Annotated in this window: 48 protein-coding genes and 1 pseudogene (1 of these 49 running past the window's edge); 25 read left to right on the forward strand and 24 right to left on the reverse strand. The window is 50.5% G+C overall.

Annotated features, from left to right (window positions below):
* The first annotated feature begins 132 nt into the window (after positions 1-132).
* The 4 genes from ACO6UY_RS04350 to lnt all read left to right on the forward strand — a co-directional run bounded on the left by ACO6UY_RS04350 (position 133) and on the right by lnt (position 4250).
* Entirely contained in the window at positions 133-1302 is a 1170-nt protein-coding gene (locus ACO6UY_RS04350; RefSeq protein WP_422446601.1) for a PhoH family protein, read from the forward strand.
* Positions 1302-1763: an rRNA maturation RNase YbeY gene (gene ybeY / locus ACO6UY_RS04355; protein ID WP_422446603.1), complete on the forward strand. Its 462-nt coding sequence runs from the start codon at positions 1302-1304 to the stop codon at positions 1761-1763. Before ACO6UY_RS04350 ends, ybeY begins: the two co-directional genes overlap by 1 nt.
* An 85-nt stretch (positions 1764-1848) precedes the next feature.
* Positions 1849-2691, forward strand: a complete 843-nt coding sequence (locus ACO6UY_RS04360; RefSeq protein WP_101745588.1) for an HlyC/CorC family transporter — start codon at positions 1849-1851, stop codon at positions 2689-2691.
* Positions 2691-4250, forward strand: coding sequence for an apolipoprotein N-acyltransferase (gene lnt, locus ACO6UY_RS04365; protein ID WP_422446605.1), 1560 nt, complete (start codon positions 2691-2693; stop codon positions 4248-4250). Before ACO6UY_RS04360 ends, lnt begins: the two co-directional genes overlap by 1 nt.
* 36 nt (positions 4251-4286) lie before the next feature.
* Here the strand turns inward: lnt and ACO6UY_RS04370 are convergent, their stop codons facing one another.
* Positions 4287-5261 carry a hypothetical protein gene (locus tag ACO6UY_RS04370; RefSeq protein ID WP_422459532.1) on the reverse strand — a complete coding sequence of 325 codons (975 nt, stop codon included), beginning with the start codon at positions 5259-5261 and terminating at the stop codon, positions 4287-4289.
* A 152-nt stretch (positions 5262-5413) separates the two neighbouring features.
* On the opposite strand from ACO6UY_RS04370, the gene ACO6UY_RS04375 reads away from it, so the two are divergent.
* Positions 5414-8395, forward strand: a complete 2982-nt coding sequence (locus ACO6UY_RS04375; RefSeq protein ID WP_422446609.1) for a hypothetical protein — start codon at positions 5414-5416, stop codon at positions 8393-8395.
* A 60-nt stretch (positions 8396-8455) separates the two neighbouring features.
* On the opposite strand, the gene ACO6UY_RS04380 is transcribed toward ACO6UY_RS04375, so the two are convergent.
* Positions 8456-9139: a YdcF family protein gene (locus ACO6UY_RS04380; RefSeq protein ID WP_422459534.1), complete on the reverse strand. Its 684-nt coding sequence runs from the start codon at positions 9137-9139 to the stop codon at positions 8456-8458.
* Positions 9140-9420: 281 nt separating this feature from the next.
* Between ACO6UY_RS04380 and ACO6UY_RS04385 the strand changes: the two genes are divergently transcribed.
* The gene (locus tag ACO6UY_RS04385; RefSeq protein WP_422446613.1) at positions 9421-10701 is read left to right on the forward strand and encodes a cation:proton antiporter; all 1281 of its coding nucleotides are present in this window, start codon (positions 9421-9423) and stop codon (positions 10699-10701) included.
* 39 nt (positions 10702-10740) lie between these two features.
* Here the strand turns inward: ACO6UY_RS04385 and ACO6UY_RS04390 are convergent, their stop codons facing one another.
* A complete protein-coding gene (locus ACO6UY_RS04390) occupies positions 10741-11256 on the reverse strand; it encodes a hypothetical protein (protein ID WP_422446615.1) in 516 nt (171 codons plus the stop codon).
* A 110-nt stretch (positions 11257-11366) separates the two neighbouring features.
* The gene (locus ACO6UY_RS04395; RefSeq protein ID WP_422446617.1) at positions 11367-13028 is read right to left on the reverse strand and encodes a putative transporter; all 1662 of its coding nucleotides are present in this window, start codon (positions 13026-13028) and stop codon (positions 11367-11369) included.
* 273 nt (positions 13029-13301) lie between these two features.
* Between ACO6UY_RS04395 and leuS the strand changes: the two genes are divergently transcribed.
* On the forward strand, positions 13302-15932 hold the full coding sequence (gene leuS, locus ACO6UY_RS04400; protein WP_422489247.1) for a leucine--tRNA ligase: 2631 nt from the start codon (positions 13302-13304) through the stop codon (positions 15930-15932).
* A 119-nt stretch (positions 15933-16051) separates the two neighbouring features.
* Here leuS and ACO6UY_RS04405 read toward each other — a convergent pair whose 3' ends face one another.
* A complete protein-coding gene (locus ACO6UY_RS04405) occupies positions 16052-17413 on the reverse strand; it encodes a hypothetical protein (RefSeq protein WP_422446619.1) in 1362 nt (453 codons plus the stop codon).
* Positions 17414-17776: 363 nt separating this feature from the next.
* Between ACO6UY_RS04405 and ACO6UY_RS04410 the strand changes: the two genes are divergently transcribed.
* From ACO6UY_RS04410 to ACO6UY_RS04440, 7 genes and pseudogenes are all read left to right on the forward strand, one after another.
* Positions 17777-19054 carry a hypothetical protein gene (locus tag ACO6UY_RS04410; protein WP_422489189.1) on the forward strand — a complete coding sequence of 426 codons (1278 nt, stop codon included), beginning with the start codon at positions 17777-17779 and terminating at the stop codon, positions 19052-19054.
* A 204-nt stretch (positions 19055-19258) separates the two neighbouring features.
* A complete protein-coding gene (locus ACO6UY_RS04415) occupies positions 19259-20149 on the forward strand; it encodes an aspartoacylase (protein ID WP_422446627.1) in 891 nt (296 codons plus the stop codon).
* Positions 20150-20379: 230 nt separating this feature from the next.
* Positions 20380-21379, forward strand: a pseudogene (locus tag ACO6UY_RS04420) (peroxidase family protein); the annotation flags it as partial.
* Between the two features lie 293 nt (positions 21380-21672).
* Positions 21673-22248 carry a hypothetical protein gene (locus ACO6UY_RS04425; RefSeq protein WP_422489191.1) on the forward strand — a complete coding sequence of 192 codons (576 nt, stop codon included), beginning with the start codon at positions 21673-21675 and terminating at the stop codon, positions 22246-22248.
* On the forward strand, positions 22245-23294 hold the full coding sequence (gene holA / locus ACO6UY_RS04430; RefSeq protein WP_422489193.1) for a DNA polymerase III subunit delta: 1050 nt from the start codon (positions 22245-22247) through the stop codon (positions 23292-23294). The genes ACO6UY_RS04425 and holA overlap by 4 nt, the downstream gene beginning before the upstream one ends.
* A 437-nt stretch (positions 23295-23731) precedes the next feature.
* Positions 23732-24169 carry a hypothetical protein gene (locus ACO6UY_RS04435; protein ID WP_269673074.1) on the forward strand — a complete coding sequence of 146 codons (438 nt, stop codon included), beginning with the start codon at positions 23732-23734 and terminating at the stop codon, positions 24167-24169.
* 68 nt (positions 24170-24237) lie between these two features.
* Positions 24238-24852: a LysE family translocator gene (locus ACO6UY_RS04440; RefSeq protein ID WP_422446633.1), complete on the forward strand. Its 615-nt coding sequence runs from the start codon at positions 24238-24240 to the stop codon at positions 24850-24852.
* Positions 24853-24892: 40 nt separating this feature from the next.
* Here ACO6UY_RS04440 and ilvD read toward each other — a convergent pair whose 3' ends face one another.
* Together ilvD and ACO6UY_RS04450 are read right to left on the reverse strand one after the other, a co-directional pair.
* Positions 24893-26734, reverse strand: coding sequence for a dihydroxy-acid dehydratase (gene ilvD / locus ACO6UY_RS04445; protein WP_422446635.1), 1842 nt, complete (start codon positions 26732-26734; stop codon positions 24893-24895).
* Between the two features lie 278 nt (positions 26735-27012).
* Positions 27013-27723: a DUF3581 family protein gene (locus ACO6UY_RS04450; RefSeq protein WP_422446637.1), complete on the reverse strand. Its 711-nt coding sequence runs from the start codon at positions 27721-27723 to the stop codon at positions 27013-27015.
* 415 nt (positions 27724-28138) lie between these two features.
* On the opposite strand from ACO6UY_RS04450, the gene ACO6UY_RS04455 reads away from it, so the two are divergent.
* Positions 28139-30706, forward strand: coding sequence for a hypothetical protein (locus ACO6UY_RS04455; protein ID WP_422489195.1), 2568 nt, complete (start codon positions 28139-28141; stop codon positions 30704-30706).
* Positions 30707-30744: 38 nt separating this feature from the next.
* Here the strand turns inward: ACO6UY_RS04455 and lipA are convergent, their stop codons facing one another.
* The 5 genes from lipA to ACO6UY_RS04480 form a co-directional block, all read right to left on the reverse strand.
* On the reverse strand, positions 30745-31755 hold the full coding sequence (gene lipA / locus ACO6UY_RS04460; protein ID WP_422459583.1) for a lipoyl synthase: 1011 nt from the start codon (positions 31753-31755) through the stop codon (positions 30745-30747).
* 153 nt (positions 31756-31908) lie between these two features.
* A complete protein-coding gene (gene lipB, locus ACO6UY_RS04465; RefSeq protein WP_422459546.1) occupies positions 31909-32616 on the reverse strand; it encodes a lipoyl(octanoyl) transferase LipB in 708 nt (235 codons plus the stop codon).
* A gap of 14 nt (positions 32617-32630) precedes the next feature.
* Entirely contained in the window at positions 32631-32897 is a 267-nt protein-coding gene (locus ACO6UY_RS04470) for a YbeD family protein (RefSeq protein ID WP_422489196.1), read from the reverse strand.
* 104 nt (positions 32898-33001) lie between these two features.
* Positions 33002-34213 (reverse strand): D-alanyl-D-alanine carboxypeptidase family protein, encoded by a 1212-nt coding sequence (locus ACO6UY_RS04475; RefSeq protein WP_422459550.1) that lies wholly within the window; start codon positions 34211-34213, stop codon positions 33002-33004.
* Between the two features lie 122 nt (positions 34214-34335).
* The gene (locus tag ACO6UY_RS04480; protein WP_422446645.1) at positions 34336-34803 is read right to left on the reverse strand and encodes a GNAT family N-acetyltransferase; all 468 of its coding nucleotides are present in this window, start codon (positions 34801-34803) and stop codon (positions 34336-34338) included.
* Positions 34804-35034: 231 nt separating this feature from the next.
* Here ACO6UY_RS04480 and ACO6UY_RS04485 point away from each other — a divergent pair, with 231 nt between their 5' ends.
* On the forward strand, positions 35035-35478 hold the full coding sequence (locus ACO6UY_RS04485) for a hypothetical protein (RefSeq protein WP_422446647.1): 444 nt from the start codon (positions 35035-35037) through the stop codon (positions 35476-35478).
* 35 nt (positions 35479-35513) lie between these two features.
* On the opposite strand, the gene ACO6UY_RS04490 is transcribed toward ACO6UY_RS04485, so the two are convergent.
* The 8 genes from ACO6UY_RS04490 to ACO6UY_RS04525 all read right to left on the reverse strand — a co-directional run bounded on the left by ACO6UY_RS04490 (position 35514) and on the right by ACO6UY_RS04525 (position 44865).
* The gene (locus ACO6UY_RS04490; RefSeq protein WP_422446649.1) at positions 35514-36407 is read right to left on the reverse strand and encodes a septal ring lytic transglycosylase RlpA family protein; all 894 of its coding nucleotides are present in this window, start codon (positions 36405-36407) and stop codon (positions 35514-35516) included.
* 166 nt (positions 36408-36573) lie between these two features.
* Positions 36574-37644: a lytic murein transglycosylase B gene (gene mltB, locus ACO6UY_RS04495; RefSeq protein WP_422446651.1), complete on the reverse strand. Its 1071-nt coding sequence runs from the start codon at positions 37642-37644 to the stop codon at positions 36574-36576.
* A 133-nt stretch (positions 37645-37777) separates the two neighbouring features.
* A complete protein-coding gene (gene rodA, locus ACO6UY_RS04500) occupies positions 37778-38923 on the reverse strand; it encodes a rod shape-determining protein RodA (RefSeq protein WP_422459556.1) in 1146 nt (381 codons plus the stop codon).
* Positions 38923-40788 carry a penicillin-binding protein 2 gene (gene mrdA, locus ACO6UY_RS04505; protein WP_422467604.1) on the reverse strand — a complete coding sequence of 622 codons (1866 nt, stop codon included), beginning with the start codon at positions 40786-40788 and terminating at the stop codon, positions 38923-38925. The genes rodA and mrdA overlap by 1 nt, the downstream gene beginning before the upstream one ends.
* Positions 40789-40998: 210 nt before the next feature.
* The gene (gene rlmH, locus ACO6UY_RS04510) at positions 40999-41466 is read right to left on the reverse strand and encodes a 23S rRNA (pseudouridine(1915)-N(3))-methyltransferase RlmH (RefSeq protein ID WP_422489198.1); all 468 of its coding nucleotides are present in this window, start codon (positions 41464-41466) and stop codon (positions 40999-41001) included.
* Positions 41466-41813: a ribosome silencing factor gene (rsfS, locus tag ACO6UY_RS04515; protein WP_422489248.1), complete on the reverse strand. Its 348-nt coding sequence runs from the start codon at positions 41811-41813 to the stop codon at positions 41466-41468. The genes rlmH and rsfS overlap by 1 nt, the downstream gene beginning before the upstream one ends.
* Before the next feature lie 156 nt (positions 41814-41969).
* Positions 41970-43208: a glutamate-5-semialdehyde dehydrogenase gene (locus tag ACO6UY_RS04520; protein WP_422447911.1), complete on the reverse strand. Its 1239-nt coding sequence runs from the start codon at positions 43206-43208 to the stop codon at positions 41970-41972.
* Between the two features lie 100 nt (positions 43209-43308).
* Positions 43309-44865, reverse strand: a complete 1557-nt coding sequence (locus tag ACO6UY_RS04525; RefSeq protein ID WP_422446659.1) for a response regulator — start codon at positions 44863-44865, stop codon at positions 43309-43311.
* A 245-nt stretch (positions 44866-45110) separates the two neighbouring features.
* Here ACO6UY_RS04525 and ACO6UY_RS04530 point away from each other — a divergent pair, with 245 nt between their 5' ends.
* Positions 45111-46007 carry an SDR family oxidoreductase gene (locus ACO6UY_RS04530; RefSeq protein ID WP_422446661.1) on the forward strand — a complete coding sequence of 299 codons (897 nt, stop codon included), beginning with the start codon at positions 45111-45113 and terminating at the stop codon, positions 46005-46007.
* A gap of 12 nt (positions 46008-46019) precedes the next feature.
* A complete protein-coding gene (locus ACO6UY_RS04535) occupies positions 46020-46757 on the forward strand; it encodes an FAD-binding oxidoreductase (protein ID WP_422489200.1) in 738 nt (245 codons plus the stop codon).
* Here the strand turns inward: ACO6UY_RS04535 and ACO6UY_RS04540 are convergent.
* Entirely contained in the window at positions 46723-47955 is a 1233-nt protein-coding gene (locus ACO6UY_RS04540; protein WP_422489202.1) for a VTT domain-containing protein, read from the reverse strand. The two genes, ACO6UY_RS04535 and ACO6UY_RS04540, sit on opposite strands and share 35 nt — an antisense overlap.
* Positions 47956-48341: 386 nt before the next feature.
* Between ACO6UY_RS04540 and tesB the strand changes: the two genes are divergently transcribed.
* From tesB to ACO6UY_RS04570, 6 genes are all read left to right on the forward strand, one after another.
* Positions 48342-49217 carry an acyl-CoA thioesterase II gene (tesB, locus tag ACO6UY_RS04545; RefSeq protein WP_422489204.1) on the forward strand — a complete coding sequence of 292 codons (876 nt, stop codon included), beginning with the start codon at positions 48342-48344 and terminating at the stop codon, positions 49215-49217.
* A gap of 259 nt (positions 49218-49476) precedes the next feature.
* Positions 49477-50577: a polysaccharide deacetylase family protein gene (locus tag ACO6UY_RS04550; RefSeq protein WP_422459562.1), complete on the forward strand. Its 1101-nt coding sequence runs from the start codon at positions 49477-49479 to the stop codon at positions 50575-50577.
* 265 nt (positions 50578-50842) lie between these two features.
* Positions 50843-51064, forward strand: coding sequence for a c-type cytochrome (locus tag ACO6UY_RS04555; RefSeq protein ID WP_209203359.1), 222 nt, complete (start codon positions 50843-50845; stop codon positions 51062-51064).
* A gap of 170 nt (positions 51065-51234) precedes the next feature.
* Positions 51235-51681 carry a hypothetical protein gene (locus tag ACO6UY_RS04560; protein ID WP_422446672.1) on the forward strand — a complete coding sequence of 149 codons (447 nt, stop codon included), beginning with the start codon at positions 51235-51237 and terminating at the stop codon, positions 51679-51681.
* A 109-nt stretch (positions 51682-51790) separates the two neighbouring features.
* On the forward strand, positions 51791-52099 hold the full coding sequence (locus ACO6UY_RS04565; RefSeq protein ID WP_209203357.1) for a hypothetical protein: 309 nt from the start codon (positions 51791-51793) through the stop codon (positions 52097-52099).
* 58 nt (positions 52100-52157) lie between these two features.
* Positions 52158-53108 (forward strand): hypothetical protein, encoded by a 951-nt coding sequence (locus tag ACO6UY_RS04570; protein WP_422459564.1) that lies wholly within the window; start codon positions 52158-52160, stop codon positions 53106-53108.
* On the opposite strand, the gene ACO6UY_RS04575 is transcribed toward ACO6UY_RS04570, so the two are convergent.
* Together ACO6UY_RS04575 and mpl are read right to left on the reverse strand one after the other, a co-directional pair.
* Positions 53076-53699: a flavin prenyltransferase UbiX gene (locus tag ACO6UY_RS04575; protein WP_422446676.1), complete on the reverse strand. Its 624-nt coding sequence runs from the start codon at positions 53697-53699 to the stop codon at positions 53076-53078. The two genes, ACO6UY_RS04570 and ACO6UY_RS04575, sit on opposite strands and share 33 nt — an antisense overlap.
* A 9-nt stretch (positions 53700-53708) precedes the next feature.
* Positions 53709-55082 (reverse strand): UDP-N-acetylmuramate:L-alanyl-gamma-D-glutamyl-meso-diaminopimelate ligase, encoded by a 1374-nt coding sequence (mpl, locus tag ACO6UY_RS04580; RefSeq protein ID WP_422489206.1) that lies wholly within the window; start codon positions 55080-55082, stop codon positions 53709-53711.
* Between the two features lie 211 nt (positions 55083-55293).
* Here mpl and ACO6UY_RS04585 point away from each other — a divergent pair, with 211 nt between their 5' ends.
* Positions 55294-56559, forward strand: coding sequence for a 6-phosphofructokinase (locus ACO6UY_RS04585; protein ID WP_163369664.1), 1266 nt, complete (start codon positions 55294-55296; stop codon positions 56557-56559).
* 172 nt (positions 56560-56731) lie between these two features.
* Here the strand turns inward: ACO6UY_RS04585 and ACO6UY_RS04590 are convergent, their stop codons facing one another.
* Positions 56732-57671 carry the 3' portion of a diguanylate cyclase domain-containing protein gene (locus tag ACO6UY_RS04590; RefSeq protein WP_422489208.1) on the reverse strand. It continues 404 nt past the right edge of the window, so 940 of the gene's 1344 nt are visible here — the last part of the coding sequence; the start codon falls outside the window, past its right edge — the gene reads right to left on this strand; the stop codon is at positions 56732-56734.

Raw genomic sequence — 57671 nt, forward strand, 5'->3', positions numbered from 1 at the left:
ACATAGCTACGGCTATGCTCCCTCCGTTGTGCCTCGCATAGCACCTGCCCAAGTAGCCAGAAATATGTGATTCCATATGGCCAGCTACTTATCTTACCTGAATCCACTTGCAGTAAAGGCTAAACACTGACTTTGAATACCAAAACACAAGGACAGGACTCTTCCGGAAGTAACAACGCCTCTGGCCATAATGCCACTGATCAAAACGTCTGCCGCTTCTCTCTTGAGCCTGATGAGCCACAGAGGTTCGCCGAACTCTGTGGGCAATTCAACCAGCACCTGAAACAGATCGAAGAACGTCTCGGTGTCACCATCCGTCATCGTGGTAATGTCTTTGCCATCCAGGGTGACAATGGCCGTGCGGAGGTAGCGGGCGAAGTCGTCAAGCGACTGTTCAGAGAAACCGGTAAGGACGAACCCCTCAGCCCGAACACGGTTCACCTGTTCCTGCAGGAATCGGCCATTGAGTGGATACACGAAGAACCCGAAGACAAGCTGATCTCTCTGCGTACCCGCAAAGGCCTGATTACGCCCCGGGGGCCTAACCAGCAAAGTTATGTAAAGTCGATTCTGCAGCACGACATCAATTTCGGTATTGGCCCTGCGGGTACCGGGAAAACCTACCTGGCCGTTGCCGCTGCGGTACAGGCCCTGGAAGAAGAACAGATCCGTCGCATTCTGCTGGTGCGTCCTGCGGTGGAAGCGGGGGAAAAACTGGGCTTTCTGCCTGGCGACCTGTCCCAGAAAATCGATCCTTATCTCAGGCCTCTCTACGATGCCCTGTATGAAATGCTCGGTTTTGAGCGGGTTGACCGACTGATAGAGAAAAATGTGATTGAAGTTGCCCCGCTGGCCTACATGCGGGGTCGTACACTCAATAATTCATTTATTATTCTCGATGAGTCCCAGAATACCACTCAGGAGCAGATGAAGATGTTCCTGACCCGTATCGGCTTTGGCTCTACCGCCGTGATTACCGGTGATATCACCCAGGTTGACCTGCCCCGGGGGACACGCTCCGGTCTGGCCAGTGCCATTGAAGTCCTCAAAGGGGTCGACGGTATCGGCTTTACCTGGTTTAACGCCAAGGATGTGGTACGCCATCCCCTGGTACAACGGATCGTGCAGGCCTATGACCGTTTCGACAAACTGACCCAGGAGCAGTCAACAGGAAAGTATTCCCGACCGGGTAAGCAACCTTCTGCTCCCCGCTCTGCACGCTCTTTACCCGCTGAAGGCTCTTTACCAGCTGAGGGCTCTTTACCAGCCGAGGGCTCTTCATCACCCAAAGGCGCACAATAATGGCCTCGGTTCATATTGATGTGATGATTAACAGCCGCAGCACACAGCTTCCCGAACAGAGTGAGCTGGAAAAGTGGGCCGCAGCTGCCGTTGGCCAGCACCGTCAGGAAGCTGAAATCAGCCTCCTGATCGTCGATGAAGATGAAGGTGCCGAGCTGAATCGGCAATGGCGGGGCAAGGAAGGGCCAACCAATGTACTGTCCTTTCCTTCCGATCTGCCTGCCGAACTGGAGTTGCCATTACTGGGTGATTTGATAATCTGCGTCCCTGTTGTTGAGCAGGAAGCTATTGAACAGAAAAAAAGTCTCAATTCCCACTGGGCTCATATAATGGTTCATGGCACACTTCACTTGCTTGGCTACGATCACATTGACGATCAGGAAGCCGAAGAAATGGAGTCTCTGGAGACGGAAATTCTCGGTCAGCTCGGCTATCCTGATCCCTATCAGGACAGAGAGTAATCCTGACAGGCTTTGGATCACGTTTAACACATTCATCAGTAAACCGCCCACCGGGAGGTGGGCATAGCCGTGAAGACAGAGGGCAATGAGCGACGACCATTCGACGGAAGATCATCCGTCACCATCATGGATGGACAAACTGACCAGCATATTTCACCAGGACCCCAAAGACCGCAACGCGCTGCTGGGCATACTGCGAGATGCCGGAAGCCGGGGCATGCTGGATGATGAAGCGCTGAGCATCATCGAAGGCGCTGTTCAGGTCGCGGACATGCAGGTTCGTGAAATCATGATCCCCCGCTCCCAGATGGTCTGTGTGGATGAAGACCAGAACCCGGAAGAGTTCCTGCCCCAGGTTATTGAGTCGGCCCACTCCCGCTTCCCGGTTATCGGCGATACCAAAGATGAAGTCATCGGTATTCTGCTGGCCAAGGATCTGCTGCCGTTGATTCTTAACACCGGGGGCAAATTCAATATCAAGAACCATTTACGACCAGCGACTTTTATCCCGGAAAGCAAACGCCTGAATGTTTTGCTCAGGGAGTTTCGCACCAACCGTAACCACATGGCCATCGTTATTGATGAATTTGGTGGAGTGGCCGGACTGGTCACCATTGAGGATGTGCTTGAGCAGATTGTTGGCGATATCGAGGATGAAACCGATGTTGACGAAGATACCTTTATCAAACCGGCGGATGACCTTGAACACGCGTTTATTGTCAAAGCGCTGACGCCCATTGAAGACTTTAACGAGCAGTTTGCCACCAGGTTCCCGGATGATGAGTTTGATACCATTGGTGGTATCGTCATGCAGGAGTTTGGCCATATGCCAACCCGCAATGAATCCGTGGAAATTTCCGGCTTCCGCTTTGATGTACTGAACGCCGATGGTCGTCGGATTCGACTGTTGCGGGTAACCCCCTGCTGATGCCTGCTGCGACGTCCCGTTCATCTCTTCAGGTTGTGCGCTACCTGCTGTCGCTGGCCGCAGGTGCGGCCATGCCCCTGGGCTTCAGCCCTTTTGACATCTGGCCAGTTCCCATGCTGGCTGTTGGCATGATCTTTCTTTTGACCCGAACATTACCCGTCAAGACCGCAACAATGTGCGGTTTTCTTTTTGGCGTCGGGATGTTTGGGGCTGGCACATCGTGGATATACGTCAGTATCCATGAATTTGGGGCCGCTTCCCCCATGCTGGCCGGACTGCTGACCGGGCTTTTTGTCCTGGGCATTTCCGCCCTGATGATCATGCCGGTCTTCCTGCTTTACAGCTGGCTTAATCAACGAAAAGCCGGGGCAATGCCCCCCTGGCAGCAGGCACTGATGTTTTCAGGGCTCTGGGTACTGTTTGAGTGGGTGCGCAGCTGGTTGCTGACTGGCTTTCCGTGGCTGTTATCGGGCTATGCACTTCTGGACACGCCCTTTGCAACGCTGGCTCCCGTTATCGGAACCTATGGCTTAAGCCTGCTGATGGTAGCCACCGCCTGCCTGTTGTTTGCCCTGATTATTCCGGCTAAACAGCAGCGAACACCCAATATTATTGCTTTATTCATCGCCCTGGCAGGTTGGGGACTTTCGTGGCCGCTCAACAACATGGCATGGACAGAAAAAACCGGCGATATCTCCTTCAGCGCGGTACAGGGAAATATTCCCCAAAACCTGAAGTGGGACCCTGACTTTATTCACACCACCATCATTAATTACATTGGCCTGAGTGAAGACCAGTGGCAGCAGGAATTGATTATCTGGCCGGAAAATGCCATTCCACTGTTTTATAACCGTGCCCGGGGCTTGATGGCCCAGCTGGACAGACTGGCCCGTCAGAATAACAGTACATTAATTCTTGGTATGCCAGTGGATGATAATGCTGGCAGCGAAACCCGTTACTTCAACAGTATTCTGTCTCTGGGAGAAGGCTATTTACCCGCAGACGGCCCCGGCCGCTACGACAAGCAGAAGCTGGTGCCATTTGGTGAGTACGTTCCCATGGAGTCCCTGCTGCGCGGGCTGATTGATTTCTTTAACCTGCCCATGTCAGAATTCTCCCGTGGAGACTCAGAACAGACCTTACTCAAGGCGGGCGAGGTAACCATTGCCCCTTATATCTGTTATGAGGTGGTTTACCCGAACTTTGTCGCACAAATGGCGCAAGAGAGTGGGCTGCTGATTACCATCAGCAACGATACCTGGTTTGGCAAATCCATTGGCCCTGTCCAGCATTTCCAGATTGCCCGGATGCGAGCACTGGAAACCGGACGCTTTATGATCCGGGCCACCAATGATGGCATTACCGCCCTGATTGATGAAAAGGGACGTGTGGTAAAAACGATTCCGCGCTTTACCCATGGCGTTTTGTCAGCAACCGCAGAGGTTCGCGAGGGCCAGACACCATTTATGATGTACGGCTCCTGGCCGGTGTTACTGCTAGGCTTGTTTCTGATTTTTCTGCCGCTGTATGCAAGAACCCCCCGAAAAAGAAGTCAGTGATGCCGTGGGATAGACCCAGCCCCCCCGGACAGCCCCTCAGGGGGCCATTGTCTTCCCAAGAGCGACGTCCCTGGTTAAATCCACCTCCTGCTCAAATCGTTCAAACGCAGCGATAAGTTCAGACACTATCGTTTCCAGCCTACTCTGTCTTACAGCTTCTTCCAGCCCGGATAATCCCAGATATTCCTCAACATAACCAATTATCTGATCGATCATCCGGTCATCAGGCTGGAGATGATCCAATGGCGAATTACCCCGGTCATCCAGATTTTCCAAACTCGGCCAGGCTCCTTCTGCTAACAATAATGCAAATACTTTAACCCTCTCGGGATGTTCACTTCTGCCTGCGTGATGAAGTGGCCTTACACCCGCATTGGTCGGATGATTGATGGCGATTTGATAGTCAGGATCAGCCCTGAACATATCACAGTACCACCGCACCACCTCCTCCCTGCCACCGGCTGCCAGATTAAACCGGTTATTACCCGTATTATTGGCAGCCTGCCCCTTTAAATCCCCCGGAGTTAATATTGCCTTGATGGATTTAAACAGTTGGTAATATTCCGTCCGCAGTGCTTCGGGAGCACTGTTTAACAGAAAAACCAGTATTTGATCCGGACAGTCCCTGTTGATTGCCGGCCCCACTTTACCAGCAACTTCATAGGCCATTTCATCGACTGATCTGGCCCCATTGGGTTCATTAAACAGTGAAACAATCCGCTCACGGGAAACTGAATTACAAATCACCTGAAATGCCTGAGAATCTGCTGCTGCACATGCCCAGTGAAGAGGGTTCATGCCAAAAGGGCAATCAACATCCCTGCCGATACGTAACGCTTCAGCAGCCACAGAAGCCAGAGGTTTTGCCTTATCAGCAAAATCAGATACATGTCGGCACCTGGAAAAATCAAGCACCTTCTGCTCCATAGTTGAAGCAATTCCACCACTGGCAATCGCCTCACCAGACACATGTCTGTACGGATCAAGGGGCTGAGTTCCGGGGGCATCCATCAAAATATCCTCTCGAAGCTGAAGTAGTTTGAACTTTTGATTGGCAATCCAGAAAAAAGTTTCGTCCAATGTTCCTTATATAAAAATGGAACCGGACAGCCGCTGCAAGGTCAAACGGCGATATTTAATGTCCAGGTGTGCAGGGTGTCTTTTTGAAAGCAGCAGCATCCACTCATTCCCCCCCGAAGCCTGCGGGCCGGGTTAAGCAACAAGTCGGCTCAAACAGGATTCCTGACCGCGTCGGATGTAGATTTAACGGTAAAAATGTCTCAACGCATCCGTTTCACAGAGGCACAGCCCCACCCCTGAATGATGCCAGGCGTATTGAGGCTGCCTTTTGGAATAAAAGGCTGTTAAAGGGACATCAAATCACCCCGGCTGAGGTGTTTAAAGCCTATGGCAGTGACCGTTCGTCTCTCAGAGCTGGCTTTTTCCTGCAAAGGCTTTGTGCACAGAACATTCTTCTTGACAATAAAAAAGTCACCCCGGAGCAGGTCATCCAAGAATTCAACCGACAGCCAGATGGCAATGATAAGTGCAGATTGGCGATAGCACGCTATAGAGAAGAATTTTGCCTGAAGGGCCTGCCATTAAATGGTCAGCCGGTCACAGCGGATACGGTGATCAAGGATTTCCCGAATACTCCACACGGCATACTGGGAAGAGCGCGCTTTAAGGAACAATGTTGCCTCAGCGGCCAGCCGTTGAATGGCCAGCAGATTACACCGGATGAGGTGGTTAAGGCTTTTCCGGACAGTCAAGCCGGTAAACTGGGGGTAGCCCGCTTCACCGCAGAATGTTGCCTGAAGAGCCTGCCGTTGCATGGCCATCGGGTCACAGCAGATGCAGTGGTTCAGAGTTATCAGGCGGCCGGAGCAACACTGGAGCTGGCACGCTTCAAAGCGGAATGTTGCCTGAAGAGACTTCGGTTGGATGGCAAGCTGGTCACACCGGATGCGGTGGTTAAGGGTTTTCCGGGCAGTCCGGCCGGAAAACTGGGGATCGCGCGTTTCAAAGCAGAATGTTGCCTGAAGAACCTGCTGCTGTATGGTCGACGGGTCACACCGGATATGGTGGTCAAGGATTATCAGGCCGCCAGGGCATCTCTGGAGCTGGCGCGCTTCAAAGCAGAATGTTGCCTGAAGCACCTGCTGTTGTTTGGCCGACAGGTCTCACCGGATGAGGTGATGAAGGATTATCAGTCCGCCAGGGCACCACTGGAGATGGTTCGCTTTAAAGCAGAATGTTGCCTGAAAGGACTGCGGTTGAATGGTCGGCCGGTCTCACCGGATGAGGTAGTTAACGGTTATCAGACAACCAAAGCGCTGCTGGAGCTGACGCGCTTTAAGGAACAATGTTGCCTGAGGAACCTGCCGTTGAATGGCCAGCGGGTCACAGCGGATGCCGTGGTTAAGGGTTATCAGGCCGCCAGATCACTACTGGAACTGGCACACTTCAAATCAGAATGCTGCCTGAAGGGCCTGCTGTTGCAGGGCCGTCAGGTCTCAACGGATGAGGTGGTGAATGATTTCCTGAACAGTCGGAAAGGCAAACTGGGGATAGCGCGCTTCAAGGAACAATGTTGCCTCAGGGGTTTGTTGTTGTATGGCCAGCAGGTCACCCCCGAAGAGGTGGTTACGGATTTCCCGGATAGTCCGGAAGGCAAACTGGGCAGGGCCCGCTTCAAGGAACGATGTTGTTTCAGGGGCAAGCTGCTGCATCGCCAGTCGGTCACAGCACATCAGGTGGTTAAGGATTTCCCGGATAGTCCGGAAGGTAAACTGGCGCAGGCGCGCTTTAAGCAACGGTGTTGCCTGAAGGGCGTGCCACTGAAGGGCCGACAGGTGACACTGGAAGAGGTGATGCAGGATTATCAGGCCGCCAGAGCAACCCTGGAGCCCGCTCGCCTAAAAGCAGAATGTTGCCTGAGAGGACTGCTATTGAATGGCCGGCAGGTGGCTCCGGATGAAGTAGTCAGGGGTTTCCCAAATAGTCCGGAAGGCAAACTGGGAAGGGCCCGCTTCAAGGAGCAATGTTGCCTGAAGGGCCTGCCATTGAATGGCCAGCCGGTCACACCAGATGCAGTCGTTAAGGGTTTTCCGGACAGTCAGATTGGCAAACTGGGAATAGCGCGCTTTAAGGAACAATGTTGCCTGAAGGGCCTGCCGCTGAATGGCCAGCAGATTACACCGGATGAAGTGGTTAATGACTATCAGGGTGCCATGGCAACAATGGAACTGGCTTGCTTTAAGGCGGAATGTTGCCTGAGGAGCCTGGCCTTGAATGGCCTGCAAATTACACCGGAGGAAGTGGTCCGGGGTTTCACCAACAATCCGGCGGGCCAATTGGCAGCAGCGCACTTCAAAGCGGAATGTTGCCTGAGAGATCTGCTGTTGAATGACCAGCAGGCCTCGCTGGATGCGGTGGATTATGAACGGGGTGGCTGGTTGCTCGAAAACACTATTTTGTATTCTCAGCTGCCATTGAAGACGAAAGTATTGGAAAGTATCTGGGATAACCAGCAAGTATTAGACGCGTTTAATGAAATACCCGGCGATCATTCGGCTGTGCAAACCAAATATCTGATTCAAAGGCTGAAACAATCTCTGCGGTACGGTGACACCAACGAAGCTCAGGATATACTTCAACAGGCTTGGCAAATCTCAAACAACGCACCGGTTCAGGACGATGAGCAACACCGACTGCAATGTATCCTGAAATTCATGGCTATGCAGAATGAATGGGCAATTGACCATGAAAACCTGTCAGCAGAACAGGTGTTGGAATCCACCAAAACACTGAGACACTCATTTCAGAACTTACGTATACGTTTCTTCTTCCTGGCGCACTGCTATATCAACAGCCTGTGTGTTAATGGACAACAAATCCATAAGGATCAGGTATTAGAATGCCTCAAGAGTTTTCCTGAAGAAAGTAAACTGCATTATGCTTTAGTTTGCTGGCTTGAAGAATGCAGCACCGACACCAATGTAATGGATTATATGCTGTTTAGACGAGAAAACACCGTTGGCGGTGATAGTCTTCACGGATACGATGTCTCTGATGGTCAACATGGGACTTCGGCTTACTTCATGTTATCTGTTGATGAAGACTATGGGCTTGATATGAATTGAACGACAAAAATTTTCTAAATAACACTGCCCCAGGCTGGCCTTCGAGGTTAAACACAACACTCAGCTGCGATAGATCAGCCAGTACCATAAATACCCGGCGTACTCTCTGAAAGCACGTTCACTGTCGCTCAAATAACGGGCACTGGGCAACCATCGACTGATACGGAAAGTGTCTTTTGAGGCATTGGCCAGCATACCCGGTGCCGGAATCACATGAAAACCCGCTCGTTCAAAGCTGAGAACGGCCCTTGGCATATGCCAGCCATGGGTCACGAGTAAAACCGACTGAATATCCTCAGGCAGCATTTCACGGGCATACACTGCATTTTCCCGGGTTGTAGTACTTTGATCCTCCAACCACCGGGTTTCCACAGCAAAATCATGCTTAAGACTTTCTGCCATGGTGGCTGCTTCCGGTCGGAAACCGCCACCACTGACCATAACCGGCAGCTCAGTCTGACGGCTCAGCCATGCGCCATAACGGAGTCGCTCCAGGGTATACATAGAAGGGCGAAAGCCTGACATCTCGGGGCTGATACGAGGTAAACCACCACCAAGAATCACCACTGCCTGAGGCTCTACAGGTTGTGTTTGCCCCGGCGTAAAGACCGGGTAACGCTCAAGACTGCGAATAAGCAGCGATGAAACCGGCTGGGTTGAGAACAGATAAAGAATGACCAGTGCCAGCCAGGCAATCCATGACTTAAAAATCAGTCCCATTATGATCAGCCAAATCAGCAACATGAAAAAAGGAGTCCATTTGTTTTTCTAGGAGCCTGTCGGACTTAAGCGTCCGTCTAGGCGACCCCGTAGCGAGGATTGCGAGAAATTGAGGATGAAAATTTCTGCTTCTGAGGAGAATAGCGGGGCTATTTGACGAAGAAGCAGGAATTTTTAGACCAATTTATCGCAACCGCACGACTGCATGGATGCAGGAGCTAGGGCAACGCAGGAGCAGTTGCCGCGTAGGACAGTCTTAAGTCCGACAGGCTCCTAGCCCCACAGGCCGGAAAGGGAAAACTTTAGTGACGGCACGTTATTGTGACACGCTCATTGAAAATCGGACAATCCCAACCCGTTTGATCAACTATCCTGAACAGTCCCATAGTTTTAACGATAAGGTTTACGCTGTGCAAGGACCGTTTGAGCATCTTGTTCTGGAAATGGCAGTCATCTTTGGTGGTGCATCGTTACTGGGCACCCTGTTTGTCTGGCTGAAACAACCCATTATTCTCGCTTATATAGGCCTTGGTATGCTGATTGGTCCCCAGGGTCTGAATGTGGTCATGGATGATGGACATATTGAAGCGATCTCCACCATGGGGATTATTCTGTTGATGTTTCTGCTGGGGTTACACCTGCACCCCAGAAACCTGCTCAAACAGTTAAAACAAACGGCGCTGGTAACCTTTCTCTGCCTGAGCGTTGTTGGTGCCATGATCTGTGCCACTCTTGCCCTGCTCTTTGATTTTTCATTGACAGAAGCGTTGATCGCTGGCCTGTCTCTTGCCTTTTCCAGTACCGTACTCAGTTTAAAGCTGATCCCTACCACAACACTGCACCATAAGAGAACCGGTGAAGTGATGATCAGTATTCTGCTGTTTGAAGATATTCTGGCCATTCTGACCATTCTGATTCTTTACAGCAGCAACGGTGGGGCCCATATCGAAGCGCTATTACTGCCGTTGAAAACCTGTGCATTTGCCCTGGGGGCCTGGTGTTTTGTCCGATACGTCCTGCTACCGCTAATGGGGCGTTTTGACATTATCTCTGAGTATATTTTTCTGGTGTCTCTGGGCTGGTGCCTGACAGCAGCTCAACTGGCGGAGTCTTTTGGTCTGTCCCATGAGATCGGGGCTTTTATTGCCGGAGTCAGTATTGCTACATCGCCAATCTCACTGATTATTGCCGAGGGTTTGAAACCGTTGAGGGAGTTCTTTCTGATTCTGTTTTTCTTTTCGGTTGGAGCCCAGTTTGAACCGATGCTGAAAAGCCATCTGCTGATGGCTATTCTATTGACGTCAACGATCGTATTAATTGCCAAGCCCATACTGTTTAAATATCTGCTGAAGCATCTGGCAGGCGAACGACACGATAATGCGGCAGAAATGGGGTTACGTTTGGGGCAGAGCAGTGAATTCTCACTACTCCTGGCCTACGGAGCCATGACGGCAGGAAGAATCCAGCAGGAGACCGCATTACTGATCGAAGGGGCGGCAATTCTGACCTTTATAGTTTCTACGTACCTGGTGGTATTCAGACTGCCAACACCGATATCCCCCAGCAATGAGTTAAGAAGTGATTGAAACTCTGCTGAGTTTTTAATGCCACAAAGAGGCATTGGATTAAATAACAAAAAAGAATATACCTTCATGTTCAAACGACCGGGAGTTCGGAGACAATTCACCCGGATCATTAGCAATTTGAGCCTCACTGAGCGAACCATTAGCGGGGTTTATCTGGTCTTCGATGTGTTGATCAACAGCCGGGTGGTCTCTGATGTGTTGATCAACATCTGACAGCAGGGCTTTCTGGTTACAATTGCTAAAGGGGCAGAGAACAATCAGGTTATCCAGAAACATCCTCGTTTCTATACTGTAGCTGGTTAATGTTTTGCCGGTAACGACAATACCATCGCAATTATGCTCACCTATTGCTAATGAATCGTTATTATCTATGCAAGGTTGGCAGATCGTATGATGACAACCATCAATTTTCCTGCCGTTGTAGGTGATATTCCTGCATTGAATGCATTCCAGGCTTCTCAGTGCGGATATCTGCGATGAATCATTGCTAAAGGCAACATCTACCTGTTGACCTGAGGGTGTGATCACTGAAAAGGACTGTAAAACGCCAGGCATAATCTGAGTTCCTCTAGATCCTCTGAAACAACAATCGGTTATGTTTTCTGGTACTAAGACGGCTTTGACCATTACCAGCGCTGTTTAGTTCCAACCCTCAGGACAGTTCCTTACATCAGCCCCCACAGCAACACTGCCAGTATCTGCGGCGACAAAATTCTCAAACACATCACCAGCGGATAAACCGTTGCGTAGGACAGTGCCGCCGCTCCGGACTTTTCATGCAGACTGTTGGCAAAGGCCAGCGCAGGCGGGTCCGTCATGGAACCTGCCAGCAGGCCACAGAGGCTCAAATAGTTAAGCCCACCAAACATACGGCTGGTAATACCGATCACCAGCAACGGCATCAGGGTGATCACTGCGCCGTAGAGCATCCATTGCAAACCATCCCCATGCACCAGGATATCCACAAAGTTTTCCCCGGACTTTAAACCAACCACAGCCAGAAACAGAACAATACCAATCTCCCGCAACGCCAGGTTGGCACTGGGCGGCATAAACCAATATAAACGACCAATACTGCCTATTCGGCCAAGAATCAACGCCACCAGCAGTGGTCCACCGGCCAGCCCCAGCTTGAGCGCCGCTGGCAGGCCCGGGATCGTCAGGGGCACAGAGCCCAGCAGAATCCCCAAACCAATACCAATAAACACCGGCATCATCTGAACCTGTTGCAGCTTCTGCTGGGCATTGCCCACCTGATTGGCCACCGCATCAATCGACTCAGGGCGACCAACCAGGTTGAGAATATCACCAAACTGCAACGTCGCGTCCCGGTTGGGCACCAGCTCCACACCGGAGCGGTTCAGGCGGGAAACCACCACGTCATAACGCTGTTTGAATTTCAGGTCGATCAGCTTTTTACCCAGCACCTTCTCATTGGTTACCACCACCCGGGAAGTTCTGAGCTCCGTCCCCTTGGTGGTCAGGGACGCGTGCACCTCTTCGCCGAGAATAAGGCGGGCATTCTGCAATTTCTGCCGACTGCCAACCAGGTGGAGAATATCCCCCATCGCCACTGATGTATTGCCTTTGGGGACAACCAGTTCTTCCCCCCGCTTCAGTCGGGAACAGACCAGCTCGCCGTCATTCAGCCCCGGAACATCCTGAAGCGCCAGACCATCAATATTCGGGTTTCGAATGGCCACATTGATGGTATACAGACTTTCCTTTCCGGTACCGGACACTTTCTCAAAGGCTTCCGCTTCCTCGTTAACGTCTATTTTGAACAGTCGCCGGATAAACCACATGCTCAGCAGAATGCCACAAATACCGAACGGGTAAGCCACCGCATAAGCAGAACCTGGCAGTGCCAGCATGCTCTCTGGCATTCCCAGCTCGGCCAGAATGCCGGTACCCGCCGCCAGAGAAGGCGTATTCGTCACAGCGCCCGAATAAACCCCCAGGACAACGGGCAGGGGAACATCAAACATCAGATGAAGCACGGTGGCCACCACCCCGCCCAGCAGTACCAGCCCTGCGGCAAAGGCATTCAGTTTCAGACCGCGGCTTTTCAGCGATGAAAAGAAGCCCGGCCCCACCTGAATCCCGATGGTGTAAACAAACAGAATCAGGCCAAACTCCTTGATGTACTCCAGTGTGTGGCTGTCCAGATGGATATCCATCTGATAGACAAAGTGCCCCACCAGAATACCCCCGAACAGCACGCCACCTATGCCCATACCGACGCCACGGATGCGCCAGTTACCTATCCACAGGCCCAGCACGGCCACCAGCGACAGGATCGATATGGATATCGCGATATCGCTCATTATGTTTTCCAGAAAGTGAGAATGAATGATGAAGATTAAAAAAGGATCGCCACCTTACCAAACACTGACAGTCAGGCCGGATGATATAGATCAATACGAGACAATCTGTGTGGATAAATCATCAGGAAAAGTGCAGTTGCACAGGCAGTGTTGTATCCTTGCGGGTTATTAGTTTCCCTGACTCTTTGATTGGTTTTCCACAAAGCTTTCCTCACCGGACTGCTTTCAGGAAAGCATCAAAGCGATCCTTTACATTAAGCCCGTTGAGCGATGATGGAAGAGCATTACCAACCGCATCAGATTGAGAGCGAAGCCCAGAAATTCTGGGAAGACAATGACAGCTTTGCTGTCACCGAAGGCACTTCACAAGAGAAGAGCAAAGAAAAGTACTACTGCCTCTCCATGTTCCCGTACCCCAGTGGCCGACTGCACATGGGGCACGTTCGTAACTACACCATTGGTGATGTGATTTCACGCTACCAGCGTATGCGCGGCAAGAATGTCCTGCAGCCTATGGGCTGGGATGCCTTTGGTCTGCCTGCCGAAAATGCCGCCATCAAAAACAAGACGGCACCAGCCCCCTGGACCTACGAAAACATTGATTACATGAAAGGCCAGCTCAAGCGCCTGGGTTTCGGCTATGACTGGAACCGTGAGCTGGCAACCTGTAAGCCGGATTACTACAAGTGGGAGCAGTGGTTCTTCACCCAGCTCTACGAAAAAGGCCTGGTATACAAAAAAATGGCCACCGTTAACTGGTGTCCAAACGACGCCACCGTACTGGCCAACGAGCAGGTTGAAGATGGCCGCTGCTGGCGTTGTGATACGGTCGTAGAACGCAAAGAACTGCCCCAGTGGTTCGTTAAAATCACAGCCTACGCCGATGAACTGCTGGCCGACCTCGATAAACTCGAGCACTGGCCAGAGCAGGTCAAGGCCATGCAGCGCAACTGGATTGGCCGCTCCGAAGGCGTACAGATGACCTTCAAGGTTGCCAATGGGCCTGGCGCTGCTGCGGGTGAGAGCGCCCCAGAGGAGTTCAAGGTTTACACCACCCGACCAGATACCCTGATGGGCGTGACCTACGTAGGCATTGCCTCAGAGCACCCATTGGCCAAAGCGGCAGCGGCCAATAACCCTGCCCTTGCCACCTTCATCCATGACTGCAAATCCAATGCCGTGACTGAAGCCGAAATGGCCACCATGGAAAAGGTCGGTGTCGATACCGGCATCCGGGCCATTCACCCAATCACGGGTCGTGAAGTACCCGTATGGGCGGCCAACTTTGTACTGATGGGTTACGGTACCGGTGCAGTGATGGCCGTTCCCGGCCATGACCAGCGGGACTACGAGTTTGCCACCCGTTTTGGCCTGCCCATCGAACAGGTCATCGAGCCTGTCAATGGCGAAGCTATTGACCTTGGCGCAGCGGCTTTTACGGACAAGGGTAAGCTGGTGAACTCCGGTGAGTTTGACGGCCTGAGTTCAGAAGAGGCATTCAATGCCATCGCCGACCGCCTGATTGCAGAAGGCAAAGGTGAGCGTCAGGTGAACTATCGCCTGCGCGATTGGGGTGTCAGCCGTCAGCGTTACTGGGGGGCACCAATTCCGATGCGCTTCCTAGAAGACGGTACTGAAGTTCCTGTTCCTCTGGAAGATCTGCCGGTGCTGCTGCCAGAAGACGTGGAAATGGACGGGGTTCAGTCACCCATCAAAGCCGATCCCGAGTGGGCAAAAACCACCCACAACGGCCAGCCTGCCACCCGTGAGACTGATACCTTTGATACCTTCATGGAGTCCAGCTGGTACTACGCCCGCTACTGCTCACCACAGTCTGATGACCAAATGCTGAACCCTGAGCAGGCTAACTACTGGCTGCCGGTGGATCAGTACATTGGTGGTATTGAACATGCGGTGATGCACCTGCTCTACTCCCGTTTCTATCACAAGCTGCTGCGTGATGCCGGCCTGGTCGACAGCGATGAGCCGTTCAAGCGCCTGCTCTGTCAGGGCATGGTACTGGCTGACACCTTCTACAAGCTTGATGAAAAAGGCGTCAAACAGTGGCTTGCCCCGACCGATGTCGACAGCGAGTTTGACGACAAAGGACGTCTGGTTAAGGCTACCCTGAAAGCGACAGGTGAAGTGGTTGAACATGCGGGCATGAGCAAGATGTCCAAATCGAAAAACAACGGTATCGACCCGCAGGACCTGATTGATCAGTACGGCGCTGACACGATCCGTCTGTACACCATGTTCGCTGCGCCACCGGAGCAAACCCTGGAGTGGTCTGAAAGTGCTGTAGAAGGTGCCAACCGTTTCCTGCGTCGCTTCTGGAAGCAGGCCGCAGAGCATATTGCCGGTGGTGCTGTGGCCGCTCTTGATCTGAACGCCCTGACCAAAGAGCAAAAGGATCTGCGCCGTAAAGTGCATGAAACCATCAACAAGGTTTCTGATGACTGTGAGCGCCGCCTGACCTTCAATACCGCCATTGCCGCGATCATGGAGTTGAACAACGCCATCAGCAAGTTCCAGGTGTGCCATGCACAAAGTCAGGATCGCGCCGTCATGCACGAAGCCATTGAGGCTACCACGCTGATGCTGGCACCGATTGCGCCTCATGCCATGCACAGTATCTGGCAGGCGTTGGGTCACTCTGAGCCGGTACTGGATGCTTCATGGCCGGTAGCTGACGAGGAAGCGCTGAAGAAAGAGGCCATCACCCTGGTGGTTCAGGTCAATGGTAAGGTGCGGGCAAAACTGGAAGTACCGGCAGGCCTGGGTAAAGACGCCATTGAGAAGCTTGCTCTGGAGCATGAAAACGTCAGCAAATTTACCGATGGTTTGACAGTCCGCAAGGTGATTGTGGTTCCCGGTAAACTGGTGAATATTGTTGCCAATTAATCGCAAGGTAGCGGACATCCTTCCGGAAAAATCATAAAGGGGCAAACGCCCCTTTATTTTTCGCCCTAAAAATGGGAAGTCAGGGCAAGAGTTTGTTTTTCCCGGGCAGGCTATTTCCTTTATTCGTCATCATCAAAAGGCTCATCATCGAATAAAAAGGGTGACCCTTCCCTTTCTTTTTCTTCCTCTTCTTCACGTTCTTTCCTGCTTTTCCTTTTCCTATCAGACCGATTCAAAGGATTTGGAGTTAGATTAGGTAAAATAATGGGAGGCGGCTGCTTTTGACCACTTTCCACAGCCAGTGGTGGTTGTGCTGCGATATTGGCCAACCCCATTGAAGCAAGCAACTGGTTTAACGAACCCATTGCCTGCGCGGAACTGATAGGGGTTGCACTGTTATTGACACCGATATTGATACTGGTGCCGACCTTGTTACCTGACTCAGGGCGAACAGCTTCATTTGCGCTCTTGCTCCCCGGGGAAACAGGCCCTTCCCCGTTTTTCAGCCTGTTCTCGCCATGCCCATTATGCACCCCGGACTTTGCTGGTGCAGATAATCCATCATGCTCCACCCCGCAGCCAAGCCCATTAGCTACCCCCGGCTTTAATAACTCCGAGAGGTATTGCCGGTTAACAAGGGCAAGTCCTTTTTCAGGGGCAATTTCACCAGCAATACCAGCTTTGGTGGCGTACTGATTTAAAAGAGAGTCAACTTCTTGCAATAAAGCAGAGTCTGTCACTGAGTTAGCATCTTTTAAAGCCAGCGACAGCTTCTCCGCCAATCTGGATAACTCCATCGCTTTCTGAATATCTTCCGGACGCCCCTGCAACATGAGATTGTTAATAAGGTTACCTAACAGTTCACTGATTGAATGTCGTTGAGACAAGGGCACCCTGCCCCCCTGGGACGCTGCGTGATCCTCAGGCTCCCCCTGTCCGCCATCAATGATCTGAACACTGCCCCCCGTTAACAGGGCAATCAGTTGTGCTACTTTTGTAATCACCTCAATGATCATTTGCGCTGACGGGCTTTCAGTCAGGTCAGGTCCACAGACCACAACATGCAGTGCAGGTGGTGTGGTAAAGAGAGAGGCAATCGACCTGTCGGGTAAGGCCGTCCAGGCAGTCAATAACCTGTTACCCGAGGCCGCATTGCTGATAAAAGCTGGCTGTGAAACCGCAACTGGCATAAAAGGCGGCGCTGTCAGCGAAGATGGTGTCTGCGGGCACCGGCTTGTAACGTTCCTCTCAATAACCGTTCTTAACTCACTTCCTAATGGCCTGGCAAAAATCCTGTTTTGAACAGTCCGCAGCTCCCAACGCTCCACCAGCCGCACCTGCCTGGAGTTACCCATAGCATCGGTAACATACAGATTCTTTTCTTTGGTCAGTTCAGTGCAGCTGACATTGGCTGTTTGGGCGGAATTGGGCAAATCCGGCGGCATGGATGCCGCTAATTGCATGGATACAGCTTCTGCCATGGGGCCTCCTGCTTAGCCTGAAGCAAAGAATGCACTCTGCCATCATATTGAGTTAATTATTATTTGTTCCTTTAGAAGTATGACACTGAAAATCCGGATAAGTTCCGGCATGGTGGGGCGGCCAGCCTCCCGGAACCTGACAACAATCAGTAAAGTCCATCCGCCAAACGGGAGCTGAACCTATCAAAGAGGACTCTGGCTTCCCTTGTGAATTGCTGGCAAAATTCCTGACCATATAAGATTTTATGGATAATTCAGAGTGATGAAGTGCTTCGCTTGTTAAAAGGACTTACGCTTGTCACAATTCTGGCAGCCGTTATTTTGCCGGGAATCAGGTACTTTTTATCCAGTAAAATCACCTTGATGGTAAATCAATGGGTCGCCAGCCTCTCTCCTTATGCCCGTGTCAGCTATGAGAAAATTGATATAGGCCTGAGCGGCACTATCAAGCTGCACAATGCAACGATGGATCTACCATCCGGCCAGCAGCCCAGACTGGAAATACAGCGAATATCCCTGCGCTTTCCAGAGCTTTATGGACTGTACCAGCCAGCCTTAACCGGTGATTACTCTCTGATACCGCAATCCCTGACTGTAGAGCTGCAGGGCATGAACTTATTTTTTCTGGACCACCCTCACCTGGAAGCCCATTTTTCCAAAAGGAATGAGTCATTAAACAGCCTTGCCGGAGCTTGTCATGACCAGCGTCTCTTTGGCCCTGCACAGCTTGAATCAATGGGTTATACCTCTGCCAATTTAGTCAATCTCGGACTCCGATATCAATTCCATGACTTCAACCAAACGCTTGACCTTACCATTGAAAGCGAAATTCAGGGGTTGGGATTTACTACGTTGGGCCTGTCCATCGATAACCTGAGCCATCTTGACCGGGCAGCATTCAAAACCGAAACTGCGGGACTGAAGCAACTTTCTTTCTGGTATCAGGATGATGGGTATATAAGCCGGAAAGTCAGGTTCTGCGCTCAACGCTCTGGTGTTTCAACGGCTGAGTATGTTGCCCGGGAAGTATCACGGGAGAATCAATACTACGCAGCATTATGGGGCATTATTCCGGGTGATTCTATTCGAGAGGCATACCAGGACTTCCTCAACAATCCAGAGACCGTTTCCATTAGCCTGGAATTTCAATCCCCGTTTCTTTTCAACCGGCAGTACCGGGAAGATGACGTTCCGGTGCTCAGCCAGCGCTCTGTATCGATTAACAATAGCGAGATCATTGCGCCAATACTCACGGTTGTTCCGGGGGAGATAAGTAAAAAAGTGGGTGATCTGCAGGCCATACTGTTTAGCAACGTCGAATTGCCGGAAGTAGACGGGCGCAGGGCAAACCCCGTATCTGAACCCTATGATGACCAATCAGCCTCCCTGCCTGAACAGGAAATAGACCTGAGAGCAGTGTATGTGGGTCAGCATATCCGTTACCAGCCTGTGGAGCTGACCAGTCTGACTGAAGGTGAGCTGCGGCAAATCAGAATTACCCTGAGCAATGGACGCCAGTACGAGGGCATTATTAACAGCCTCAGTGACAGTGAGCTTCAGCTTAAAAGCCAGCAGGCAGGAGGTGAACTGGTTCTCCCGATAAAACTTGAAAGAATTGTTCAACTTGAAATAAAAATGTAAACGCCGGGAATGATTCCCGGCACAGTAAAACTGGCGTAAACACCAGACTATAACTACTCTCAGCTAGAAATCCCTCCCGGAAGTATCATTTAACCAATGGTTAAGATTGGGTAAAACACATCACGCATACGCTGTTCATTGATAACAAATGCAGCCAGGCAGTCATAAAAAATCAGATAAACAATTGCACTGCCAGAGAGGTTAATGATGAAAAATGGCAACCATCAGATCATTGAAAAAGTCACTATTATTGGTGGAACCCACGGCAATGAATACATCGGCCCCTACTTCATAAGTAAGGCAGAGCAAGTGGGGATTTTTCAGGATAATGCCCTGGAAGTGGCAACGCTCCTTGCCAATCCGGAAGCCTTTGCCCGGGCAAGGCGGTTTATTGATCAGGATTTGAACCGCTCATTTTCTGACCGGGTTCTCACCGGCACTCAAGACGCCCATGAGTGTCAGCGGGCAAGAGAAATCGCCCGACACTTATCTCAGGATGCCATAGGCCAGCACTTCCTGGTTGATCTCCACAGTACCACCGCCAATATGGGCATTACCCTGATCGTCAGAAATAGTGAGCCACTTAACCTTCACACTGCGGCTTATGTGCAGAAAAATATTCCCGAAGCCCGGATCCTGCTCAGCGATGTTGACCATAGTCAGCACCCGTCTTTAAACAGCATTTCACGTTTTGGTATTGTGATTGAGGTTGGTCCCTTAGCCAATGCCGTGCTTCGTCATGACCTCTTTGAAACCACCGAGAAAGTGGTGGATCTGGTCGTTAAGTTCCTGACTCTGTGCAAAACTCGCCAGGAACCTAAACTTCCTGACGCCGTGACGGTATTCAGGTTCAGGGAAAAAGTACCTTACCCCAGAAATGAACAAGGGAATCTGACCGCAATGGTTCACAAAGACCTTCAGGATCGGGACTATCGCCTGCTAGAAACCAATCACCCCATTTTTATGACATTTCAGGGTGATGACATCCGATATTCCGGGGAACCTGGCTATCCGGTATTTATTAATGAGGCCGCTTACTACCTTGAAGATACGGCTTTCATCATCACCGACAAAGTTGAAGTCTCACTGGATTGAACATCTATTGATCTAACGATGCTCACTTTCCTTTTCTGAAGCAGAAGCCGCAGGCGGCTAACCACCAGCAATCAGTACACCCACCTGAAAAACACGACCCCCCCCCCCCGAAAATCATCAAACGGGCTTCGTAAAATACTGATAGAAAAGAAGAAATATTGACATAAATTAAAACAACAACACGCAAGTCAAATAATGTCTCCGATTTAATCCACATGAAGAACCGGACAATGAATAAACCCCACTCTGGAAAATGCCCTGTTATGCACGGTGTGGTAACAGAGAGCGGCAAGTCGAATGTTGACTGGTGGCCAAAAACCCTGAACCTCGACATTCTGCATCAACATGACCAAAAAACTGACCCGATGGCACCGGAGTTTAACTATCGGGAAGCGGTGAAAACTCTCGACTTTGCAGGCCTGAAGCAAGACCTTAAAGATCTGATGACCAACTCCCAGCAGTGGTGGCCTGCCGACTGGGGACACTACGGCGGCCTGATGGTGCGTATGTCCTGGCATGCTTCCGGTACTTACCGTATTGCCGATGGCCGTGGCGGTGGCAGTACCGGTAACCAGCGTTTTGCACCGCTGAATTCCTGGCCCGATAACGCCAACCTGGACAAAGCCCGTCGTCTATTATGGCCGATCAAGAAAAAGTACGGTAACAAACTGAGCTGGGCTGACCTGCTGGCTTATGCAGGCACTGTCGCTTATGAATCCATGGGGCTGAAGACCTTTGGCTTCGCTTTCGGCCGGGAAGATATCTGGCACCCTGAAAAAGATATCTATTGGGGCTCGGAAAAAGAGTGGCTGAAGCCAAGCACTGAAGAAGAGTCCGGCCGGTGCCTGGCAATATGAGCCCATTAACATTGCCGAAGAAGACAAGCCTGTGGATGTGGAAGACCCATCCATCCGCTACAACCCCATCATGACCGATGCGGATATGGCGCTGAAGGTGGATCCGGAATATCGCAAGATTTCCGAACGCTTCCGTGATGACCACGCCTACTTCTCCGACGTGTTTGCCCGTGCCTGGTTCAAGCTGACCCACCGGGATATGGGACCACAAACCCGTTACATCGGCCCGGATGCACCACAGGAAGCGCTGATCTGGCAAGACCCGGTACCTGCAGGCAAGACCGATTACGATGTGGCTGCGCTCAAGGCCAGAATTGCCGCCAGCGGCCTGAGCAACAGCGATATGATCACTACGGCCTGGGACAGCGCCCGTGTTGACCTGGTATTTGGTTCCAACTCAATTCTGCGAGCTTACGCAGAAGTGTACGTCCAAGACGATAATCAGGAAAAATTCGTTCGTGACTTTGTCGCCGCCTGGACCAAAGTGATGAATGCTGATCGATTTGACCTGGCTTAATCGCAACACCTGCTAAAACCCGATACACACGCCGCATTCATTGCGGCGTGTTTTTTTCTCAAAGCCAATTTTCTTTTTTCTGCCTACCGCCGTCATGGTAGAGTTACAGGTCGAATTTGAACACTTGAAGCATCATTGCTGGAGAGATCATGACCTACCCCTTTCGTTCAGTGAGCACGCTGACCTTGCTGCTGTTAACCAGCCTGTTAACGGCCTGTGGCTTCCATCTGAGAGGCGCAATGAGTACTGCCAGTGAAGTCAGCCAACTGTCCATCACCGGCAATGATCCTGTCTATATTCACTCCCTCTCCAGAGCGATGGAACGCAGTGGCATCGATATCAGCGAGACGGCTCCATGGCGCATCAACATCATCCGCGTTGAACGTGATACGGATCAGCAGACCGTTGCCAGTGCGGGCTATTTTGAGCAGAGAATTGCCATGCAGGTGGTTTACCAGTTACAAACCGCCTCTGGCCTGCCGCTGTTCGCTCCGGTTCAGTTAAACCGCGAACGTTACATCACCCAGAACCAGGATGCGCCGAATGCGGCGGAATCAGAACAAGGGATTATCCTTTCTGAGCTACAGCAGGCGCTGGTTGCCACAACCCTGCGCCGGATTCACAGCCTGTCTGAGGCTGAGCTGTCAGCGGCCGCTGAACAGGCCAGGGCTGCGGCGCAAGCCCAGATGGAAAGCACTGAATCCAGCCGGAACCCTCTGCCTTGAAGCTTCGTATTGACCAACTGGGCGCACAGCTGAAGAAACAGCTGGCACCTGTCTACATCGTCAGCGGTGATGAACCGCTTCAGGTTGCCCGGTGCTGTGATCAAATTCGCCAATATGCCAGGGACACCGGGTTTTCCGAGCGCCATGTTTATCATGTTGAAAACGGCTTTGACTGGGGGGATTTTCTCAGCACGGCCAACAGCCTGTCGCTGTTTGCCCAGAAGCAGATTCTTGAGCTGCGAATCCCCAATGGCAAGCCCGGAGATGCAGGCAGTAAAGCGCTGCTGGAATACCTCAGCCACCCCTCACCGGACAATCTGCTGCTGATGATCACGGATCGTCTGGATAATACCCTGCAAAAATCAAAATGGTTCAAGGCGCTGGAACAGGCCGGAGTATTTATTCCCATCTGGCCAATCGAATCCGGACAGCTACCAGGCTGGCTCGCTCAACAGCTTAAAGTGGATGGCTACCGGGCAACCCCGGATGCCCTGAGCCTGATTGCCGAGCGTGTGGAAGGGAATCTTCTGGCGGCATCCCAGGAACTGGAAAAGCTCAAGCTTCTGGCCAGGGACAAAACCATTGATGAAGCTACTGTGCGGGAAGCGGTGTCGGACAGTGCCCGATATGATGTGTTCCAACTGCTGGACAGCGCCCTGGAAGGCAATATCAAACAGTGTGTGCGCATCCTGGGCATTCTGAAAGGTGAAGGCATTGAGCCTCCGATCATTCTCTGGGCTCTGGCCAGGGAGATACGCCTGCTTAGCCATCTGAGCCGACAGCTATCCCGGGGCATGGCAAGGGATCTGGCCATTGAACAATCCGCTAAAGCGCTGGGGTTTGTGCCATTTATGCTCAAGCGCAGGGCAGCATTGCTGGAAAAGGCCATTCGCCGTAGCAGCGAGCGAAACCTGCGTCAGATGCTGCTGGATACAGGAAAGATTGATCGTTGTATCAAAGGGTTAGAGAAAGGTAACGCCTGGGATAAACTGCTGACCCTGACCCTGAATCTGGCAGGTTTACCCCCTATTCAGGTCATCAAGTGACTCCAGAAAGTAGCCAGTACATGGTTTCAATGAGTTTGACGGGTTGTCGTGCCTCCGCACTCCGTTCGTCCTGAGCCTGTCGAAGTATCCATCATAGGGCCTAAAGGCGGAAACTCCGGACTCTGATAGATCGTGCCAAGTACCCTTCGACTCCGCTCAGGGTGAACGGAGATTGTGCACGTCAAACTCATTGAAACCATGCACTAGTGCAGAAAAGCGTTAATACCCGTACACCCCGTTCATCCTGAGCGGAGTCGAAGGGTGATTGGCACGGTCTTCGTTGTTGGTTCGGAGTCCACATCCTTCGACAGGCCTCAGCACGAACAGCATGGGTATCAACGCTAAGCTGCACCAGGAGCTGTCGGCGAACATGACATGGAACCTAATCTGGTACGCACGGTCTAAAAGTTAAAACAATGTTTAAGGGACTATGCAGTATGAACAGATCATTTCTTGTTAAAAAGCCATCACTGGACGGCAAATTCTGGTGGGATAACAACAATATTCCCGGCTACCTGATGAATTCGGACATCGAAAAGGCGCTTGCTACCTTTCGCCGGATAAAGGAGTTTCAGTACATTGAGTTCAATCAGGGCAGGCCTACTTATGTGTTTTTGATGGAAGACGTGTGCCCGCATACCCCCTACGATAAGGTAATGGTCTCCATTACTGACCGGGGCGATATGAAATATGTCTTTGTATACAACGACCCCCGGCCAGAAGAGCGGTGGTGGATCGTTTATCAGCCCATTAATGAATCAGGAGTGCCGATTAGCACTGAACGCTGTGTCGGCTGGTTTATTGATGAGTATGCCGCGCTGGAAAAAGCCAGGGATGTCCTTGCCAAACCGGACAGAACCAGCAAAGTTAATTAAAAGACCGCTGGCAAAGCACTATACTTCGCAGCCAATACAACATCACAACACATAGAAGTAGTAGTGCAATGACAGCATCTTCCTGGTTATCCATCCTGGCCATTTGTGCGCTTGGTACCATCTCACCGGGCCCAAGTCTGGCGGCCGTCATGAAAAGTACCGTGCAGGGGTCCAGGGCCCATGGGCTGGTTACGTCGATTTCCCATGCCCTGGGGATTGGTATTTATGCGTTTCTGGTGGCGGCGGGTATCGGTGTTGTGATTACTGAAACGCCCTGGCTCTATAAATTCATTACCTATGCAGGTTCTGCCTATCTGGCCTGGATGGGGTATAAGGCTATTACCTGTGCATCCTCGTTAATTAACGACCAGCATCAGTTACAGCAACAGCTGAGCCTGAAACAGGCGGCAATTAACGGCTTTCTGGTCTCTTTCCTGAACCCCAAGATTGCCGTATTTTTCCTGGCGCTGTTCAGCCAGTTTGTGACGCCTGATTCCACGGTAATCACTCAGATACTGATGGCATCCATTGCCACACTCTGCGATGGCGTCTGGTATTGCCTGGTTGCCTCAGTAGCAGGCCATGGCAAAGTGCTGCCAGCGCTACGAAAAAGAGCCACGCTGATCAACCGGCTGTGTGGCATCCTGTTGATTCTGGTGGCTCTTCGTATTGTGTGTATGTAAGTAGTTAACCAGATGGAATCCTATTTTTCTGACTCAGTGATCAGTCAAAAAGGCTCAAGTCCCGAACGGCACCCTTATCTGCACTGGTGACCATACGGGCATAAGCTTTAAGTGCCGTGGAGACCCTTCTTGGCCGGGACTTAACCGGCTGCCAGGCAGCTTTCCCCCGGGCCTCCATGGCTGTCCGTCTGACGGCCAGCTGGTCTTCGGTCAACTGGACATTAATGCTTCGGTTGGGAATATCTATCCGAATGATATCCCCATTTTCCACCAGGCCAATGGCACCACCGGATGCGGCCTCAGGAGAAGCATGACCAATGGACAGTCCGGAAGTCCCCCCGGAAAAGCGTCCATCCGTCAGCAGCGCACAGGCCTTACCCAGCCCTTTCGATTTCAGATAACTGGTGGGGTAGAGCATTTCCTGCATACCCGGCCCACCTTTTGGCCCTTCGTAGCGAACAATCACCACCTCTCCCGGCTGCACCCGGTCTTCCAGAATAGCGTTGACCGCGTCCTCCTGACTTTCACAGATATGGGCCGGACCTTCGAAGACCAGGTTATCATCATCAACACCCGAGGTTTTGACGACACAGCCATCGGCGGCAATGTTGCCATAAAGCACTGCAAGCCCCCCCTCAGTACTGAAGGCATGTTCCAGTGAGCGAATACAGCCTTCTGCCCGGTCATAATCCAGTGTCTCCCAGCGATAATCCTGACTGAAGGCTTCTGTCGTACGAATACCGGCAGGACCGGCCTTAAAGAACGTTGTTACCGACTCATCACGGGTTTGGATAATATCCCAACGGGACAGGGCTTCACTGACGGTGGCGCTGTGCACCATGGGAATATCATTGTGCAATAATCCGGCACGATCCAGCTCACCAAGGATACCCATCACCCCACCCGCCCGGTGAACATCTTCCATATGGTATTTCGGGGTGTTGGGTGCCACTTTGCATAACTGGGGGATCCGACGGGATAACTCGTCAATATTACGCATATCGAAAGGTATGCCACCTTCCTGGGCAGCCGCCAGCAGATGCAGGATGGTATTGGTCGATCCACCCATGGCGATGTCCAGACTCATGGCATTTTCAAACGCCTTGAAACTGGCGATGGATCTGGGCAGTACACTCTCATCGTCGTGTTCATAATAACGCCGGGTGATGTCAACAATACGGCGAGCTGCTTCCAGAAACAGCTGTTCACGGTCAGCGTGAGTAGCCAGCATGGAACCATTGCCCGGCAGGGAAAGACCCAGCGCTTCCGTCAGACAGTTCATGGAGTTGGCGGTAAACATCCCTGAGCAGGAACCACAGGTTGGACAGGCTGAACGCTCATACTCGGCAACAGTTTCATCATCGGCATCTGAAGCGGCGATCACCATGGCATCAACCAGGTCAAGCCCATGTTGTGACAGTTTGGTTTTACCCGCTTCCATTGGCCCACCTGAAACAAAAACCACCGGAATGTTCAGGCGCATGGCCGCCATCAACATGCCCGGGGTGATTTTGTCACAGTTGGAAATACAGACCAGCGCATCGGCTGTGTGGGCATTGACCATATATTCCACGGAGTCAGCGATGATGTCCCGGCTGGGCAACGAATAGAGCATGCCATCGTGCCCCATGGCAATGCCATCATCCACGGCAATGGTGTTGAACTCTTTCGCCACACCGCCATGCTGCTCAATTTCACGGCAAACCAGTTGCCCCATGTCCTTCAAATGAACATGGCCAGGTACAAACTGGGTAAATGAGTTAGCGACAGCAATAATGGGTTTGTTGAAATCCCCATCGTTCATACCTGTTGCCCGCCATAGCGCACGGGCTCCGGCCATATTACGGCCATGGGTGGATGTTCTGGAGCGATAGGCTGGCATGAAACAGTCCCTCTACTAACGGTCAATGGCAAATGGTTTTATTCTTGCTTCTGTCTGTACACGGTAACTTTTTAGAAAGCCAATGCACTCCTTGCTGACGGGGTTTTTATCGCCATCCAATGGCGGCCGGTTAGAATATCAAAATTCAGGCGATTTGTCTGACTATGTGGAAATACCACTGGAAAAACCGGAATCGAATCCACTCTTCAAAGTCATCACAGAAAATAAGACGTAGCCATTGAAAAGTGGCCATTACCAGGAGGGCCAAAAAAAGACGCTCAGCCGGCAAACTGGTGCTGCCGGGCGCTGTGTTTTTCAATCATGATATCAATGGCTTCCTGGTCATAGGGCCGCAAGCCGGAGAGAATCATGGTTTTCTCCCCCATCCCCACCACATCACCATTTTCACGGTAAACAAAGTTAAGCGTTACCTTACCGCGCTTGCCATTAACGTCCAGAGTCGCGCCTGCTGGTTCCAGGTGCGGGTTTACCAGGTCAACACGGGCCATTTTCAAGGTCATGCTGTCGTAAATGACCAGCGGTTTGACGGTATTGATCATTACCCCATGGGATTTCATCAGCGGCACAAAGACATTAGGGAAACTCTCACCGGAGAAGGCCACATAACTGCGCACCAGCTGCTCAATCATCAACGTATCGTGGCTGCAGGCTCCGTGGCGTTCAATATCCAGATACAGCTTGCCGGAAAGATCATAAATGCTCTTATGTCCTTTATCGTTGGTACAGATTTCCAGCTCAACACCGTCGGTGACCATACCATTGAAAGTGACACGCATATCGCTATACAGGCCTTCACTCAGCAGTATTTTGGCAAATAGCAGATCACCCGGAACGCAGAAGCGGGAGTTATCCACATCATGCAAAGGGTTAAAATCATTGGCAATGCGCTTCGCAAACTGGCTGGCCTGTTCGCGGGTAAAGGAAAAGCGGTTGTCTGCCAGAGAGGTACAGTATTGATCAATAAACATAGTGTTAAAGCTGAATTCCTGCCGCAGTCATCCCTTCAGTCAGACGGCACTCAATGCCGCTGGCTATCGGATGTTCAGTCATTAGTGACAAATACCCATGTAAAACAGCGAATATTCTACCCTGCTCTCGTCCACAGAACAGTAGGGACGGGAAAGCGGCTATTACTCAGAGGGATAAGAGCAATAGCCAGCACCTTACCATAAGTGGTTGACCAACCACTTATTTTTTGAATATCAAGCAAGCATTGCGAAGGCCGTAGTTTCAGGAAACACATCTTAAGTGAGTAGCCCCCCTGAAGCCTACCAGTAAATCGTAGCTTTTTGTTTAAAGCATCATTACCGAACTTAACGTTATTGCCGTGGTCTAAAGATACAGTTCAACTGCAATTCAACCCCTGACGCTAGACCCAAACCGATGGCAAACTCTTATAACCTATCCCCTCATCTACCGTTTGTCCCTCAAACCTCAAACGATCACGGGGCATTTCTGGAAGCATTAGCGTTAACTGAAGCGATAACGACGTTGAAGGCACATCTGCCAAAAGAGGGGCAAACACAGGAACCACTGGATCTACGTAACCGATCTGTCAAAGCAACTGAACATCCGGTTGTTCAGTACACGAACGCACAACTGGAAACGAAAAAAAAGCTGTGTCATCGAGGGAACAATGTCACTTTAGAAAGAGAAAAACGATATTTTCAAACGCCATCAGCAGAAACACTCTCTCATCTTCTGGACCAGTTCCAGACCACTTATGTGAAATTCTGGCAGCTACAGGAACTCGTGGAATCCAGAGCAGAAACTCCGCAAAAGAGCTTATTAACCATAGGGGATGATCTTGAACAGTTTGAAAATCACATTATTGATTTTTTACTGAGTTGCACACCTTCGGACCCGGAGCAAATTCAAGACCTTTTCTTAATAAGCATTTGGTTACAATGGATAAAAAACTCTAAAAATGAAATAGAATCGGCTAACCATGTTTTAATCAGCAAACGTATTTTGTCATTTTTCGAACATGAAAAAATGGCCAATATACCACTTGCCAAAATCAATCACAGAGTCACTTGCTGTGATCTGAGGAGCCAGAAAATGGCTCCTTATGATGAAGACTTACTGCCCACAGTCATCATCACAAGTATTACTAACTCATTACAATACATACTTTTTTTTAGAGACACTGAAACTATAAAAGCCAATATCATAAAATTTATTCATGACTCCGAATTATTTACAAGAAGGCAAGACGCGCATCAATGGCTTGCAAAAAATTTAACCATTGCAGAATGGTTCGGGTCTGCGCTCAATGTGGTTAATAAAGTAAAATGCAGTAATATTGCTACCATTCCCGGTTCAACAGACATTCCTGATTTAAACCCGAATTCGTTATTATTCTACGTATTTCGGTTTGGTGAAAATGGTCAGCTGGCATATAACTCACCGGACATTAGCCTGTCAGCATTGGAACAGCTCATCCGTTTCCTCCAGATCCCCGAATTCAAGAAAAAAGTATTACCTTTAATAGAGAAATTTGCATCAACAGAAATACACCTGCCAGTTTTGAATATTATTTGTAATTTTCTGATCAATCAAGATACCTTCCACCTTATCGATATCCCCAACAAAGACAGCAGGCTCTATTTATCCGCGGTTTTGTACTACCTGAAAAACGAACCTGAAAAAGCAGAAAGTGAGCTGTTAAAATCCCGGGTCCCTGAAGCCCGATGGTTACTCAGCAAGGTGTATGAGCAAAACAACCGATTGGAAGAAGCCATTCACCATTCCAGACTGGCCATACAACAAGGTATCAGTTCGGCCAACCTGCAACTGGCTTTGCTGCTGATCAAGAACAGCAAGAATGATCTCGGTTCAATAGAGGAAGTTATTACCCTTTTGCAGAGGGCTATAGAGCACTATGATTTTATCGATGCCAAAGACGTATCATTCTATATTCAGGGAATTATCGATGAACTGGAACTCTCCGAAACAAAACCACTCGCTCTGGAAGCGACATCTGACGAAACAAAGGGATCCAGAAAACAACGACGCCGCCCAGGCTCAACCAGAAAAGAGAAAACCACAAAAATACCGGGTAAAAAAAGATTTCAGGGAAGTGTACCCAGAGATCTGAAAGATCAAAAACCAAGCCCTGGCGAAGATCAATATTCTATCAACGCCAGCCCTGTGTGCTCCACAAGCATCAAAGAAAAACCCATTCAAGGGGAAAGCATTAAATCAATCCCTCGAATCCGGCTGTCCTACATCAGCCTCTCCGTTACACAGTTATTGCACAGCAACGACTTTGATCAGGCTCGAGCCGTATTAAAACAATTCTGTCAGGAAACCCAGCTCACAATACAACAGGCAAGCTTTGCTCACATGGATTTATGGAGCCTCAGAGTGATAGCAAAAGGATCTGAACATCTGGAAGCCTTCAATGCGTCAGCCAAACAAGAACAGAAGTCCGGTGAGTTAAATATATTGGCTCAATCCGGCAAAACACTAACCGATTACGGCCTGGACCGGAAGGCTTGCGACACGGTTTTATTATCTGACGACATTCCAAAAACCCAACAGGTCATTCGAAAACTGATTATTGATAAAGCGCTGGGATGGCTATGCTGCCTCCACCCTTGTGACCAGAATTTAGCCGACTATAAGGCTCAGTGGATCATTCAGCCCTGCACTATTGCCAGGAATCATTTAGCCGAATTTGAACATAGCCTGTCACTGACATTTGTCACCGGTTCTTTTTTATCCCTTATTGGTCATATACATGGTGATATGGCAACAGACTGTGATGACCAAAAAGAGAAAAACAGGCTCAAACAAAAATCGGGGGAATTTTATAGCACAGCCAATGAGTTTAATAGTTGGAGAATTCGATTAAAAAACGAACCCTTGTTACGTCATCGCATCGCAAAAAAAACCCCTTTAGGCGATATTCAAAGACTCAGGAAAAAACTGGCCAAAGAGCAATAGTGTCAAAAATGGGGGGATTGCCTCCCCCCCCATTCGTATCAAAGACCAACGTTGTTCTTCTGTAAGACTTGCTCCGCACGATAACTGGATCGCACCAGCGCACCGGAAACGACTTCAAGGAACCCTTTTTCCAATCCCCATTGCCGATATTTTTCAAACTCTTCCGGCGTCACATAACGCTCAATGGGAAGATGGTTAACCGTTGGCTGCAGGTACTGGCCAAAGGTAACAATATCCACATTAATGGCTCTCAGATCATCCATGGCTTCCAGAATCTCATCATCGGTTTCACCGAGCCCCAGCATCAGGCTGGTTTTCGTCAGGACATCAGGACGGTATTTCTTGGCATGCTCCAGCACAGCCAGTGTCTGCTCGTAACTGGCCCTGGGGTCACGCACGGGATGAGTCAGTCGGCGCACGGTTTCTACATTCTGGGCAAAGACTGCTATGGGGCTATCAACAACCTTTTCAACATGGGACATGACACCGAGAAAATCAGGTGTCAGAACCTCTACATCAGTATCCGGGTTTTCTTCTTTAACCCGGCGAACCACCGCAGCGTAATGTCCGGCTCCGCCGTCCGGCAGGTCATCCCGGTTCACCGAGGTCAGCACCAGATATTTCAGATTCATCAGCTTGACCGAGTTAGCGGTGTGCTCTGGTTCATCATGATCCAGCCACCCTTTGGGATTCCCGGTATTCACCGCGCAGAACCGGCAGGCCCGGGTGCAGGTATCACCCATCAACATGATGGTTGCAGTACCAGAGCTCCAGCACTCGTTGATATTCGGGCACATGGCCTCTTCGCAGACCGTACTGAGCTTATGCTCATGCACGGTACTTTTGACTTCTTTGTATTTTGTGCCGTGACTTGCTTTTATTCTGAGCCAGGATGGTTTCCGCTGAATCGGGGCATGCTGCCCCCCGGCACTGGCTTTAATGCCATTTTTAATGGCTGTGATACCTTTGTCATTGACAAATTTGGTGCCACTTTCTACTTTGACGCTACCGTCTATTTGCACGGTAGGAATAATATTTTCCGGTTTCATCCGTGGGCTTTCTCCGGTGAGGCCACTATTCGCCAGCTCATGACCTTTTAATGGCTCATGGCTGTCAAACGGCTCAAGACCGCTGTTTTCGGAATGAGTAGACATGCCTCCCCCTGTTTTTTTGGATTACTGCTAACTGGACTGGTAAACGGGTTAACTCTTATCTCCGCTATCTGCCGTCAACAGCTCATCAATCGCCGTTCTTTCATCAATATTGATGTAGCTGAGTGCTTTCTGAAAGCATACCAGTAAACGCCGACTCACTTCCTCCATATCGACATTTTCCAGCAGCGATGCCATATCCACCACATTAAGCCCGCGATAACCACAGGGATTAATTCGGTTAAACGGTTCCAGATCCATGTCGACGTTCAGGCTTAAACCGTGGTAAGAACACATCTTACGAAAGCGAAGCCCAAGGGAGGCAATCTTGGCACCATTGACATAAACACCCGGCGCATCCGGCCTGTTCTGTGCCTCTAAACCATAACCGGCCAGCATTGCAATGACGGCACTTTCCAATGCAGAAACCACAGCCCTTGGACCACTCTTCTTCCGGCGCACATCCATCAGGAAGTAAAACACCAGCTGCCCCGGACCATGATAGGTAACCTGGCCACCACGATCCACCTGAATAACCGGGATATCTCCCGGGAAGAGAACATGTTCCGGCTTGCCAGCCTGCCCCTGGGTGAAAACCGGGGGATGTTCCACCACCCAGAATTCATCCCGGGTCTGATCATCCCTCTTGGCAGTAAAGGCTTTCATAGCCTGCCAGACAGGCTCGTAGTTTCTCCGCCCGAGATAACGAACGATCAGGTCATTTTCAATACCGTCAGACTGTTGGGTGCTTTCAGCCATCAAAGCCCTGTCCATTACAAAACCATCTGAATACGGCCACTGGCTTTCAAATCTTCAAAGAGCGCCTGCAGTTGAGGTTCGCCAGTGGCATGAATAACCACGGTCACTGACATGTACTTGCCATTTCGGCTGGTTTTCATTTTGGCATGGCCATCGAAGTCCGGTGCGTGTCTGGCCACCACCCGCAGCACAAAATCTTTATAATCGGGAGCGGAGTGCCCTACGATACGAATAGGGTAATCACAGGGGAATTCAATTTTCGGGGCCTGTGGCTCATTCATAACCATCTACCTACATCATTGTCGGACTGTACGTCGGACTATAAACAGTAAAAGCGCTGCACCCTCGGGAATACAGCACTTTTCACGCTTATCTTTAACCCGGGTTATGCAAACAGCCCGGTAAAGAACAAGACAATACTATCCCAGATACGCTTGAAGAAACCTCCCGGCTCAACAGCCTGCTGAGCAATCAGCGGCACCTCACGAACCAGTTCATCTTCCAACATAACGTTCACTGAACCGATGGTCTGACCTTTCTTGATGGGCGCTTCCAGCTTTGGGTCGATCTTCAGAGAGGCGGTCAGGTTCTTACCCGTTCCCCTGGGCACAGTGACAATCAGGTCTTCGGTAATACCCGCAGTAATTTCACTGATGTCCCCTTTCCAGACCTTAACGGTTTGCAGAGGCTCACCACCTTTTTTAACGTCCACATTTTCAAAGAAGCGGAAGCCATAGGTCAGTAGTTTCTGGGCATCATCCGCACGCTGCTTCTCACTGGCGGAGCCCAGCAGCACAGCAATCAGACGGCGGTCATCACGCTTGGAGGTTACTGCCAGATGGTAGCCGGTGTCTTCAATATGTCCGGTCTTCAGACCATCCACATAGGGGTTGGTCCAGAGCAGACGGTTACGGTTTGCCTGACGACGCAGGGGTTTACCGGTTTTTTTGTCGACGCCGTACTGAAAATACTTCTCAGCATACCAGCCGTAATATTCCGGATAGTCCTGAACGATATGCTTGCCAAGAGTGGCCAGGTCACGGGCGGTCGAGTAATGGTCATCTATTGGCCAGCCGGAAGCATTCTGGAACAGCGTGTTGTTCATGCCAAGCCGCTGGGCGGTACTGGTCATCAACTGGGCAAAGGCTCCCTCGCTGCCAGCGATGTGTTCAGCAACCGCAACGCTGGCATCATTACCGGAAACGATAATGATACCTTTCAGCAAATCTTCCACCGTTACCCGTTCCCCAACTTCAATAAACATAGTGGAACCGCCCAGGCTCCATGCTTTTTCACTGACCAGAACCTGGTCATCACGGTGGATGTTGCCCGCAGCCATTTCCATTTCAGCCAGATACGCGGTCATCATCTTGGTCAGGCTGGCCGGATGCATGGGCTCATCGGGATTCTGTGAGGCCAGCACTTCACCGCTGGCGGCGTCCATCAGAATGTAGCTTTTCAGGGACACTTCCGGTGGTGAAGGAATCTGTCCAAAAGCACTGGCCTGACCGGCAAAAACAAGACCAGTCATGGCCAACGCTCTCAGCCAGTGGGGGGCCGCCAGCTTATGAAGGGAAGATAAAATTCTTTTGCCCATGCAGGTAAATGCTCTGAATATATGGATTTTCATCATTATAATGTTCAAGTCTTTAGAGGTTAACTGCAACTTGCAACAACTGATAACAATTCATCGATTGGCACAGCAGACCTCCCGTCAGGTCAGACGCGAGCAGGCCTATTCGTCATAAGGAATACTTTTTTCCCATGATGGATATCCTCATGAAAAGTACGCCAACCCAACCGCTCATAAAAGCTCACTTGATCCGGAGTATACAGGAATAGCGGACCCAGGTTCTGCTGCCGTGCATATCCCATTGCCACCTTTACCAGCTGCTGACCATAGCCATACCCCCGCTTCGACGGTTCCACATAGACATTGGCCAGCCATGGTGAAAACTCCGGATAGTTTGGCAGATCCTCTGTGAGAATGCTGACTGATCCCCAGACACTCCCTCCCTCTGCAAGCACCCAGGTTTGCGGGATCAGGTCGGTCAGCAAAGAAGCTTCCATATCCTCCCGAAAGTCACTCAAATCACTCCCGGGGTATAAAGCCCCCCACTCCCTGTAATGCCAACGCGCAACCGTTTCGATGCATGAGGGCAGGTCTTGCAAATTAACAATTTTCATCAGGATTAATAGCAAAGAAATCTATAACCATGATTGTACCCCAAAGCACTGAAAAACCTGACCTTGCGGAAAGCAGGGTAGCTAAAAAAACACTACAAACCTTACGCCCCAAGGCCTTACGGTGACAATGAATTATTCGGGCAAGGTTGCCAAACGCCCTCTATTTTTATCTGTGAATACACGACTATGAGCCAGCAATGCCTTTCAACCGTAACAGTAATCAATAACTCTATGATTGATAAAACATGGGACAGTGGGAGTGACTCAATGTTAAATGAAGACCTGTACGAGTGTCTGATTGAACTCGGTATCAATGAACCCAAAGCTCGGGCAGCAGCAAAAGAGAATGCCAAGCTGACAGAAATGAGCGAAGACATTGTCACCATACGACAAACGGTCTTTGAACTCACCCGCCAGAGCAGCGGGATGAATGAGCGCCTGATCAATGTTGAAGAACTGATGAAAGCTCTGATTCAGCGCATCAACAGTATGGAACAGTGGCAGACTCAAACCGATGAACATCTGACGGATTTTGAAGGTCGCCTGACGGGGGTAGAAGGGAAATTGATCGGTGTTTCAGGCAGGTTGACCGGCGTTGAAGATCGTCTGACCCGTGTAGAAGACGAGCTGGCCGAAATCAAAGGCATGCTGAAAATACTGGTTGATAGAGAATAGGACAGAGTTAATCCATCCTATCCATAGCCCGAATCTTATGGGGCTTTGACTACCTGTTCAGACTGTTCTGCCTCTACTTCAGTCACCATCTTTTCGGAAGTTCCCGCATCACCCATGGACTTTTCATCGACAGGCTTTTCATACACAAGATAGGGCGACGCAAACTCAGCCGAGCTTAACCCCTCCAGCAACTCCTCCAGATGATCAGGACTTTCTACCGGACCAATCCTCACCCGATACAGCGGTTCTGGCGCATCCCCCTTGACCACTTTCGCCTGGACACCCGCCCGGGAAAAGAGATCCCGACGTAAAAGTTGCGCGTTATGGTAGTTTTTAAAGGCGGCCAGTTGCAGGTAGAGCAACTCTCCATCCCGTTCATGGGCGGGAGAACGGGCAAAGGTCTCCGGGTCAATGCCTTCTATTGCCACATTTGCCAGCCCTGAATCAGCGAACCCCAGCTTTTTTGCCGCAACATAAGAAAGATCGATCAATCGGTCACCATGAAATGGCCCACGGTCATTGACCCGCACCACCACCGACTGACCATTCTCCAGATTAGTGACCTTGACATAGGAGGGCAGTGGCAATGTTTTATGGGCCGCTGTCATCTTGAACATATCATAGATTTCACCGTTGGCCGTCTGCTTCCCGTGAAACTTGGTGCCATACCATGAAGCCTCGCCCTTTTCTGCATAACCATTGGCAGAGGCCATCGGCTGATAGTGAATCCCACCCAGGGTATAGGGTGTATTTTTAACAGGGACCTGTATCGGCGACGGGACTGCGTCAGGAATGGTACTGATATCAACGGAATCAGCCGGTGGGCCATCCTGAACCTGTGGACTACTGCTACAGCCAACCAGGGCTGATAGCATGATGGCCGGAACCAGCCGGAACCCCCGGGTGTTAATTCCCACGATTTTCTTCATTGATACCAGGCCTGAGAGACCGGCTCCAGATCGTCCCATTTGATCAAACATACTTTTCAACGTTAACAAATAATATTCCTGAGGGTTCGTTATCACTCAACCGGGAAGCCGCCAAAGGCTCATTACAGTGAGCCTTCAGCAAAGATCAGCCACCCCGGGAAAACCATCATCCCTGTTTACCTTTCGCAACCTGCTTTTGCAATGCCAGAGACTGTTTATAACTGTCCTTCACTTCTCTGGACAACTGATAAACGGCAAGGGCATACATCTGGCTACGGTTGTAGCGGGTAATGACATAAAAATTATGCAGTCCGACCCAATACTCAGCGCCAGCACTGCCTTCATGTTTCATCGCCAGAACTTTAGAGGATTTCGGTACCATTTTCGGCACAGCCCACCCGGCTTTTTGCACAAGACTCAGTTTTTTGTCCGGTTTCAATCCTGAAGAGACCATCTGCTCATGCTTAACGCCTGAAACCTTTGCCTGAACTGCCACACCACTGCCGTATTTCCAGCCGTGTTTTTGCAGATAGTTGGCAACGCTGGCGATGGCATCCTCATCGCTTAGCCAGATATTTGCCTGCTGATCGCCGGTATAATCGACCGCATAGGCGCGGTAGCTGGACGGCATGAATTGAGGAATGCCCATGGCTCCGGCATAGGACCCGGTCAGTTCATCAACGTCCAGATTCTGTTCACGGGCGAGCAGCAGAAAATTTTTCAGTTCTTTGCGGAAAAACTCACCTCTTCGGGGAAAGTCAAAGCCCAGCGTCGTGAGCGCATCCAGCACTTTAAAGCCACCGGTCTGCCGACCGTAATAGGTTTCTACACCAATAATCGCCACAATAATATTGGCTGGCACCCCCAACTCCTGTTCAACACGGGCCAGGGTTTCGGCATTTTCTTCCCAGAAGCTGACACCCTTCGCTATCCTTTCTGGCGTGATAAATATCTTGCGGTAGTCTTTCCACTCCAGAGTCCCTTCGGCAGGGCGACTGATCAACTCCAGTGCCCGCTCGGAACGCTCCGCCCCGGCCAGAATATCCTCAAGCTCTGTCCTGGAAAAACGGTGTTCAGTTACCAGTTCATCAATAAAAGCATCAACATCCTGCCTGCCCAGATAGTCACTGTCGTGATTTTCCTGGGCTAGTGCCCAGGTGACAGGTGTAGCAACCACAGCAGCCATCAGCAGGCCACCACGAAACATTCGACGGAATACCCCGGGAAAATTTTTCATGTATCCGTACCTATTCAAAAATAACAAACTCAGGGTTCTCACAAACACCAAAACAACGACAACGATACATAACCCAACCTGCCTCTACATTAATCGACAGTGGTTTTGAATTCTATGGAAGAAAGGTAAAGATCTATTGGGAAGCCCTCAGAAAAGAGCGATGGGTATGTATCGACATCAGAAAACCAAAACCGGCCAGCAGGGTCACCAAAGAAGTCCCTCCCCGGCTAACCATGGGTAATGGAACGCCCACCACTGGCAGGAGTCCACTGACCATCCCGATATTGACAAAGATATACACGAAAAACGTCAGAGTAATACTACCTGCCAATAAACGACCAAAGAGCGTCTCGGCATTCAGGGTGATGAATAGTCCCCGCCCCAGAATCAGGGTATACAGGGCAAAGAGCACCAGACATCCCATCAGGCCAAACTCTTCCGCCAGAACGGCAATGATAAAATCCGTATGGCTCTCTGGCAGAAAATCAAGATGCGATTGCGTGCCCTGTAACCAACCCTTGCCATAAAGCCCACCGGAACCAATGGCGATGGTGGATTGGATGATATTCCAACCGGCTCCCCACGGGTCACTTTCAGGGTTCAGAAATGTCAGCACCCTCCGCTTTTGATAGTCATACATAAAGAACTGCCAGAACACATAGATCGCTGGTGCCGCAAGACAGATGGCAGAAAATATCATGCGCTTGCGCAAACCGGCCAGCAGCAGCACAAACAGGCCCGATGAGCCAATCAAAATAGACGTGCCAAGGTCAGGTTGTTTGGCAATAAGTACCACCGGCACAGCAATAATAATCAGTGAGAAAATCACATCTTTAAACGAAGGAGGCAGTGGACGCCTGGCCAGAAAAGCTGCCATGGTAATCGGCATAATCAGCTTGATCACTTCCGATGGTTGAAACCGGAAACCCGGCAGCTGAATCCAGCGCTGCGCACCTTTGGACTGTACGCCCATAAACAGAACGGCCAGCAATAGCAGCACCCCTGCCACATAAAACCACTTGGCCCACTGCATCAGCACCCTTGGCGGAATCTGGGCCACGATCAGCATGACGGTCAGACTGATGCCCAGGTAGGTTGCCTGTCGAATAACAACCGACATATCCCGACCGGTGGCACTGTAAAGAATAAAGAGCCCCGCACCACAGAGTAAAAGCAGAAACCCGAGCAGCATAAAATCAATATGCCAGCGCATGGACAGTCCCGGGCCGCGGCCAAACCCGTGGAGATCAATCTGGCGAACAAAATCCTGGTTGGCCATTATTTCTCTCCCTTCACTTGATGGCTGTTGACCGTTAATCTTGGCAGCAGGTAGGAATCCATAACCTTTCTGGCGACATTGGCAGCACCATTGCTGTTTTCCAGAATAACAGCAACGGCAATAAGGGGATCTTCTACCGGTGCAAATGCGACAAACAAACTGTGATCCCGCTCGAACTCTTTCAGCTTCTCAGCATCGTACTCCTCTCCCTGGGGAATACTGACCACCTGTGCTGTCCCGGTTTTACCGGCCATACGATACTTGAGTCCCCGACCGATTCGCCAGTGTGCGGTTCCCCCCGGAGAGTGAACAACATCTTCCATGGCTTTGATAATGAGTTCCCAGTTCTTGGCTTCCGCCTCGGGAGTCCGGCCAATGGTGATGTCATCCCCCCAGAATTCCCCCTGGATTTCAGGAATATCCTCTTTCACCAGGCGGGGCTGAACATACTTGCCACGGTTGGCGATAAGCGCCGTTGACTCTGCCAGCTGCAAGGGGGTTGCCAGCATATACCCCTGCCCGATGATCGCAATCACCGTTTCACCCGGATACCAGGGCTGGCCATAGGCACCTCGTTTCCACTCACTGGAGGGCAAAAGGCCCGGACGCTCTTCCCTTATATCAATGCCGGTTTTGTGGCCAAAGCCGAATTGATCAGCAAAATCATGGAGATTATCGATACCCAGCTTCCCGGCCTGAATATAGAAATAGGTATCATTGGATGCTGATATCGCGCGGGATAAATCAACCCAGCCATGACCGGAACGTTTCCAGTTACGAAAACGGTGATCACTGCCCGGTAGCTGAAACCAGCCTTTATCAAAAATTCTGTCCTCTGGTTTGACGATATCATTCGCCAGCAGTGCCAGCCCCATCACCGGCTTTACTGTGGAAGCGGGTGGGTACTCACCTAATGATGCCCGATTGTACAACGGTCGCTCGATATCTCTGTTGAGCGCATTGAACGTTTTACTATCAATCCCCGTCACAAACAGATTGGGGTCAAAGGATGGATTGCTGGCCATTGCCAGCACTCCGCCGGTTTTCGGGTCCATGGCCACCAAAGCCCCTCGGCGGCCATTGATTGCATCAATGGCCACCTTTTGCAGCTCACTGTCCAGATAAAGGTTAAGATCCTGACCGGCGTGCGGGCTAACTTTTTTCAATACGCGCAATACCCGGCCACGGGCATTGGTCTCTACCTCCTGGTGACCGGGTTTACCCAGAAGTACCGACTCGTAGGCGCGCTCTACACCAATCTTGCCTGTGGTATGAGTCCCGGAGTAGAGAGTCGGGTCCAGACGTTTCAAATCCCGATCATTAATTCGGCCTACATAGCCGATGCTGTGGGCAAAATGCTTTCCTTCGGGGTACTGCCGGATCAGTTCAGCATTGATGTCCACCCCCGGCAAACGGAAAAGATTCACCGAAATGCGGGCAATCTCTTCGGCGGTAAGATCAAACTTCAGAGGGACCGCTTCATAAGGTCGGCGTCGTTTAACCCGTTGATGAAAACGCTGCAGCTCACCGTCGGTCAGAGACAAAATATGACCAATATCATCCAGCAAACCCGCAAGATCTTTGGTCTGCTCCCGAACAATCGACAATATATGGCTAGGCTTGTTAACGGCAAGAAGCTTGCCATTGGTGTCGTATATCAGGCCACGGGTAGGAGGGATTGGCTGAACCAGTACACGGTTCTCATCCGATTGCGTGGACAGCTCATTGTAGCGAACAACCTGAAGATAGAAGAGGCGGGAAATCAGCCCCATAGCAAGGAGCACCATAAAGCCAATGGCAACCCAGATCCGGATATTTACCAGTCTTTTTTCTGCCCCATGGTCCTTTAAGGTATCCTGCGGCATGTTATATCTCAGTCATCAGTCGTATGGTCAAGGGGCTGCTCTTAAATGCATCAACTGATACATTAGCCTGTTAATACACAAATATTAAACGTAAAAAATGCAGTGTTTCTCAAGAAAAAACACTGCATTTCAAATAAAAACTCTCACCAGAAAGCTAGCCTTCACTTTTACTTGAGTGAAAGTACTTCGTCAATCAAGGTTACATCAGTTTTACTTGTGGTAGGGATGATTGTGAAGAATGCTCCAGGCTCTGTAAACCTGCTCAGCCACCACAACCCGAACCAGCGGGTGCGGCAATGTTAATGGCGACAATGACCAGCGGAGATCCGCCTTTGCCAGACATGATGCATGCAAACCTTCCGGCCCACCAACCAGTAAACTGACGTTGCGGCCACTGTGCAGCCATGATCCCATATTGTCCGCCAGCTTCTCTGTGCTCCAGGCCTTGCCCATAATTTCCATGGTGACCACCAGGTCGCCTGAACCCACAGCAGCGAGCATCTGGCCAGCCTCTTTCTCCTGAAGCCGATTAATGTCAGAGCCTTTACTGCGCTTACCGAGAGGAATCTCAATAAGCTCCAGTTTCACGTCCGCACCCAGCCGACGACTGTATTCCCTGTAGCCCTCTTCAACCCAACCCGGCATTTTTGAGCCAACCGATATCAGCCGAATCCGCATCAGGAGTGCTCAGCGACAACCAGGTCAGCACTGTCCCAAAGTCTTTCCAGGTCATAGAACTGGCGGGTAGCAGGCAGCATCAGGTGGACAACGACATCACCAAGATCCACCAGAACCCACTCGGACTTGTCCTGACCTTCAACCCCTAACGGTCGAACACCCTGTTTCTTACACTGCTCAATGACATTATCCGCCAGCGACTTTACATGACGGTTGGAGGTACCACAGGCAATCACCATAAAATCGGTAACAGTGGTTTGACCCGAAACATTCAAACAGGTGATTTCATTACCTTTTACTTCTTCAATAGCTTCGACAACAAGCTGTTTTAACTCATCAGAATGCATAGACTGCAAAATTAACCTCGTATTGACGATCCGGCAGAGCATGCTTTGTTACCCTGTGCCGAATCAGGCCATTTAAACAGGGCAGGCTCTCAGCATTAATCATAGAAGTCAATGCCCGATACCCTCCAGAGGCGGAAATCCACTATCAGAGCAGTATCACTGGCGAATATGGCCATCCCCAAAAACCACATACTTTTGCGAAGTCAGCCCTTCCAGGCCGACAGGCCCACGGGCATGGATTTTGTCGGTAGAGATACCAATTTCAGCACCCAGCCCATATTCAAACCCGTCGGCAAAACGGGTGGATGCATTCACCATAACAGAGCTTGAATCCACCTCCCGCATAAAGCGGCGGGCACGGGTAAAGTCCTCAGTGACGATGGCATCGGTATGATGAGAACCGTAGCGATTGATATGAACGATTGCTTCATCCATATCCAGAACCACTTTAATGGCCAGAACAGGGCCAAGGTACTCTTCTGACCAGTCTTCTTCAGTTGCTGCTACCGCACCGGGCAGAATCTCACAGGTAATAGGACATCCCCGCAACTCAACACCCTTCTGGGAATAAAGTCCTGAAAGCTCCCGCAGCAAAGGCTGAGCCACATCCTGATGCACCAGCAGCGTTTCCATGGCATTGCACACACCATAGCGATGGGTTTTCGCATTCATGGCAATCCGGACGGCCTTGCTGTGATCGGCCCGATCATCCAGATAAACATGGCAGACACCGTCCAGGTGTTTAATCACCGGTACCCGGGCGTCAGCACTGATGCGCTCAATCAGTCCCTTGCCACCACGAGGTACGATCACATCGACGTACTCAGGCATGGTGATCAGCACACCGACAGCGGCACGGTCAATAGTTTCAACCACCTGAACCGCATCTTCAGGCAGCCCTGCCTGGGCCAGCCCCTGCTGAATACACCGGGCAATAGCCTGATTGGAGTGAATGGACTCACTGCCGCCACGGAGAATAACCGCATTGCCAGATTTCAGACACAGGCTCGCTGCTTCCACGGTAACGTTTGGACGGGACTCATAGATAATGCCAATGACGCCCAGAGGCACCCGCATTTTGCCTATCTGAATACCGCTGGGCACATACTTCATATCATCAATAGTGCCGATGGGGTCTGGCAGGGCGGCCACCTGACGGAGACCTTCAATCATGGTATCAATTCGGGCATCGGTCAGTTCAAGGCGATCCAGCATGGCGGCATCAAGCCCACGTTCCCGGCCAGCGTCCAGATCCCGGGTATTGACAAACTTCAGCTGTGAACGATCCGCTTCCAGTGCGTCTGCTATCGCCAGAAGTGCCCTGTTTTTCATCGCAGTATCAGCAACAGCCATCTCCTTACTGGCCTGCCGGGCTCTCTGGCCCAGTCCATGCATGTACTCCGTCACTTGATCAGCCAATGTCTTTTCTCCCGGCAACTTGCATCACCACTATCGTTTATTCTCTGCAATAAAAGGCTGCAAAACAGCCATATTATCAGTCCGCAATCGGCATGGTAAATTCAAATATCGTCCCGCCTTCCGGGTGACGCTGGAATGTCAACCGACCACCATGGGACTGTATAATGGAGTGACATACCGTCAGTCCAATACCCATACCATCCGCCTTGGTAGTGTAAAACGGCGTAAACAGTTTTTCTTCGGCATCATCTGCCAGACCATGGCCACGGTCAATGACCGACACTTTGACAAAGTTATCATCCAGCTTTTCGGTGCGAACATAGACACCGATACTGCGGGTCTCCATATCTCTCATCGCTTCCATGCCATTACGAATCAGGTTCAATGCCACCTGCTGGATCTGCACAGGGTCAACCTTCACATTCGGAAGCCCCTCTTCCTGCTCCAGATGGATTTCCATATGGTTGTTACGGGCGTCAACTTCGGCAAGCTTGTAGGTATCCTGAATCAACCGGTTGGGATCGACGCTGCCCAGAACATGGTCCGGTTTCTTCACAAAAGAACGAATACGGGCAATGATTTCCCCGGCCCGTCGGGCCTGGGTATTGACTTTTTCCATGGCCTCGGAAAGACCAAGGTCATCCGCCAATTCCAGCCGGGCCAGCATCCTTCTGGCCACCTGGGCGTAATTGGAAATCGCGGTCAATGGCTGATTTACCTCGTGGGCAAAGCCAGCGGCCATCTCACCCATGGTGCTCAACCGGGAGACATGGGTCAGCTGCTCTTTCTGGCTTTCCAATTCATCCAGGGCCTTCTGCAGGGCTTCCTGCTGCCTTTTTTTCTCGGAAATATCCCTGAACACAACCACTGCGCCACTGGGGGCACTGTTTTCCATAATCGGCGTACAGGAAAAATCCACCGGAAATGGCGAACCGTCACTGTGCAGGAACGTGGCATTTTCAACAGTTTTACTGACACCTTTGTTCAGGGATACCTCAATCGGTACCAGTGGCCCTGATGGGGCATCTTCACTCCCTTGCATCAACTGAATCAGGTTCTGCCCCGTCAGTTGTTCTATGGACCAGCCGGTCATGGCAGAGGCTGCCGGGTTGGCAAAGGTAATCAGTCCCAGTCGATCAAGGCCGAATATCCCTTCATTCATACTTTCCAGAATGCGGGCCTTATCAGCCTCCAGCTGTCGATTTCTCGCGGAAAGTGCCTGTTCAAGCTTATGGATTTTCAACTGGGTCTGTACCCGGGCAATGACCTCTTCCGCTTGAAATGGCTTGGAGATAAAGTCCACTGCGCCGGTTTCCAGGCCCCTGACCTTGTCTTTGGTGTCATCCAGGGCGGACAGGAAAATCACGGTTATATTGCGGGTTTCCGGGCTTTCCTTCAGCCGTTGGCAGACCTCATAGCCATCCATGCCGGGCATCATAATATCCAGCAACACTAAAGCGGGTTTTGCCTTGACAGCGATCCTGAGAGCACTCTCTCCATTCTTGGCAATAAGAAGCTTATAGCCACGGCCACTGAGGGTTTGCAGTAATACCTGCAAATTTGTCGGATTGTCATCCACAAGAAGAATACGCTCTTCTTCATGCTGCTCTACAGGAGCTTCAGCCAGATACATCGTCAGCAGATCCTGATTTCAGAAGGTTCATCAATGTAAAAATAGACGGAAATAAGTGGCTTATCTTACTATAACTTCGGCTTTTATCAGAGACCTTACTGCCATCAATCACTCTGACCAATGTCTTCAACATTGAGAATTCTTTTCCTGAGTTCTCTTATTCATGTTTCAATAGAGCTATTTCCCGTATTGATTCAATGGCGTTGAATCGCCCGTGATCATTAACTCATAACGGCCGAGTGCTTATGAAAATACTATTGATTGGTGGTACCGGGCTGATCGGCCAGGAAGTACAGCGGTTGTTCCTTGACAAGCAGATCCATTGTATCGCTCCGAAAAGGGATGAATTAAATCTGGACAATCCTGAGTCCATTGATGTCTGCCTGAAAAATTACCAGCCAGATATCGTGGTCAACTGTGCAGGTTATAACGATCCGGTGAAGGCCGAAAACGAGCCCTCCAAATGCTTCCGGATCAACCGGGATGCCATGGCGACACTGGCGGATGGTTGCCACCGACAGCAGGCCATTCTGGTCTATATTTCCACCTACCGGATTTTTGATGGCAGCAAAAAGGAAGCTTATACCGAAAAAGATATACCTAACCCTGCCGGTGTTCTGGCCACCAGCCGATGGCAGGCAGAACAGCAAATCAGTGAGCGCTGTCCAAGGCATATCATTCTTCGTCTATCCTGGGTCATCAGCCACCGGCGCACCAACCTTTTGAAGTACCTTCTGGACCAGATCAGCAAAGAGCAAGAGGTTGCCGTGGTATCCGATCAACAGGGGTGCCCGACCCCCAGCGACGATGCGGCAAGAGTTATTGTCGCGATCATCCAGCAACTGGGCTGTGGGGCTGAACCCTGGGGTACTTATCATTACGCCGGTGCAGAGTCTATCTCGGAAAACCGTTTTGCCGAGGTGGTGATTTCTGAGGCATCGCAATTTCAGGACCTGAAAATCCGAAAACTGCGTATGGATAAATTGAACGATCGTAATGGTATTCAGGCACCAGCCAATGCAACCCTCTCCTGCCGGAAAATTTTAAGTACCTTTGGCGTTCATAATAAACCCTGGAGAGGAGCCCTCGCCCGGATGATCAGAAGCTATTATGAAAGCGGTAACACTGAAATAACGTCATGAGGATAGCCATTAATGCCCGGTTCTCTTTTCTCTGCAAAACTCTTTAAGACTGAACAGCTCAGTGCCAATACACTGCAGCTGAGCTTTGAGTTGGCACAGGACGAAGGAGCGAGTTTTAATTTTATTGCCGGACAGTTTGTGCAGCTGCAGTTTGAGATGGATGGAAAACTTCATAAACGAAGTTACAGCATTGCCAACGCACCGGAGGACTTTAAGGCAACCGGCCTGCTGCAAATAGCGCTCAGCCTGGTCAGTGGTGGGGTTGCTTCCGGGCTTTTCCAGAAAGCCCCTGCCGGAACCGAACTGAATATTTCTGGCCCGTTCGGGGCCCTCACGCTGCCGGACACCTTTCCCGGACAGCTTCTTCTGGTGGGAACTGGCACAGGGATTGCCCCCTATCGAAGCATGATTCCGCAGTTGAAAACGCTTAGTGATAAGGGAACAGCTGTCACCGTTGTAAAGGGTTTCAGGTATCGAGAGGAAAGCATTTATTCTGAAGATTTTGCCCAACTGCCGAACTTAAAGTACCGCACCTGTTTAAGCCGTGAGTCCGCCGTAAATACGGTAAACCATGAGTACACGGGCCACGTGCAAGACCAGTTTGACGCCCTCAACCTGAACCCTGAAAACGATGTGGTTTATCTCTGCGGAAACCCCGGCATGATTGATGATTGCGTGGCCCTGCTCAGAGACAGAGGGTTATCCCCCCGGCAAATCAAACGGGAAAAATACGTTTACTCCGGGCATTGATTCCGCTTTTCAGCGCAAGAGCAACCAGTCCCCAGAATAAACCAAGGCACAACCCCGTCATAACGTCGCCAAACCAGTTAACCGGCAAAACCAACCGGGCAAAAGCGTCAATCATCACCAGCCCCAAAGCAACACTGCCCGATAGCCATTGGACTTTAAATGAACGGTTTACTGCTACCAAGGCAACAAAAGAAAACAGTACATAGACGATGACGGTTGCATGCACAGAGGGGAAAGCATAAAGATCAAGCCATATCACAGACCTGTCACTGTCTGCCAGCCAGTTGATAAGCCAGGCAGAGCAAACCATTAATACACCACCAAAAAGCAGACTGAACAGAGTGGCAAGCCGATTAGAACGGTAAAGCCAGAATAAGCCACCCGCGGAAACAATACCCAAAACAGGAATGCTGCCAATCTGGGACACCCAGTACATCACCTTTTGCAACCAGGGCAATTGAACCGCTTTCAGCCATTGGTCAACACCTTGATTGACGCTCTCCAGCAACCCTGCCCGGTGAGCAGTAATCAGTAAGGTAAGCAGCCCTGATACCAGCACCAGATACCCGATAAACCGGGGCTTGAAGTGACGATGAGCACTGATCAGCAATGGCGGAAGCAGGATGGCAACACCGGTAATGGCTGACAACACAACCAACAATTGATCGGGCACTTTATCATGCCACTGAAGTGCGGCTCCCGTCAGATAACCCGGAAGCAGGTAAACCGGAGACCAGGCCAGGGCTGAGAGAATATTAACGGTAAAAAAGTACCTGGGAACCATACCCATCATCCCTGCCACTGCCGGTATGATGGGGCGGACAGGACCAACAAAACGCCCGATCACAATGCTTAAAAAACCATACTCCCTGAAGAAATCTTCACCACGTTCCAACCATTGAGGATGACGATGAAATGGCCACCAGCCCCTGACTCGCTCGTGGTAATGATAGCCAAGCAGGTAACTGACCCCGTCCCCGACAACAGCTCCCAGAAAAGCCCACAGGAGGATTGGATAGATAGAAATGGAAGCCGCCCCGGCAATAGCCGCTAATGCAAACAGCAGGGCCACACCTGGCAGAACAATACCGACCACAACCAGTGATTCCAGACAGGCCACCATTGCTACAGCAGGACCAATCAGGCCAGTGTTCTGCTGTAGCCATATATGAATGGCATCAAAATAAGCGTTATCCATGAGTTACCGTGGCCTTGGTGGGAAATACCTTGCTATTGATCTGGACTAATGTGTTATCAGAATTAGACTACAGTTTCATTCTAATAGACTACCCATGATGACATCGGAACGTTACCAGAAATAATGCCAGATGCTTGCTCGTAAACAGCCCGAGCTTACCGGTGTAACCAGCAAGACTTATAAAACCCACAATTTATCAGCTATAACGGGCAATGGGCTAATAATCCTTCCTGCTGGTACAGCCTGATTTGCAAAGCAGGCCTGAGCGTTTAAACTGCGCCAGTTTTACCGGGTAAATGCGGGCCTGTTGTTACCCGATAACCTAAAGCATCAACACAATATCTGCCGCCAATCTCAACAACGGTATGCAGCCAGGGAGTTACAGGATGAGTGATGTACTGGAAGAACTGATTAACCAACTGAAACTGGAACCGATTGAAAACAATATATTCCGGGGCCAGAGTCAGGACCTTGGTTGGGGGCGGGTATTTGGTGGCCAGGTATTAGGCCAGGCGCTGTCTGCGGTAAGGCAGACGGTGGATCCAGAACGTCATGTTCACTCCTTCCACAGCTATTTTCTTCGCGAGGGCGACAGCAGCAAACCGATTGTTTACACGGTGGACTGCATTCGCGATGGCAGAAGCTTCAATACCCGCCGGGTAGTCGCCGTGCAAAATGGACGCCCTATTTTCAATTTGTCCGCATCCTTTCATGTAAACGAAAGTGGGTTTGAACATCAGGACCCGATGCCAAACGTCATACCCCCGGATGAAGCCCTGAGCGAAAAAGCCCTGATTCAAAGGCACAGCGACCTGATCCCCAAGCCGCTGCAAAAACGACTGCTCAGCGATACCCCCATTGAGATTCGCTTTGCTGACCCGGTTGATCCAATGGCAGATGACACCAGGGCACCACATCATAAAATCTGGATAAGAGCCAACGGAAAACTGCCCGATAACCCCGGACTGCATAAATACCTTCTGGCCTATGCCTCAGACTTTCAGTTCTTACCCACCAGCATGTATCCCCATGGGGCTGCTGCTTTCCAGAAACCCGTTCAAATAGCCAGTCTGGACCATGCCATGTGGTTCCACCGCCCATTCAGGATGGATGAGTGGTTACTGCACTCTATTGAAAGCACCCATGCCAGCGGTGCCAGAGCGTTGGTAAGAGGCCAGATATTCAATCAGGCTGGAGTAATGGTAGCGTCTACCATCCAGGAGGGGCTGGTCAGGCCGATCAGGGTTCAGACCAAGGTCTAAAGGAAGAATGAGCTGACCGCTCATAAACTTTTAATTGTTCGCTATTGAAATCTGGACCACCAATCAGCCCCTGCCTTTGCTGATCGGTGGTTTTTTTTGTCCGGATGTAGGACATGGAACCAGGCTCTGGATACCTGAGTAGCCAAAAGTGGTCATTAGTACGATAGTAAATCCCCCTTGTTGAAGGTTAAAATCCCAGCCCGGATATGTCATCAACTGCCCCGAATCCAGCTGGGGGAAACCGTATTAAGGGAATACTGTGAGCTTGTCATTTCTGTTGAAGCCCGTTGTCGGTAGATTAAGGCAATACCTGCCCTGCATTTTTACACTGCTCTCGATAATCCCGGCCTTGAGTCAGGGATCCGGTTCTGCAGTCATATTGCAATATCACCATGTCAGTCATGAAACCCCGAAAATCACCAGTGTCACCCCCGAAACATTCAGGAAACATATCAACTATCTTGCGGAGAATAAGTTCAATGTGATGCCACTGGTTGATCTGGTTGAAGCATTTCGCAATAAAAAGGCATTACCGGAAAAAACAGTCGCCATCACTTTTGACGATGCCTATCTGAGTATTTACACCGAGGCATTTCCAATACTCAGGGAACAGGGGTTGCCATTTACCATTTTTGTCACGCCCGCACCGGTGGATAAAAACTATCAGAAGTTTCTCAGCTGGGCGCAACTGCGAGAAATGACGGAAACAGGTGCTACCCTGGCAAACCACACCATGAACCATGCCCACAGTGTAGAAAGACTGCCTGGAGAAACCAGGGCACAGTGGCTTTCCCGGTTCCGTCAGGATCTGGATATGACAGAAGCCAGAATCCGGGAACAAACCGGTCAAAGTGTTAAGATGTTTGCCTGGACTTTTGGTGAAACCACCCCGGAACTCAGAGTTACACTGGATGAGATGGGTTATACAGGATTTGGTCAGCAGTCCGGAGCCGCTGGTGAATATTCTGACTTCACTCGCCTGCCCCGTTTCCCCATGGCGGGTATTTATGGGTTGAATGACTTTGCCATTAAAGTCAACAGCAGGGCTCTGCCAGTGACCAGCCAGAGTCCCGACTCATCACTGATCACACAGGATAACCTTAAGCCCGAACTGGAGCTGACCCTGGCTGAAGGGGATTACCAGAAAAAACAGCTTAAGTGTTATGCCTCCGGCCAGGGTGAGCTGAAGGTAACCTGGCTTAACAAAGAGATGACTCTGTTCAGGACTCAAGCCAATAAACCATTACCAGTAGGCCGAACTCGCTACAACTGTACTGCACCATCCAACAGTGGTCGGCACTACTTCTGGTACTCCCATGCTTGGCTCAGATTGACAGATGAAGGTAAAGCGCTGGATTGACCAAGCTGAAGACTGGAGATGTTGACGTTTCGTTGCGTGCCTGCAACGAAACGTCGATAGGCTCTAACATGTAGTGGCACACGTAAAGTGGCTTATTAACCGCTCTATCAATTTAAGTGAAGTCGATGGTTTGATGAAAATAGTCTTAAAAATCAAAAAAATAGTACCAGTCGCCGTTTTTCTTCTGGCTGGGTGCACTGACCAGCAGTCTGCTACTCAAATTCAGCAGCCCCCCCAACACCTTGAAGCAGCACAGGCAAAAGCGATGCAGCTCTGCGCGGGGTGCCATGGCCCAACCGGTATTGGTACAACGCCACTAAACCCTAATCTGGCCTGTCAGAAAAAAGAATACATGGTTAAACAACTGCAATACTACCGAAACGGTGCCAGAACCACTCACCAGCCAATGAGTAATATTGCCAGGCTGATATCTGAAGAAGAAATCGAGAGTATCAGCGAGTGGTACTCAATAACCGGATGCTTATAAGTTTCTTCCAAATTGGGATGTCCCGGTGAATTAACAAAACCCGGATGCCCCCTTTAAGATCTGTTTTTCTACCCATCAGTCAGGATCTATTAAATTTTCAAGTAAAGGTGGGAACCTTAATTGCTTTTGTTGGTCTTAATTATCAAACCAACATTATAAGTGTGCTTGAAATGACCGTATCATACCCCTCTGCTGGCATTAACCCCAACGCATCAACCCCTTCTACTGATGCTTCACTGAGCCACAGTGATGAAGGTGGCAACAGCTTTGGCAGAAAAATCGTCAGCATTTTTACCAAAACCCGCATGTCCGCCAGCTCCAGTGAAGAGCATTCCGCATGGAGTAATATCTCAAGCTTTTTCAAAGGCCTCCACAGTCGGGCGGTAAAGCTTGTCAATTATGTGTCCAGACACTTGGGTGAAATGTTACCGCCCTTTTTTACCAAAACCGGAATTGGCAGTGTGGCAGGGTTCGTTATAGGCGTCTTAACCCCTGTCGGACCGCTGTGGGGGACTGTTGGCGGATTGCTGATTGCTACAGGCTGGCAACTGGGCGTTGAGTATAATAATGATCGGGATAAACCCGATTTAACCAATCTTAAGTCGTCTCAACCTTAATCGGGGGAATCTCTTTTCCTGTTTTTATTTGTCAGGCTTGAAACCCCTCCCACAGCAACTAGTTTTATATAGGTAAACGTATTTTATCTATACAGGCATGGAGCCCATCATGGAAGATCAAAACATCGAGAAACTGGCGCTGATCATATCCGCCAACTGCATTCGTCAATCCACCATTGAAGAGTGTCAGAAAAAAGGACAGATAAACGATCAACAACTGAATCAGATCAATAAAGAAATGTCTGATCGAATCTTTACCTTCCTGACTTACCTGCTGAAAAAACCGGCTGATGAATACACCGTCATGATGGAAGCAATGGCCAAACACTACCCGGAGAACTGGGAACAGCCTGAGCTGAGCCAGCTTATTCTCCAGCAACAGGCCCAGACCGCTACTTCTGCGTCAACTCAGCATTAATAACCGGTTAAGAGAACCAGCTATGCTTGTCCCTGCGCCATCTTCAGGGACAAAAACAATGCCCAGCTGGAAGAGTCGATTCCATTACCGATTCAATTACCAGCGGTTTCTGGTAGGGACACTCATGTATCTTTCCATGCTTTCCCAGGCGGATACCGTCGATCCTGGTCAACACTATAAAACGCTCACATTAACACTGGATGAATTGTTAACAGAGCTGCGCATTTCCCATGCCCCTACCCTGGAGTCCATGATCGATACCACCCAGGTCTGGCGCAGAAAACCGGGACAGGAACGGTGGGAATTACCAGGGCTGGATATATCAACAGACAAAAGGCACAGAGTCCTTGATCTGCTTGAAAAGCTTGGACTCATATCCCCCATCGGGCCATTAACCAGGCAATATGATTATGCACTGCTATTGGGAGCCACTGCCCCCGGCATGAAACGCAGGCTGGACTTGTTAACTGAGTGGTGGCGTCAGGGTGTCCGATTCAAGCGTTTGATTTTTCTGGTGGGCCAACGCCCTCTCACCCCGGGGGCTGACTACCTGGACATTCTCACCAAAAAGCCTGACCAGAAGACCCCGGACCCACTCCCTTTTACCGAAACAGAGGCGGCAATCATGCTGCATCAACTGGTGCCCATGCCAGAAGCAATGAGAACCCTCCCGGTTGAGTTTATTGATACGCCACGAAACTGGAGGAACGGCTTCTGGCACAGGCCCAATACCCGTGACACACTCAAGCACTGGGTGAAATCAGGCCCACTACCGGGAACTGCCCTGGTTATCTCAGAACAGCCCCATGGGATTTACCAGAAAGAAGTCGTAAGACAGGAGTTGCCGGGTTTTGACATTGATCTGGCGGCAGGTCCGGCAGACCCGGCAACCAATCTGCCCATCTATCTGGATGCCCTGGCGTTATGGCTTTACAACCTGAAGCCTTTTATTCCGGGAGCAGAACAACCAGCCCCTTCAAAGACAATGATCCCCCCAGGAAGGCATTAACTTCTGGGAAATTCCCAGCTGATCCAATATCCGGGCAACAATAAAATCGACCATGTCATCCACGGTTTCCGGCCGATTGTAAAAGCCCGGAGACGCAGGAAGAATAACACTCCCCATCCGGCTCAATTTCAACATATTTTCCAGATGTATTTCAGAATAGGGGGCCTCCCGGGGCACAATGATCAGCTTGCGTCGCTCCTTTAATACCACCGTTGCTGCCCGCTGTGTCAGATTATTACTTAAACCACAGGCAATGGCCGACAAGGTTCCGGTACTGCAGGGACAAATCACCATTGAGCTGGGAGCACCACTGCCTGAAGCGACAGGCGACATCCAGTCATCCTCACCAAACACACGAATCTGTCTCGGGGCAGCACGGTAACGGTTGGTAAAAAATTGCTCAATAGCGTCCGGCGTATCACCGATCTCAAGGTCCATTTCTGTGGCCAGAACCACTTTGGCGGCCCTGGAAACCAGAACAAACACCTGCCGCTCTGCCGCAACGAGGCTCTCCAGTAGCCGAAGCCCGTACTGGGCTCCGGAAGCCCCCGTAATGGCTAATGTTACTCTTTCAGGATTTGACCGACTCATCACTTAACCTTAATTTTTCTTGAGTTTTGCTTTCAACCCACTGGCTATACGGCCATGAATCCCTTCAAACCCGCCATTACTCATCACCAGCAAATGGTCACCAGCCGAGGCAGTATCAACCAGATAGCGCACAATGGCTTCTGTGGAATCCATAACCGATGACTTTATCGCGCTATCCTGTACTAACTCGGCCAATGGCCAGTCAAGCCCCTGTGGTTTAAACCAGATAACTTCGGAAGCCTCTGCGGTAGAGGCGATTAATGTCTCCTGATGCACGCCCATTTTCATGGTGTTTGATCGGGGTTCAATGATCACACGAATATTCGCATTTTCCCCCAGTTTGGCCCTCTGCCCGGCCAGAGTGGTAGCAATCGCCGTTGGGTGATGGGCAAAATCATCATAAATCCTTACTCCCCCAACCTCCTCAACCATTTCCATCCGCCGCTTTACCCCCTGAAAGACAGAAAGCGCCTCACAGGCTGTATCTGGCAAGACACCGACATGGTGAGCCGCAGCAATGGCTGCCAGGGCATTGGCAACATTATGATCACCTTCCTGCTGCCAGTTCACGGTTCCGACCTCACTGCCTTTATAGAGAACCTTAAAGTGGCTGCCATCGCTACTGACCGGTGCAACTTGCCAGGGACTGTGACTGCCACCCAACTCTTCCTGCTCAGACCAGCAGCCCATAGCCATAACGGCTTCTATCTCCGGAGTACCGGCAGGATAAATAATTCGACCCGTACCCGGAATGGTCCTGACCAAATGGTGGAACTGCCGCTGGATAGCCGCAAGATCATCAAAAATATCCGCATGGTCAAACTCAAGATTATTGATAATCAGGGTTCGTGGCTGGTAGTGAATAAATTTTGAGCGCTTATCAAAGAAAGCGGTGTCGTACTCATCCGCTTCAATCACAAAAAAGGGGGTACTGCCAAGTCTTGCGGAAATCCCGAAATCTTTTGGTATGCCCCCGATCAGAAAGCCCGGAGACATACCGGCATATTCCAGAATCCAGGCCAGCATACTGCTGGTGCTGGTTTTACCATGGGTACCGGCAGCGGCCAATACCCAGCGGTCAGGGGCTATGTACCTGGCAAAAAATTCGGGTCCTGAAACGTAGGGAAGCCCCTTCTCTAACACGTACTCTACAGCGGGAATCCCCCGTTTCATGGCATTGCCAACCACCACAAGATCCGGTGACGGGTTGAGCGCGTCAGCACCATACCCTTGAAATAATGAAATACCCTGTTCTTCCAGTTGTGTACTCATCGGGGGATAAACGTTCTCATCAGAGCCTGACACGTCAAACCCAAGCTCTCTGGCCAGCATGGCCAGACTTCCCATAAAAGTTCCACAAATACCCAGAATGTGTATGTGCATTCCCGATCTCTCCAAAAAATAAGTGCTCTAGGAGCCTGTCCGAGAATTCTGACATTGTTTTTGCCCTATGCGCAAAAGGACGTTGACATCGAAAGACCATCAGCCCATAAAATTGATACATAACAGCGCTACCAATAAACTCTCGATCGGGTATCATCTGCAATCAGCCAAAAACACAAAACAACACACAGCAACACTCGGAATTTACCCGATGACATTGAAGCACGCTTTTTACGCACAGTCTGGCGGTGTTACCGCTGTTATCAATGCCAGCGCCTGCGCGGTTATTGAAACAGCTCGTCGTTACCCGGATAAAATCGGTAAAGTCTACGCAGGGCATAATGGCATACTGGGCGCTTTGCGTGAGGAGCTTATCGACACCTCCTACGAGTCCGATGAAACCATCGGCGCATTACTTAGAACGCCCGGCGGTGCCTTTGGTTCCTGTCGTTACAAGCTGAAGTCATTTGAAGAGAGTGAAGCGGAATATCGTCGGTTAATTCAAGTCTTTCAGGCCCATAACATTGGCTATTTTTTCTACAACGGTGGCAATGACTCCATGGATACTGCCTGGAAAGTGTCCCAGCTCAGTGAAAAAATGGGGTACCCGATTACCTGTATCGGAGTCCCCAAAACCATCGATAACGACCTGGCGGTTACCGATAACTGTCCGGGCTTTGGTTCGGCAGCCAAATACCTTGCCGTATCCACCAAAGAGGCCAGCCATGATATTGCTTCCATGTGCGATACCTCAACCAAGGTGTTTGTCATGGAAGTCATGGGACGACATGCCGGCTGGCTGGCAGCCGCTACCGGCCTTGCTGCCCGCCAGGAGGGTGATCCACCGCATATTATCCTGTTCCCCGAGTTGCCGCTGGACAAAGAAAAGTTTCTAAAAAAAGTCCATGAAACCGTCAATAACGAAGGTTATTGCGTGATCGTTGCCTCAGAGGGAGCCAAATACGAAGATGGCAGCTTTATCTCTGCGTCCACAACCGTAATTGACTCCTTTGGCCACCAGCAACTTGGCGGTGTAGCTCCGGCCCTGTGTAATATGATCAAGCAGGAGCTGGGTTACAAATACCACTATGCTGTCGCCGATTACCTTCAGCGCTCTGCCCGCCATATCGCTTCACGTGTTGACGTAGAGCAGGCCTACGCTGTGGGTAAAGCAGCGGTTGAACTGGCCGTAACCGGTCACAATGCCGTAATGCCTGCCATCGTTCGAGAGTCTGACATGCCCTATCGCTGGGCGATCAAAGAGGTAGCACTGGAAAAAGTCGCCAACTTTGAACGTACCATGCCACTGGACTTTATCAATGAAGATGGCTTCAACATTACCCAAACCTGCCGGGGCTACCTTGAACCATTGATTGAAGGCGAGGAGTACCCAGCTTACCTGAACGGCTTACCTCGTTTTGCCAGGTTGAAAAAAGTGTTTGTCGAGAAACAGCTGGATACAGCATTCGACGTGTAATGTTAACTTAAGCGTTCATTGATTAACCCGGGTATTTCATAAACTGCCCCGAATCTCGCGTAGGAATTTGTCGCTCTAAGGGATTTTGTGAGGGAGCGCCGTACCGGGGAGTACGGTCGACTGAACAAAACTCCCTTAGAGCGGCAAAGGACAAGCGAGAGCGGGAGCACGTTTATGAAATATCCGGGTTAAGGTCGGAATAAAACCGAAAGTCATTCCGACCTTCATTCTTCGCTACATACATGGCTTCATCTGCAGCCTTGATCAAACCGTCAGCATCGCTGCCATTCTCAGGGTAAAGCGCAATACCGATACTGGTACCTACTTTTCTTGCAACATCGCCCAGTTCATGGGGTTCCTTCAGTGCCGCAAGAATTTTATTGGCAACCGTTCTGGCATCTTCCGGGTTCCTGACATCGTCCAGAACCACGGCGAACTCATCACCACCGAGCCTGGCAATCAGGTCGACTTTACGGATACAACCCTCCAGACGACTGGCAACACTGGTCAGCAACTGATCCCCTGCATCATGGCCAAGCTGATCATTGATCTGTTTAAAATGATCCAGATCCAGGAACATAACCACTGTCTTATTCTGGTAGCGGTCACTCCGGTCCATTGAGGACTGCAGAAACTCCCGGAATAACGTCCGGTTAGCCAGCCCCGTCAGGCTATCGTACTTGGCCATTTTCACTAGCTGGTCTTCCAGCTGTTTGCGCTCAGTTATATCCTGAAAGACAAACACGGCTCCCTGAACCACGTTCCTGCTATTAACGATGGCCGCAATATTGAACTCCGCCGGAAACCGTCCCCGGCTCACGTTGATTAATTCAGTGGACTGTTTAAGTGTCCCGCCCTGTTCCAGGCACTCACGGTAAATAGCTGACTTCTGCCATTGCTCCTGAGCTGTTTCACCCGTGGTGTCGTCCAAAAGAAACTGGCTGATATGCTGATCCAGAAAAGCGCCTTCAGCGCCGCCCAATAACTCACAGGCTGTTGGATTGATAAAGGTTATCCTGCCCTCTTTATCGACCCCGACAATACCTTCTCCTGCACAGTCCAGCAGCAGCTTGTTCTTCTGACTGATCCATTGCAACTCCCTGGTTACCTGT

The organism is Endozoicomonas sp. ALE010 (assembly GCF_049310165.1).
Lineage (GTDB): Bacteria > Pseudomonadota > Gammaproteobacteria > Pseudomonadales > Endozoicomonadaceae > Endozoicomonas.

Excerpts from the sequence above, each read along its gene's own strand:
- ACO6UY_RS04565 (WP_209203357.1), top strand. The coding sequence starts at position 51,791 with ATGGAAGATCAAAACATCGAGAAACTGGCGCTGATCATATCCGCCAAC.
- ACO6UY_RS04560 (WP_422446672.1), top strand. The coding sequence starts at position 51,235 with ATGACCGTATCATACCCCTCTGCTGGCATTAACCCCAACGCATCAACC.
- ACO6UY_RS04575 (WP_422446676.1), bottom strand. The coding sequence starts at position 53,699 with ATGAGTCGGTCAAATCCTGAAAGAGTAACATTAGCCATTACGGGGGCT.
- leuS (WP_422489247.1), top strand. The coding sequence starts at position 13,302 with ATGGAAGAGCATTACCAACCGCATCAGATTGAGAGCGAAGCCCAGAAA.
- ACO6UY_RS04360 (WP_101745588.1), top strand. The coding sequence starts at position 1,849 with ATGAGCGACGACCATTCGACGGAAGATCATCCGTCACCATCATGGATG.
- ACO6UY_RS04540 (WP_422489202.1), bottom strand. The coding sequence starts at position 47,955 with ATGGATAACGCTTATTTTGATGCCATTCATATATGGCTACAGCAGAAC.
- rlmH (WP_422489198.1), bottom strand. The coding sequence starts at position 41,466 with ATGCGGATTCGGCTGATATCGGTTGGCTCAAAAATGCCGGGTTGGGTT.
- ACO6UY_RS04450 (WP_422446637.1), bottom strand. The coding sequence starts at position 27,723 with ATGTTTATTGATCAATACTGTACCTCTCTGGCAGACAACCGCTTTTCC.
- ACO6UY_RS04485 (WP_422446647.1), top strand. The coding sequence starts at position 35,035 with ATGATTGATAAAACATGGGACAGTGGGAGTGACTCAATGTTAAATGAA.
- ilvD (WP_422446635.1), bottom strand. The coding sequence starts at position 26,734 with ATGCCAGCCTATCGCTCCAGAACATCCACCCATGGCCGTAATATGGCC.
- mpl (WP_422489206.1), bottom strand. The coding sequence starts at position 55,082 with ATGCACATACACATTCTGGGTATTTGTGGAACTTTTATGGGAAGTCTG.
- mltB (WP_422446651.1), bottom strand. The coding sequence starts at position 37,644 with ATGAAAAATTTTCCCGGGGTATTCCGTCGAATGTTTCGTGGTGGCCTG.
- ACO6UY_RS04555 (WP_209203359.1), top strand. The coding sequence starts at position 50,843 with ATGCAGCTCTGCGCGGGGTGCCATGGCCCAACCGGTATTGGTACAACG.
- ACO6UY_RS04520 (WP_422447911.1), bottom strand. The coding sequence starts at position 43,208 with ATGCATGGACTGGGCCAGAGAGCCCGGCAGGCCAGTAAGGAGATGGCT.
- ACO6UY_RS04475 (WP_422459550.1), bottom strand. The coding sequence starts at position 34,213 with ATGGGCAAAAGAATTTTATCTTCCCTTCATAAGCTGGCGGCCCCCCAC.
- ACO6UY_RS04530 (WP_422446661.1), top strand. The coding sequence starts at position 45,111 with ATGAAAATACTATTGATTGGTGGTACCGGGCTGATCGGCCAGGAAGTA.
- ACO6UY_RS04490 (WP_422446649.1), bottom strand. The coding sequence starts at position 36,407 with ATGAAGAAAATCGTGGGAATTAACACCCGGGGGTTCCGGCTGGTTCCG.
- ACO6UY_RS04585 (WP_163369664.1), top strand. The coding sequence starts at position 55,294 with ATGACATTGAAGCACGCTTTTTACGCACAGTCTGGCGGTGTTACCGCT.
- ACO6UY_RS04570 (WP_422459564.1), top strand. The coding sequence starts at position 52,158 with ATGCCCAGCTGGAAGAGTCGATTCCATTACCGATTCAATTACCAGCGG.
- ybeY (WP_422446603.1), top strand. The coding sequence starts at position 1,302 with ATGGCCTCGGTTCATATTGATGTGATGATTAACAGCCGCAGCACACAG.
- ACO6UY_RS04370 (WP_422459532.1), bottom strand. The coding sequence starts at position 5,261 with ATGGATGCCCCCGGAACTCAGCCCCTTGATCCGTACAGACATGTGTCT.
- ACO6UY_RS04395 (WP_422446617.1), bottom strand. The coding sequence starts at position 13,028 with ATGAGCGATATCGCGATATCCATATCGATCCTGTCGCTGGTGGCCGTG.
- tesB (WP_422489204.1), top strand. The coding sequence starts at position 48,342 with ATGAGTGATGTACTGGAAGAACTGATTAACCAACTGAAACTGGAACCG.
- ACO6UY_RS04455 (WP_422489195.1), top strand. The coding sequence starts at position 28,139 with ATGGCAAACTCTTATAACCTATCCCCTCATCTACCGTTTGTCCCTCAA.
- ACO6UY_RS04410 (WP_422489189.1), top strand. The coding sequence starts at position 17,777 with ATGGTAAATCAATGGGTCGCCAGCCTCTCTCCTTATGCCCGTGTCAGC.
- ACO6UY_RS04535 (WP_422489200.1), top strand. The coding sequence starts at position 46,020 with ATGCCCGGTTCTCTTTTCTCTGCAAAACTCTTTAAGACTGAACAGCTC.
- ACO6UY_RS04440 (WP_422446633.1), top strand. The coding sequence starts at position 24,238 with ATGACAGCATCTTCCTGGTTATCCATCCTGGCCATTTGTGCGCTTGGT.
- mrdA (WP_422467604.1), bottom strand. The coding sequence starts at position 40,788 with ATGCCGCAGGATACCTTAAAGGACCATGGGGCAGAAAAAAGACTGGTA.
- lnt (WP_422446605.1), top strand. The coding sequence starts at position 2,691 with ATGCCTGCTGCGACGTCCCGTTCATCTCTTCAGGTTGTGCGCTACCTG.
- ACO6UY_RS04415 (WP_422446627.1), top strand. The coding sequence starts at position 19,259 with ATGATGAAAAATGGCAACCATCAGATCATTGAAAAAGTCACTATTATT.
- ACO6UY_RS04390 (WP_422446615.1), bottom strand. The coding sequence starts at position 11,256 with ATGCCTGGCGTTTTACAGTCCTTTTCAGTGATCACACCCTCAGGTCAA.
- lipB (WP_422459546.1), bottom strand. The coding sequence starts at position 32,616 with ATGGCTGAAAGCACCCAACAGTCTGACGGTATTGAAAATGACCTGATC.
- rodA (WP_422459556.1), bottom strand. The coding sequence starts at position 38,923 with ATGGCCAACCAGGATTTTGTTCGCCAGATTGATCTCCACGGGTTTGGC.
- lipA (WP_422459583.1), bottom strand. The coding sequence starts at position 31,755 with ATGAAACCGGAAAATATTATTCCTACCGTGCAAATAGACGGTAGCGTC.
- rsfS (WP_422489248.1), bottom strand. The coding sequence starts at position 41,813 with ATGCATTCTGATGAGTTAAAACAGCTTGTTGTCGAAGCTATTGAAGAA.
- ACO6UY_RS04405 (WP_422446619.1), bottom strand. The coding sequence starts at position 17,413 with ATGGCAGAAGCTGTATCCATGCAATTAGCGGCATCCATGCCGCCGGAT.
- ACO6UY_RS04470 (WP_422489196.1), bottom strand. The coding sequence starts at position 32,897 with ATGAATGAGCCACAGGCCCCGAAAATTGAATTCCCCTGTGATTACCCT.
- ACO6UY_RS04480 (WP_422446645.1), bottom strand. The coding sequence starts at position 34,803 with ATGAAAATTGTTAATTTGCAAGACCTGCCCTCATGCATCGAAACGGTT.
- ACO6UY_RS04435 (WP_269673074.1), top strand. The coding sequence starts at position 23,732 with ATGAACAGATCATTTCTTGTTAAAAAGCCATCACTGGACGGCAAATTC.
- ACO6UY_RS04525 (WP_422446659.1), bottom strand. The coding sequence starts at position 44,865 with ATGTATCTGGCTGAAGCTCCTGTAGAGCAGCATGAAGAAGAGCGTATT.
- ACO6UY_RS04380 (WP_422459534.1), bottom strand. The coding sequence starts at position 9,139 with ATGTTGCTGATTTGGCTGATCATAATGGGACTGATTTTTAAGTCATGG.
- ACO6UY_RS04425 (WP_422489191.1), top strand. The coding sequence starts at position 21,673 with ATGACCTACCCCTTTCGTTCAGTGAGCACGCTGACCTTGCTGCTGTTA.